Source organism: Merdimmobilis hominis (assembly GCF_900104615.1).
Taxonomy (GTDB): Bacteria; Bacillota; Clostridia; order Oscillospirales; family Ruminococcaceae; genus Merdimmobilis; species Merdimmobilis hominis.
Genome location: NZ_LT629939.1, coordinates 43,806 through 100,280, shown reverse-complemented (window position 1 = coordinate 100,280; position 56,475 = coordinate 43,806). Strand labels below are relative to the sequence as shown.

General features: G+C 55.5%; 54 protein-coding genes, 7 tRNA genes and 1 other annotated feature (1 of these 62 cut by a window edge). Of the genes, 21 read left to right on the top strand and 40 right to left on the bottom strand.

What is annotated here, in order from left to right; genetic code table 11:
* From BQ5353_RS00515 to tyrS, 7 genes are all read left to right on the top strand, one after another.
* Positions 1-282: the 3' portion of a divergent PAP2 family protein gene (locus BQ5353_RS00515; protein WP_071427084.1), read on the top strand. It extends 225 nt beyond the left edge of the window; only the last 282 of its 507 coding nucleotides appear in the window; its start codon lies beyond the left edge, outside the window; its stop codon occupies positions 280-282.
* A 26-nt stretch (positions 283-308) separates the two neighbouring features.
* Positions 309-2,174, top strand: a complete 1,866-nt coding sequence (gene dxs, locus BQ5353_RS00510) for a 1-deoxy-D-xylulose-5-phosphate synthase (RefSeq protein ID WP_407657149.1) — start codon at positions 309-311, stop codon at positions 2,172-2,174.
* Positions 2,171-2,983 (top strand): TlyA family RNA methyltransferase, encoded by an 813-nt coding sequence (locus BQ5353_RS00505; RefSeq protein ID WP_082398533.1) that lies wholly within the window; start codon positions 2,171-2,173, stop codon positions 2,981-2,983. Before dxs ends, BQ5353_RS00505 begins: the two co-directional genes overlap by 4 nt.
* 2 nt (positions 2,984-2,985) lie before the next feature.
* Positions 2,986-3,843: an NAD(+)/NADH kinase gene (locus BQ5353_RS00500; RefSeq protein ID WP_054331205.1), complete on the top strand. Its 858-nt coding sequence runs from the start codon at positions 2,986-2,988 to the stop codon at positions 3,841-3,843.
* Positions 3,844-3,847: 4 nt separating this feature from the next.
* Complete coding sequence (locus BQ5353_RS00495; RefSeq protein WP_054331206.1) at positions 3,848-4,303, top strand: arginine repressor; 456 nt, start codon at positions 3,848-3,850, stop codon at positions 4,301-4,303.
* A gap of 10 nt (positions 4,304-4,313) precedes the next feature.
* Entirely contained in the window at positions 4,314-5,999 is a 1,686-nt protein-coding gene (recN, locus tag BQ5353_RS00490) for a DNA repair protein RecN (RefSeq protein ID WP_071427083.1), read from the top strand.
* A 23-nt stretch (positions 6,000-6,022) separates the two neighbouring features.
* Positions 6,023-6,277 (top strand) — a binding site (T-box leader).
* Between the two features lie 83 nt (positions 6,278-6,360).
* Positions 6,361-7,587 (top strand): tyrosine--tRNA ligase, encoded by a 1,227-nt coding sequence (gene tyrS, locus BQ5353_RS00485; protein ID WP_054331207.1) that lies wholly within the window; start codon positions 6,361-6,363, stop codon positions 7,585-7,587.
* Between the two features lie 231 nt (positions 7,588-7,818).
* Here the strand turns inward: tyrS and BQ5353_RS00480 are convergent, their stop codons facing one another.
* The 6 genes from BQ5353_RS00480 to asd form a co-directional block, all read right to left on the bottom strand.
* Positions 7,819-9,009, bottom strand: a complete 1,191-nt coding sequence (locus tag BQ5353_RS00480; protein WP_071427082.1) for a winged helix DNA-binding domain-containing protein — start codon at positions 9,007-9,009, stop codon at positions 7,819-7,821.
* A 199-nt stretch (positions 9,010-9,208) separates the two neighbouring features.
* Positions 9,209-9,370, bottom strand: a complete 162-nt coding sequence (locus BQ5353_RS13140) for a hypothetical protein (RefSeq protein ID WP_162838187.1) — start codon at positions 9,368-9,370, stop codon at positions 9,209-9,211.
* A 14-nt stretch (positions 9,371-9,384) separates the two neighbouring features.
* Positions 9,385-9,519: a hypothetical protein gene (locus tag BQ5353_RS13355; protein ID WP_267888270.1), complete on the bottom strand. Its 135-nt coding sequence runs from the start codon at positions 9,517-9,519 to the stop codon at positions 9,385-9,387.
* 118 nt (positions 9,520-9,637) lie between these two features.
* Positions 9,638-10,390: a 4-hydroxy-tetrahydrodipicolinate reductase gene (gene dapB / locus BQ5353_RS00475; protein ID WP_054331208.1), complete on the bottom strand. Its 753-nt coding sequence runs from the start codon at positions 10,388-10,390 to the stop codon at positions 9,638-9,640.
* A 16-nt stretch (positions 10,391-10,406) separates the two neighbouring features.
* Positions 10,407-11,294: a 4-hydroxy-tetrahydrodipicolinate synthase gene (gene dapA, locus BQ5353_RS00470; protein ID WP_054331209.1), complete on the bottom strand. Its 888-nt coding sequence runs from the start codon at positions 11,292-11,294 to the stop codon at positions 10,407-10,409.
* 22 nt (positions 11,295-11,316) lie between these two features.
* On the bottom strand, positions 11,317-12,396 hold the full coding sequence (asd, locus tag BQ5353_RS00465; protein ID WP_071427081.1) for an aspartate-semialdehyde dehydrogenase: 1,080 nt from the start codon (positions 12,394-12,396) through the stop codon (positions 11,317-11,319).
* A 200-nt stretch (positions 12,397-12,596) separates the two neighbouring features.
* On the opposite strand from asd, the gene queA reads away from it, so the two are divergent.
* From queA to BQ5353_RS00435, 6 genes are all read left to right on the top strand, one after another.
* Positions 12,597-13,634, top strand: a complete 1,038-nt coding sequence (queA, locus tag BQ5353_RS00460) for a tRNA preQ1(34) S-adenosylmethionine ribosyltransferase-isomerase QueA (RefSeq protein WP_054331210.1) — start codon at positions 12,597-12,599, stop codon at positions 13,632-13,634.
* A 49-nt stretch (positions 13,635-13,683) separates the two neighbouring features.
* Entirely contained in the window at positions 13,684-14,814 is a 1,131-nt protein-coding gene (gene tgt / locus BQ5353_RS00455) for a tRNA guanosine(34) transglycosylase Tgt (protein WP_054331211.1), read from the top strand.
* Between the two features lie 104 nt (positions 14,815-14,918).
* Positions 14,919-15,224, top strand: a complete 306-nt coding sequence (gene yajC / locus BQ5353_RS00450; RefSeq protein ID WP_082398536.1) for a preprotein translocase subunit YajC — start codon at positions 14,919-14,921, stop codon at positions 15,222-15,224.
* A gap of 66 nt (positions 15,225-15,290) precedes the next feature.
* A complete protein-coding gene (locus BQ5353_RS00445) occupies positions 15,291-15,701 on the top strand; it encodes a TIGR04086 family membrane protein (protein ID WP_054331212.1) in 411 nt (136 codons plus the stop codon).
* Between the two features lie 130 nt (positions 15,702-15,831).
* Entirely contained in the window at positions 15,832-16,488 is a 657-nt protein-coding gene (locus BQ5353_RS00440; protein WP_071427080.1) for a hypothetical protein, read from the top strand.
* Positions 16,489-16,527: 39 nt separating this feature from the next.
* Complete coding sequence (locus BQ5353_RS00435; protein WP_054331214.1) at positions 16,528-17,235, top strand: DUF624 domain-containing protein; 708 nt, start codon at positions 16,528-16,530, stop codon at positions 17,233-17,235.
* Here BQ5353_RS00435 and BQ5353_RS00430 read toward each other — a convergent pair.
* The 3 genes from BQ5353_RS00430 to BQ5353_RS00420 form a co-directional block, all read right to left on the bottom strand.
* Positions 17,232-18,233, bottom strand: coding sequence for a tyrosine recombinase XerC (locus BQ5353_RS00430; protein WP_071427079.1), 1,002 nt, complete (start codon positions 18,231-18,233; stop codon positions 17,232-17,234). The genes BQ5353_RS00435 and BQ5353_RS00430 overlap by 4 nt on opposite strands.
* A gap of 410 nt (positions 18,234-18,643) precedes the next feature.
* A complete protein-coding gene (locus BQ5353_RS00425) occupies positions 18,644-19,846 on the bottom strand; it encodes an ABC transporter permease (protein WP_054331215.1) in 1,203 nt (400 codons plus the stop codon).
* Positions 19,830-20,897 (bottom strand): efflux RND transporter periplasmic adaptor subunit, encoded by a 1,068-nt coding sequence (locus BQ5353_RS00420; RefSeq protein WP_071427078.1) that lies wholly within the window; start codon positions 20,895-20,897, stop codon positions 19,830-19,832. The genes BQ5353_RS00425 and BQ5353_RS00420 overlap by 17 nt, the downstream gene beginning before the upstream one ends.
* A 142-nt stretch (positions 20,898-21,039) precedes the next feature.
* Here BQ5353_RS00420 and BQ5353_RS12575 point away from each other — a divergent pair, with 142 nt between their 5' ends.
* Positions 21,040-21,222, top strand: a complete 183-nt coding sequence (locus BQ5353_RS12575; RefSeq protein WP_143117109.1) for a hypothetical protein — start codon at positions 21,040-21,042, stop codon at positions 21,220-21,222.
* Here BQ5353_RS12575 and radA read toward each other — a convergent pair.
* The 15 genes from radA to BQ5353_RS00345 form a co-directional block, all read right to left on the bottom strand.
* Entirely contained in the window at positions 21,172-22,548 is a 1,377-nt protein-coding gene (radA, locus tag BQ5353_RS00415) for a DNA repair protein RadA (protein WP_054331218.1), read from the bottom strand. The genes BQ5353_RS12575 and radA overlap by 51 nt on opposite strands.
* A 19-nt stretch (positions 22,549-22,567) precedes the next feature.
* Complete coding sequence (locus BQ5353_RS00410; protein ID WP_233424483.1) at positions 22,568-23,209, bottom strand: N-acetylmuramoyl-L-alanine amidase; 642 nt, start codon at positions 23,207-23,209, stop codon at positions 22,568-22,570.
* A 114-nt stretch (positions 23,210-23,323) separates the two neighbouring features.
* Positions 23,324-23,875: a hypothetical protein gene (locus BQ5353_RS00405; protein ID WP_071427076.1), complete on the bottom strand. Its 552-nt coding sequence runs from the start codon at positions 23,873-23,875 to the stop codon at positions 23,324-23,326.
* A gap of 74 nt (positions 23,876-23,949) precedes the next feature.
* A complete protein-coding gene (locus BQ5353_RS00400; RefSeq protein ID WP_071427075.1) occupies positions 23,950-25,065 on the bottom strand; it encodes a M20/M25/M40 family metallo-hydrolase in 1,116 nt (371 codons plus the stop codon).
* A 202-nt stretch (positions 25,066-25,267) separates the two neighbouring features.
* Complete coding sequence (locus BQ5353_RS00395) at positions 25,268-26,446, bottom strand: M20 metallopeptidase family protein (protein ID WP_071427074.1); 1,179 nt, start codon at positions 26,444-26,446, stop codon at positions 25,268-25,270.
* A 143-nt stretch (positions 26,447-26,589) separates the two neighbouring features.
* Complete coding sequence (locus BQ5353_RS00390; protein WP_143117108.1) at positions 26,590-27,711, bottom strand: DEAD/DEAH box helicase; 1,122 nt, start codon at positions 27,709-27,711, stop codon at positions 26,590-26,592.
* Between the two features lie 72 nt (positions 27,712-27,783).
* A tRNA-Cys gene (locus BQ5353_RS00385) sits at positions 27,784-27,858 on the bottom strand.
* A gap of 205 nt (positions 27,859-28,063) precedes the next feature.
* Positions 28,064-28,139, bottom strand: a tRNA-Gly gene (locus BQ5353_RS00380).
* A gap of 211 nt (positions 28,140-28,350) precedes the next feature.
* The gene (locus tag BQ5353_RS00375; RefSeq protein ID WP_071427074.1) at positions 28,351-29,529 is read right to left on the bottom strand and encodes a M20 metallopeptidase family protein; all 1,179 of its coding nucleotides are present in this window, start codon (positions 29,527-29,529) and stop codon (positions 28,351-28,353) included.
* Positions 29,530-29,672: 143 nt separating this feature from the next.
* Entirely contained in the window at positions 29,673-30,794 is a 1,122-nt protein-coding gene (locus tag BQ5353_RS00370; protein ID WP_143117108.1) for a DEAD/DEAH box helicase, read from the bottom strand.
* 72 nt (positions 30,795-30,866) lie between these two features.
* Positions 30,867-30,941, bottom strand: a tRNA-Cys gene (locus BQ5353_RS00365).
* A 205-nt stretch (positions 30,942-31,146) separates the two neighbouring features.
* Positions 31,147-31,222: transfer RNA gene (locus BQ5353_RS00360), tRNA-Gly, on the bottom strand.
* Positions 31,223-31,225: 3 nt separating this feature from the next.
* A tRNA-Phe gene (locus BQ5353_RS00355) sits at positions 31,226-31,301 on the bottom strand.
* Between the two features lie 4 nt (positions 31,302-31,305).
* Positions 31,306-31,382, bottom strand: a tRNA-Asp gene (locus BQ5353_RS00350).
* A 5-nt stretch (positions 31,383-31,387) separates the two neighbouring features.
* A tRNA-Val gene (locus BQ5353_RS00345) sits at positions 31,388-31,463 on the bottom strand.
* Positions 31,464-31,734: 271 nt separating this feature from the next.
* Between BQ5353_RS00345 and BQ5353_RS00340 the strand changes: the two genes are divergently transcribed.
* Complete coding sequence (locus BQ5353_RS00340) at positions 31,735-32,169, top strand: hypothetical protein (RefSeq protein WP_071427072.1); 435 nt, start codon at positions 31,735-31,737, stop codon at positions 32,167-32,169.
* Between the two features lie 104 nt (positions 32,170-32,273).
* On the opposite strand, the gene BQ5353_RS00335 is transcribed toward BQ5353_RS00340, so the two are convergent.
* From BQ5353_RS00335 to miaB (BQ5353_RS00265), 15 genes are all read right to left on the bottom strand, one after another.
* Entirely contained in the window at positions 32,274-32,645 is a 372-nt protein-coding gene (locus BQ5353_RS00335) for a ComEA family DNA-binding protein (protein WP_082398726.1), read from the bottom strand.
* A 24-nt stretch (positions 32,646-32,669) separates the two neighbouring features.
* Positions 32,670-33,485 (bottom strand): Cof-type HAD-IIB family hydrolase, encoded by an 816-nt coding sequence (locus BQ5353_RS00330; protein WP_054332500.1) that lies wholly within the window; start codon positions 33,483-33,485, stop codon positions 32,670-32,672.
* Positions 33,486-33,494: 9 nt separating this feature from the next.
* A complete protein-coding gene (locus BQ5353_RS00325) occupies positions 33,495-34,412 on the bottom strand; it encodes an RluA family pseudouridine synthase (protein ID WP_071427071.1) in 918 nt (305 codons plus the stop codon).
* On the bottom strand, positions 34,413-34,883 hold the full coding sequence (gene lspA, locus BQ5353_RS00320) for a signal peptidase II (RefSeq protein WP_054332501.1): 471 nt from the start codon (positions 34,881-34,883) through the stop codon (positions 34,413-34,415).
* Positions 34,884-34,992: 109 nt separating this feature from the next.
* On the bottom strand, positions 34,993-37,779 hold the full coding sequence (gene ileS / locus BQ5353_RS00315) for an isoleucine--tRNA ligase (RefSeq protein WP_054332502.1): 2,787 nt from the start codon (positions 37,777-37,779) through the stop codon (positions 34,993-34,995).
* A gap of 21 nt (positions 37,780-37,800) precedes the next feature.
* Positions 37,801-38,553, bottom strand: a complete 753-nt coding sequence (locus tag BQ5353_RS00310) for a DivIVA domain-containing protein (RefSeq protein ID WP_071427070.1) — start codon at positions 38,551-38,553, stop codon at positions 37,801-37,803.
* A 12-nt stretch (positions 38,554-38,565) separates the two neighbouring features.
* The gene (locus BQ5353_RS00305; protein ID WP_071427069.1) at positions 38,566-39,324 is read right to left on the bottom strand and encodes a YlmH family RNA-binding protein; all 759 of its coding nucleotides are present in this window, start codon (positions 39,322-39,324) and stop codon (positions 38,566-38,568) included.
* Positions 39,325-39,327: 3 nt separating this feature from the next.
* Positions 39,328-39,765, bottom strand: a complete 438-nt coding sequence (locus tag BQ5353_RS00300; protein WP_054332506.1) for a cell division protein SepF — start codon at positions 39,763-39,765, stop codon at positions 39,328-39,330.
* Between the two features lie 387 nt (positions 39,766-40,152).
* Positions 40,153-41,370 carry a biotin/lipoyl attachment domain-containing protein gene (locus tag BQ5353_RS00295; RefSeq protein ID WP_071427068.1) on the bottom strand — a complete coding sequence of 406 codons (1,218 nt, stop codon included), beginning with the start codon at positions 41,368-41,370 and terminating at the stop codon, positions 40,153-40,155.
* Between the two features lie 27 nt (positions 41,371-41,397).
* Positions 41,398-41,640 carry an RNA chaperone Hfq gene (hfq, locus tag BQ5353_RS00290; RefSeq protein WP_054332509.1) on the bottom strand — a complete coding sequence of 81 codons (243 nt, stop codon included), beginning with the start codon at positions 41,638-41,640 and terminating at the stop codon, positions 41,398-41,400.
* A 106-nt stretch (positions 41,641-41,746) separates the two neighbouring features.
* Positions 41,747-42,709, bottom strand: coding sequence for a tRNA (adenosine(37)-N6)-dimethylallyltransferase MiaA (gene miaA, locus BQ5353_RS00285; protein ID WP_054332510.1), 963 nt, complete (start codon positions 42,707-42,709; stop codon positions 41,747-41,749).
* 1 nt (position 42,710) lies between these two features.
* Positions 42,711-44,714: a DNA mismatch repair endonuclease MutL gene (gene mutL / locus BQ5353_RS00280; RefSeq protein ID WP_071427067.1), complete on the bottom strand. Its 2,004-nt coding sequence runs from the start codon at positions 44,712-44,714 to the stop codon at positions 42,711-42,713.
* An 18-nt stretch (positions 44,715-44,732) separates the two neighbouring features.
* Positions 44,733-47,348, bottom strand: a complete 2,616-nt coding sequence (gene mutS / locus BQ5353_RS00275) for a DNA mismatch repair protein MutS (protein WP_071427066.1) — start codon at positions 47,346-47,348, stop codon at positions 44,733-44,735.
* Positions 47,349-47,446: 98 nt separating this feature from the next.
* The gene (locus BQ5353_RS00270) at positions 47,447-47,854 is read right to left on the bottom strand and encodes a YlbF/YmcA family competence regulator (RefSeq protein ID WP_054332512.1); all 408 of its coding nucleotides are present in this window, start codon (positions 47,852-47,854) and stop codon (positions 47,447-47,449) included.
* A gap of 29 nt (positions 47,855-47,883) precedes the next feature.
* On the bottom strand, positions 47,884-49,308 hold the full coding sequence (miaB, locus tag BQ5353_RS00265) for a tRNA (N6-isopentenyl adenosine(37)-C2)-methylthiotransferase MiaB (RefSeq protein ID WP_083386289.1): 1,425 nt from the start codon (positions 49,306-49,308) through the stop codon (positions 47,884-47,886).
* A 403-nt stretch (positions 49,309-49,711) separates the two neighbouring features.
* Here miaB (BQ5353_RS00265) and BQ5353_RS00260 point away from each other — a divergent pair, with 403 nt between their 5' ends.
* Together BQ5353_RS00260 and BQ5353_RS00255 are read left to right on the top strand one after the other, a co-directional pair.
* Positions 49,712-50,164 (top strand): Lrp/AsnC family transcriptional regulator, encoded by a 453-nt coding sequence (locus BQ5353_RS00260; protein WP_054332407.1) that lies wholly within the window; start codon positions 49,712-49,714, stop codon positions 50,162-50,164.
* Positions 50,165-50,251: 87 nt separating this feature from the next.
* Positions 50,252-51,154, top strand: a complete 903-nt coding sequence (locus BQ5353_RS00255; protein WP_083386291.1) for an NAD(P) transhydrogenase subunit alpha — start codon at positions 50,252-50,254, stop codon at positions 51,152-51,154.
* Positions 51,155-51,290: 136 nt separating this feature from the next.
* Here BQ5353_RS00255 and miaB (BQ5353_RS00250) read toward each other — a convergent pair whose 3' ends face one another.
* Entirely contained in the window at positions 51,291-52,715 is a 1,425-nt protein-coding gene (gene miaB, locus BQ5353_RS00250; protein ID WP_083386289.1) for a tRNA (N6-isopentenyl adenosine(37)-C2)-methylthiotransferase MiaB, read from the bottom strand.
* Positions 52,716-53,118: 403 nt separating this feature from the next.
* Here miaB (BQ5353_RS00250) and BQ5353_RS00245 point away from each other — a divergent pair, with 403 nt between their 5' ends.
* The 4 genes from BQ5353_RS00245 to BQ5353_RS00230 form a co-directional block, all read left to right on the top strand.
* Entirely contained in the window at positions 53,119-53,571 is a 453-nt protein-coding gene (locus BQ5353_RS00245; protein WP_054332407.1) for an Lrp/AsnC family transcriptional regulator, read from the top strand.
* A gap of 87 nt (positions 53,572-53,658) precedes the next feature.
* Positions 53,659-54,816, top strand: coding sequence for an NAD(P) transhydrogenase subunit alpha (locus BQ5353_RS00240; protein WP_054332408.1), 1,158 nt, complete (start codon positions 53,659-53,661; stop codon positions 54,814-54,816).
* A gap of 104 nt (positions 54,817-54,920) precedes the next feature.
* Positions 54,921-55,208, top strand: a complete 288-nt coding sequence (locus BQ5353_RS00235) for an NAD(P) transhydrogenase subunit alpha part 2 (protein ID WP_054332409.1) — start codon at positions 54,921-54,923, stop codon at positions 55,206-55,208.
* A partial coding sequence (locus BQ5353_RS00230; protein WP_143117246.1) for an NAD(P)(+) transhydrogenase (Re/Si-specific) subunit beta occupies positions 55,205-56,475 on the top strand: 1,271 nt, incomplete at its 3' end. The genes BQ5353_RS00235 and BQ5353_RS00230, both read left to right, overlap by 4 nt.

Genomic DNA, 56,475 nt, shown 5'->3' with positions numbered 1-56,475 from the left:
GCCTTAGCCCTCACCTTGGCCGGCATCGTGATGTACGATGCCATGGGGGTGCGCCGGGCGGCAGGGGAGCAGGCCAAAGTCCTCAACAAAATGATCTTCAGCTTCAAACTATTTGGGGAAGATTTTTGGAAGGATTTCAACCTGGATCAGGAGTTAACCGATTCGGATCTGGAGGAACCCGAACCCAAAGAACTCAAGGAATTCCTGGGGCACACCCCGCTGGAAGTGCTGGGCGGAGCACTGTTGGGCATTTTGGTGGCAGTGCTGATCCCTGTATTTTAATTTTGCAAGCAAGGAGGATGGGGTTTGTGAAGCCAACTTCAGTGCTGGATACCATCCATCAGCCAAGTGACATCAAAAAGTTAACGCCTCAGGAGCTTCCGGCCCTTTGCCGGGAGATCCGGCGGGAACTGGTTTCCACTTTGTCACGGACCGGAGGGCATCTGGCATCCAACCTGGGCACCGTGGAATTGACTGTGGCCCTCCACCGGGTGTTTGAGAGTCCCCATGACCAGATCGTTTGGGATGTGGGGCATCAAAGCTATACCCACAAATTGCTCACCGGCCGGCGGGACCGGTTCTCCACCCTGCGGCAGGAAGGGGGCCTCTCCGGGTTCCCCAAACACCAGGAAAGCGAACACGACGCCTTTTTGGCCGGCCATTCCAGCACCTCCATCTCCGCAGCTTATGGACTGGTGACCGCCAAGCGGCTCCAAGGGGACGATGGCCATGTGGTGGCGGTGATCGGCGACGGCGCCTTTACCAGCGGATTGGCCTATGAGGGGATGAACAACGCCGGCCGGAGCCGGGACAACCTGATCATCGTCCTCAACGACAACGAGATGTCCATCTCCAAAAATGTGGGGGCCCTGGCCAAATACCTGGCGGTGATTCGATCCAAGCCGGAGTATTTTAAGGTGAAGGACTTCACCGAATCCACCCTGAAAAAAATCCCAGTGGTGGGGGAGAAGCTGCGGGATTCCATCTCCGCCTCCAAATCCGCATTCAAACAGCTCTTATACCACAGCAACTTTTTTGAGGATTTCGGCTACGTATACCTGGGACCGGTCAACGGCCATGACGTGGATAGCCTTTGTGAGGTGCTAGAGCGGGCAAAATCCCTTCATATGCCGGTGCTGGTACATATTGAGACCACCAAGGGCAAGGGATATTCCCCGGCAGAGCGCAATCCCGGCGCTTTCCACGGGGTTTCTAAATTCGAGATCAAAACCGGGGAACCTCTCAAAAAGGGAGGGGAGAACTTCTCCTCGGTGTTTGGCAGGGAGCTCACCTGCCTGGCCCGGGAAGACAAACGCATCTGCGCCATCACCGCCGCTATGCAGGATGGCACTGGCCTGGACGGCTTTGCCCAGGAGTTCCGCCCCCAAGGACGGTTCTTTGACGTGGGCATTGCCGAATCCCATGCGGTCACCTTCTCCTGCGGCCTTGCAGCCAACGGCATGCTTCCGGTGTTTGCGGTGTACTCCACCTTTCTACAGAGGAGTTATGACCAGGTTCTCCACGACGCTTCCATCGAACAAAAACACATTGTTTTGGCGGTGGACCGGGCTGGCATCGTCGGGGACGACGGGGAGACACACCAAGGGGTGTTTGACGTCGCCATGCTGTCATCCATCCCCGGGATCATTATTTACTCCCCGGCTAGCTTTCGGCAGCTGACCCGCTGCCTGAGATCTGCCCTCTATGAGGATGCCGGAGTGGTGGCTGTCCGGTATCCCCGCGGCGGAGAACCCGCTTTCCCGCCGGGATACCCAGATCAGGGTGGGGATTACAGCTATTACGGTGGCGGGGAGACCCTCATTGTCACCTATGGACGTTTGTCAGCTGAGGCCGCCCAGGCGGTGGAGCTGTTAAAAGGGCAGGGGAAGAAGGTTTCCCTGCTGGCGCTGACTAAGATTTTCCCCCTCTCGGAGGAGGTACTCGCCCTTGTCAGCAGCCATCAAGAGGTGTTATTTGTAGAAGAAGGCATCCGCTCCGGCTCCATTGGGGAGCACCTTGCTTCCCGCCTTGTGGAGCGGGGCTACCGCGGCAAATTTACGCTGCGGGCCATTGAAAATCAATTTGTACCCCAAGCGTCTATCCCCAGCGCACTGCACAGCCTGGGACTGGATGCCCAGGGGATCGCCAATACCATCATAGGAGAATCGCTGTGAAAAAGAGGTTGGACATCGCGCTGGTGGAACAGGGATTGGTCCCCAGCCGGGAACGGGCCAAAAGCATCATCATGGCCGGGCAGGTTTATGTCAACGGCCAGAAATCCGACAAAGCCGGAACCGATGTTTCGGCGGAGGACACCATTGAAATCCGCGGGGAAACCCTCAAATACGTTAGCCGGGGCGGTTTAAAGCTGGAAAAGGCTATGGCCCAGTTCCATTTGGATCTGACCGGCAAAATCTGCTGCGATATTGGGGCCTCCACTGGGGGCTTTTCCGACTGCATGCTGCAAAATGGCGCAGTAAAGGTCTATGCCATCGACGTGGGTTACGGCCAGCTGGCCTGGACGCTGCGCAACGATCCCCGGGTGGTCAACCTGGAACGGACCAACATCCGCTATGTCACCGAAGAACAGGTGCCCGACCCCATCGATTTCATCTCCATCGATGTCTCATTTATCTCCCTGACCCTGGTCCTGCCGGTGGCCTGCCGCCTCCTCAAAGACGGTGCATGCTTGGTCTGCCTGGTCAAGCCCCAGTTTGAAGCGGGCAAAGGGAAAGTGGGCAAAAAAGGGGTGGTCAAGGAGCCGGAAATCCACCTGGAGGTCATCCAAAAGGTGGTGGGATTTGCAGAGGAAAATGGCTTCTGCACAGTGGCGCTGGACTTTTCCCCCATCAAAGGGCCGGAAGGCAACATCGAATACCTCCTCTGCCTGCAAAAAGGGGAGGGGGAAAACCGGGTGACCCAAGAGGTGATGGAGGTGGTGGTAGCCGCATCCCACCGGGAGCTGGAAAGCGGGAGGAAGTAGTGATGACCATTTTCATCGTCCCCAATCTGCTGAAAGAGCATGCGGCGGACTGCACCTGCCAGGTGGCCAATATCCTTCGGGACTGCGGCTGCACCGCCCTTCTCCCCCAGGAGCTGGAACCGGAGTTCCCGGGGGTTTCTGCCATTTTTGGCCCCTCGGCGGAGCTGATGCACCAATGTGACATGGTCCTTGCCATCGGCGGGGATGGCAGCATCATCCATGCGGCGATGCTGACCCTTCCTGCATCCAAGCCCGTTTTGGGGATCAATGTAGGCCGGTTTGGGTTTTTAGCACAGCTGGAGTCCAGTGAGCTCCACCGCCTTCCGGAAATTCTTTCCGGCAGCTACCAAGTGGAACAGCGGATGCTCCTCAAAGCGGAGGTGACAGGGCCCAACCGACCGGCGGAACAGTACTACGCCCTGAACGATGTGGTGATCTCCCGCCCTACCTTGGCCAAAATTGTAGACATTGACATCTCCTGCAACGGCAAAACAGTGATCAGCTACCGGGCGGATGGGGTGATCTTTTCCACTCCCACCGGCTCTACAGCCTATGCCCTTTCCGCGGGCGGGGCGATCATTGACCCGGTGCTGGACAGCATCTCCATGACCCCCATCTGCCCCCACTCCCTGTTTGACCGGTCCATCTTGTTTGCGCCGGACAAACGGATTACCGCCCAGTCCCGCCAGGTGAACAATGAGGCGGAGATCCATGTGGCAGTGGATGGGGAGAATGTGGCTGTCCTCAAAACCGAGGACCGGTTGGTCATCACCGGAGGGGATGTGTATGTTCCCTTTGTCTCCCTTCCCGACAAGGATTTTTATGAGATATTAAACCAAAAGCTGATGTTTAGGGGGTAACAGGATGAAAGCCAAGCGACATGCCAAGATATTGGAGCTGATTGAAAGCTACGCCATCGACACCCAGGAGGAACTGCAAAACCGCTTGCAGGAATGTGGATTCAAGGTGACCCAGGCCACCGTTTCCCGGGACATCAAGGAACTGCGGCTGATCAAGACCCAATCCCCTGACGGGCGGTACCATTATGCCGTCAACGCCAAAGAGGGCACAGTGGACATGTCCCTCAAATTTCACACCATCTTCACCGAATCGGTGATCAAGGTGGACTGCGCCGGCCATATGGTGGTGGTCAAATGTTACACCGGCTTGGCAAATGCCGCTTGTGCCGCCCTGGATTCCATCCACTGGAACGGAGTGGTGGGAACCTTGGCAGGGGACGACACTATTTTTATCCTGATGCGCAACAGCGAAAACGCCGAAGAGTTTGTCGCCCAGCTCTCCCAGCTTTTGGAAAAGTAGGTGATTCTGTATGCTTGCACAGCTGTACATTCGCAACGTTGCGGTGATCCAAGAGGCTTCCATTGACCTAGCCAAAGGGCTCAATGTGTTCACCGGCGAAACCGGTGCGGGCAAAAGCGTCCTGATCCATTCCATCAACGCGGTGCTGGGGGAGCGTACCTCCAAGGATATCATCCGGACCGGGGAGAAAAAGGCCCTGGTTTCCGCTCTGTTCACCGGCCTCCCACCCCGGGTTTTAGCTCTGGCGGAGGAGTTGGGATTTCCGCTGGAGGACGGGGAATTGCTCCTCTCCCGGGAGATCGGGCTGGACGGCAAAAGCAGCTGTAAAATCGGAGGACGCCCTGCTACAGCGGCCTTGCTGCGGGAGTTGGGGGGAAGCCTCATCAACATCCATGGCCAGCAGGATACCCACCAGCTGATGGCAGCGGACAAACACATCGGCTTTGTGGATGGGTTCGGCCTCTTGAATGGCCAGTTGCGGGAATACCAGGGCGTTTACCGGGAACTCTGTCAAGTGCGGGAAGAACTCTCCTCCAGCAACCTGGACGAGGCGGAAAAGGCCCGGCGGATCGATCTGCTCCAATACCAGATTGGGGAGATTGAAGAGGCTGGCCTCCGCTTGGGGGAGGAAGAGGAGCTGGACAGCCGGAAACGGATCATTAAAAACGCCCAGAAGATCTCCGATTCCCTGGCGCGGGTGTACAGCATCCTCACCGGGGAGGATGGGGAAGGGCTTCTTGAACTCCTAGACCAGGTAATCGGCGGCCTTGGGGAAGCGGGTGCCTACCTGGACGGCTTTGGGGAATTTTCGGGCCGCGCTCAGGAAATGCGCTACGAACTGGAAGAGTACGCTGCCTCTGCACGGGATGCCCTGGAGGAGATGGAGTACAATCCCCAGGAACTGGACGCCATCGAGCAGCGGCTGGACACCCTATACCGGCTGAAGAAAAAGTACGGCTCTACAGTGGAAGAAATTTTGGCCTTTCAGCAGAAGGCCAGCGGGGAACTGGAGGGAATCACCCTTTCCGAGGAGCGCACCGCCCAGCTGGAGGCCCAAAAACAGGCGTTGGAGGCCAAGGCCAAATCCCTGGCGGACGAGTTGACCAAAGCCCGCCTTAAAGCCGCTGGACGCCTCTGCCAGGAAGTCCGGGGGGAGTTGATCCAACTGGATATGCCCAGTGTCACCCTGACTTTTTCGCATCGGGAAAAGGCACTTGGACCCATGGGGCAGGACGATCTGGAGCTGCTGATTTCCACCAACCCCGGGGAGCCGCCTAAGCCGTTGGCGAAAATCGCCTCTGGCGGCGAGATTTCCCGGGTAATGCTGGCCATCAAAAATGTCATGGCCAGCGAAGATGAGGTTGGCACCCTGATCTTCGATGAGGTGGACACCGGCGTCTCTGGCCGGGCAGCTCAAAAAATTGGGCGCAAGCTCAAGCAGGTGGCAGAACACCGCCAGGTGATCTGTGTGACCCATTTGGCCCAGGTGGCCGCCTATGGAGATCATCACCTTCTCATTCAAAAAGAGGTGAGAGGCGACCGCACCTACACCAACGTTTTGCCCCTCACCCAGCGGCAGCGGGTGGAGGAACTGGCCCGGATCATCGGCGGGGAGAACATCACCGAAATCTCCCTGCAAAACGCCCGGGAGATGCTGACCCTCGCCAGCGGGGAGAAACGCCCCCTTGACAAATAAAAAAACCTGCATTATACTATCTTTCAACGGCAATGAAAAGAACAAGTAGCCTGTATCCCGCCTCTTCAGAGAGCTTTTGGCCGGTGGAAAAAAGCGTGGCGCAGCAGTGTGAATACCTCTTTGAGCCGCCGTCTGAACCCTTTTTGTAGGCAGTAGGATCTGGCCGGGTACGCCCGTTATCGCGAACCGGTATCCCAAGGTTTGGGGCACTGGGTGAGGCTCCGCACAGCGATGGCGGGGTGAATTAGAGGTGGTACCGCGTTTTACACGCCCTCTATTGGGTTCAGCCCAATGGAGGGCTTTTTTGTCGCCTTTTTGCGCTGAACTCCGGATGCAGAATTGGAAAAGGAGAAATGAAACTATGACAGTCTACGAAGAACTCCAGCGCCGCGGGCTCATCGCCCAGGTCACCGACGAAGAGGTCGTCAAGGAATTGATCGACAACGGAAAAGCCACCTTTTACATCGGTTTTGACCCCACCGCCGACAGCCTCCATGTGGGCCACTTTATGGCCCTGTGCCTGATGAAACGGCTCCAGATGGCGGGCAACCGGCCCATCGCCCTCATCGGCGGCGGAACCGGCATGGTAGGCGACCCCTCCGGCCGCACCGACATGCGCCAGATGATGACCCCTGAAACCATCCAGCACAACTGCGGCTGCTTTAAAAAGCAGATGAGCCGGTTCATTGATTTCTCGGAAGGCAAAGCCCTGATGGTCAACAACGCCGATTGGTTGATGGAATTGAACTATGTGGAGCTGCTGCGTGAAGTGGGCGCCTGCTTCTCGGTCAACAACATGCTGCGGGCTGAGTGCTACAAGCAGCGGATGGAGAAGGGCCTCTCCTTCCTGGAATTCAACTACATGATCATGCAGGCCTATGACTTCTATGCGCTGTTCCAGAAATATGGCTGCAACCTTCAGTTCGGCGGCAATGACCAGTGGTCCAACATGCTGGCGGGCACCGAGCTGATCCGCAAAAAGCTTGGCAAGGATGCCAGCGCCATGACCATCACCCTGCTGCTCAATTCCGAGGGCAAGAAGATGGGCAAAACCCAGTCCGGCGCTGTGTGGCTCGACCCCAACAAGACCTCCCCCTACGACTTCTTCCAGTACTGGCGCAATGTGGATGATGCCGACGTCATCAACTGCATGAAACTGCTGACCTTCATCCCCATTGAGGAAATTGAGGCCATGGAAAATTGGGAGGGCAGCCAGCTCAATACCGCCAAGGAGATGCTGGCCTTTGAGCTGACCAAGATGGTCCACGGGGAAGAAGAGGCGAAAAAAGCCCTGGATGCGGCCAAAGCCCTGTTCGTCGGAGGCGGTAGCAGTGAAAACATGCCCTCCACTGCCATTGCCGAGGAGGACCTTACCGACGGCAAAATTGGTGTGCTGGATCTGCTGGTGAAAACCGGCCTCGCCCCCTCCAAAGGGGAGGCCCGCCGGCTGGTGCAGCAGGGCGGTATCTCGGTGGATGATGAGAAGGTGACTGACATCGCTGCGGCGGTGGAAAAGGGACAGTTTGAGAAGGGCCATGTCATCCTAAAAAAGGGTAAAAAGGTGTTCCATAAAGTCCTTTTGGGTTGATTTTTGACCCAGCAAAGGGAAAAGGAGCGGGAATTCCCGCTCCTTTTTTGTGTAAGGCAGAAGGGATGCCCCCTCATTTATGAGAAGAATCCATCTCGAAGGCAGGTATCTCCCCCTGTGAGAAATGCCCCCAAAGGGTGCTATTGGCGATGGATTGGATTAAACCAACCGAATCGCCGGGGAGCTTTGTCCAGCATGGCAGCGTCTGCTCAAGCCGGCAGCGCTTGGCCATCAGCCCTCGATGGTGCAGTTCCTCAGTTTGATCTGGCGGAAAGCTGCGTACTCTTGTGCAAGGGCATTCAATTTCTTCCGCTCTTGTGAAGACATCGGCTCAAAAAGCACCATTGAGACATCCAGTTTGTCTTTGAGCGTCTTAGTTCTCCAGATGCCGGCGACCCGCCCCCCTTTGAGGATGACGCCGGGGTTGGCAACGGTTTTCCAGACCTCTTTTTGCAGGGATTTACCCTCCAACAGGATGCCCCGGTCCCGAATATCCAGGTAGGGGTCGTGAGGCCCCAGAAGAAGGAGCTGGTCCTCATCCGGCTGGGAACAAGCCAATATTTTTTCCTCTGTTGCTAAAAGAAAGCAGGTCTTGCCCTCCGCCGAGACCGGGGCCAGTTCGTCTGCGATGGTATCCCACAGGCGGCGAGCCTGCTTCTGGGAACAACCTAGCCAGCTGGCAAAGGAGTTCAAGGTGGCTGGGCCGTAGGCGCGCAGGAATTTGCGAACCAACTCCTTTTCCCCATCCGGCAGGGGAAGAGGAGGGCGCCCAACCCAGTTTTGATAGGAGGTAAAGGTGGGGTGAATGCCTTCCCGCCGGCCGAACACCACAAGGGAGGAGAAAGAGCAGGGCCGCAGCAGGAAGGAGACAACGGCCCCTCCCACGGTCTGTTTTCCCGGGCTGCCGTACATGGAAGGCGCCCGCCAAAGGGCCTGTTTCTCCTGGGGGAGGCCCGGCTCTATAAGGCCAGCCAGGGTGCGGTCCAACTCCTCTTTGCTTTTGACGGTGTGGGTATCCAGGTACCCAATGACCTCTTTGAGCCGCCCCAACAGGTCGTCAAAGGGCATTTCCAGGTAGTCAAGGGCCCCTGAGATGCCCAGAGTGTACACCCAGGGATCTTCCCCATTCTGGGCGATGAGCGGGGTGAGGAACACCTCGCTTTGCCCAGTGGGGAACACCACAGGGGCGCCCCGGAAGCTCCAAGCTTGCAGCAGGCTTTTCTCCTGGTATAGGGCGTCCCATAAACGGGGCAGAGTACAGCCTTCCAGACGGTTCATCATGGCGGTTTCCCATGCGCCGGGGGGCGAGTTCTGCATGCCACAGGCACCTGCCGCCTCGACGACCGCCCCGGCCGGGAGCTTTTGATCCAGGTGATGGGCCCGCAGGCGGAAGCCTCGGATTTGTTTTGCTGTAACGTCCATATGGTCACCTATGTCTTTCCATGCTGTACTTGTTTCTTGTGCTGTAAAAAACGCCCACGCAGCGAGGCGGGAAAGGAAATCCAAGCGAGTATCCACCGCTATTATAGCTAATTTTACTGCAAAAAGCAAAGCTCCCTAGCCTGTGGTTTTCTCACAGACAGGGGAGCTTTAAAGGGCCGTGGGCTCCTGATACCGAGGGTTATTTCTCGGTAATGGGTTTGGCTTTTTCCTTTGTGGTTTTCGCCTTGCCCTGAATCTCCGGCACCGGAGGGACGTCATTTTTCGGGATGTGGGTCTTGTGGTTGCTTTCTGTCCCGTGGGGTTCCTTGGGATCTGGGCGGCGCATACCTGCCTTTGCCATGGGTATTCCCTCCTTTACACGTCACCGCGTTTGATCGACTGTTTTTTTGCGTTTTTATTCTGGTTTTGGTTCTCCCGGGTCAGCGGGGTCTGCCCATTGCATTTTTTCAGGCGGACCTCTTTTTTATCGGGTTGGCTGTCCTTCGGCATACAATCACCTCAGGATTAGAATTCCCGTCCGAGAACCGGAATTGCAGTGGTAATTTCTGCAAAAAAATATTCAATTAGAATCAAAAGGGGAGTCTCCCGCCTTTTATCCACGGGACTGCTAGAACTGTAGCAGGCTCTCCATTCCATAGAGGCCTGCTGGGCAGCCCTGCAGATACAACATGGCCCGGATGGCTCCACGGGCAAAAATTTCCCGGGAAAGGGCGGTGTGCTGAATGCTGAGTGCTTCCCCTTGCCCGCTGAAGAGAACAGTATGTTCCCCCGCAAAGCTGCCGCCCCGCAGGGAGTGGACGCCGATTTCCCCCGGCTGCCGCTGGGAGTCTCCCTCCCGGCCGTAGACCGGCGAAAGGGAGGCGCCAAGCCCGGCGTTGGCTGCATCCATCAGCACTTTTGCAGTGCCGCTGGGGGCGTCGGCCTTTCCCCGGTGGTGCAGTTCCAGCAATTCTATATCAAAGTCTGCCCCCAGTGCCCGGGAAGTCTCCTCCACCAGATGGGCCATCAGTGCCACGGGGAGGGAGAAGTTGGCCGCCCGGAAAATGGGGATGGTTTTCGATGCTAAGGCGACCTCCTCCACCTGAGAAGGGGAGAGGCCTGTGGTGCCTAACACCACAGGAATTCCATGGCCGGTGGCGAACTCCAGCATGGGAGAAAGGCCCGCCGGGCTGGAAAAATCCAAAATGCCGTCGGCGTTGGGCGGGCATCGTTCCCAGTTGGAATACACCGGGAACTCCTCCGAATGGTATGGGGCGGGGTCTACCCCTGCGGCGATGCGGCAGTCGTCCCGCTGTTCAATGAGGGATTCCAGCATCCGGCCCATCCGGCCTGCACAGCCGGAGAGAATCAGGTGTTTCATGCGGCCATCTCCTTTCCTACAACAGCCCCAGGTTGAGAAGTACCCGGGAAAGGCGCTCCCGGGTCTCAGGGGAGGCATCCACCAATGGAAGCCGGCAGGGTCCCGCCTCGTGGCCGGTGAGCTCCATAGCGGCCTTCACTGGGATGGGGTTCACCTCAGAGAACAGCGCTTGGATGAGGGGCAGGAAGTCCAGTTGGAGCTGGAGACTCCCCATCAAATCCCCATCGAAAAACCGTTGGCAGAGCTGGTGCACCTCCCCGGGGATCAGGTTGGAGAGAACCGAAATAACCCCTTTGCCCCCCAGGGACAGGATGGGCACCACCTGGTCGTCGTTGCCGGAGTAGAGGATGAGGTCATCCCCGCAGAGGTAGGCGGTCTCCGCGATCTGGGAGATGTCCCCGCTTGCCTCCTTTACCGCTACGATGTTGGGGTGTTTGCAAAGCTCTTGATAGGTTTTAGGCTGGATGTTAAGGCCGGTGCGGGAGGGGACATTATATAAAATCACCGGGAGTTTCGACCGGTCGGCCAAGGTGTTGAAATGGCGGATGAGCCCCAGCTGAGTGGTTTTATTGTAGTAGGGGGTCACCAGTAAGAGGGCGTCGGCCCCGATATCCTGGGCAATGTAGATCATCTCCAGGGAATGGGCGGTGTCGTTGCTTCCCGCCCCGGCGATGATGGGCACCCGGCCCTCGGCAGCGTCTACAGCTGTGGAGAGAAGGTCAGCGTATTCCCGAGGAGCGAGGGTAGCGGATTCCCCGGTGGTTCCCGCCACAACCAATGCGTCGATGCCGTGGGATACCTGTTCCTCCACCAAGAGGCGGAAAGCGGATAGATTCAAGCTTTTGTCTGGGTTCATGGGGGTGATGAGGGCGGTGGCCGCCCCGGAGAAGGGGATGGATTTCATAGGCGATTCCTCCTGTGCTGTGTTAAGAGAGATACCCCTGGCTGGCCAGCAGCTCCGCCAGGAGAATCCCGCCGCCTGCCGCGCCCCGCAGGGTATTGTGGGAGAGGCAGATAAATTTATAATCGTACTGGGAATCCTCCCGCAGCCGGCCCAGCGAAACTGCCATGCCGTTCTCCAAGTCCCGGTCCAGGCGGGTCTGGGGCCGGTCCAGCTCCGGAAAATACCGCAGGAATTGTTTGGGCGCGCTGGGCAGGCCCAGCTGCTGGGGCAGGCCCTGGAACCCCTCCCAACGGGCGAGGATTTCCTCCCGGTCCGGCTTGTGGTCAAAGGAGACAAACACCGCTGCCAGATGGCCGTCGCTCACCGGAACCCGCAGGCACTGGGTGGTGATGAACGGGGAAGGGAGGGGGAGGATTTCCCCGTGGAGCAGGTTCCCCCAGATTTTTAAGGGTTCCCGTTCGCTTTTTTCCTCCTCCCCGGGGATGAAAGGGATCACATTGTCCGCCATCTGGGGCCAACCCTCCAACGTCTTACCCGCACCGGAGACCGCCTGGCAGGTACAGGCCAGCGCCCGGTTGATTCCAAATTCCCACAGAGGGTGCAGGGCGGGCACATAGCTTTGGATGGAACAGTTGGACTTGACTGCGATAAATCCCCGGCGGGTGCGCAGCCGCCGCCTTTGGCTGGGAATTACCGCCAGGTGGCCGGGGTTGACCTCTGGGATGACCATGGGGACGTCTGGCAGAGCCCGGCAGGCGGAGTTGTTGGAGATCACCGGGCACTCCAACCGGGCGTAGTCCTCTTCCAGTTCTCGGGTGGAGGCTTTGTCAAGATCCACTGCGCAGAAGATGAAGTCCACCAGGCCGGCCATCTTCCGGCGGTCTGCGACGGCATCCAGCACCGTCATCCCCGCAGCTTTCTGGGGGATCGGCCTGGCCATAGCCCACCGCCCTTTCACTGCCTCCCCATAAAGTTTCCCTGCGCTTTTTGGGGAAGCTGCCACTGCGGCAAGGCGAAACCAAGGATGGCCGTCCAGCAGGGAGACAAACCGCTGTCCCACCATGCCGGTGGCGCCAACCACCCCGACGCGAAAGCATTTCATAAGCGCCCTCCTTCCTGAAAACAGGCATCGGCTACAAATTATTGGTTGAAACGCTGGGCATCTTGCAATATAATAGAGGTTAGCTGCAAAGCAGCTGCTCACCTTGAAGGATATGAGCGCCAATTTGCGGGTATTCCTTAGAAATGAGGGAATTCCTGTCCAAATTGGCGGGACAACAACCATAGAATGAAGGAATTGTCATGAAAAAATCGGATTTTAATTTCGACCTGCCTGAAGAGCTCATCGCCCAGACCCCCATTGAGCCTCGGGACCATTCCCGAATGCTGGTTCTGGATAAAAACACCGGCTCCTTGGAGCATAAGCACTTTTACGACATTGTGGACTACCTCCGCCAAGGGGACATGCTGGTGCTCAACAACAGCCGGGTTCTGCCTGCCCGCCTGTATGGCTATCGGGAAGGCACCGGCGGAAAGATGGAATTCCTCCTCCTTAACCAGCGAGGTAACGATGTCTGGGAAGTGATGGTCAAGCCCGGCAAAAAAGCGAAAAACGGGGTGCGGTTTGTCTTTGGAGACGGCCTGCTGACAGCGGAGATCGTCGGGGAGGCCGAAGAGGGCAACCGCCTGGCCAAGTTTTATTACCAGGGGAATATTTATAACGTCCTGGACCAGATTGGCCAGATGCCCCTGCCTCACTACATCACCCACGAGCTGGAGGACAAGGAGCGGTACCAGACGGTCTACTCCAAGGATGTAGGCTCCGCTGCCGCCCCCACTGCCGGGCTCCACTTTACCCCGGAACTGCTGGACAAGCTTCGGGAAAAAGGGGTGAAGATCGGGTTCGTCACCCTCCATGTGGGCCTTGGCACCTTTCGGCCGGTAAAAACCGAGGAAATCACCGACCACAAGATGCACTCGGAACACTACTGGATGCCGGCGGACACCGCTGCTATGATCAATGAAACCAAGGCAGCTGGCGGACGGGTCATCTGTGTGGGGACCACCAGCTGCCGCACGGTGGAGTCGGTGGCCACCAAACTGGGCCGCATCGAGGAGTGTGAGGACGACACCAGCATCTTCATCTACCCCGGATACCAGTTTAAGGTGCTGGATGGGCTGATCACCAACTTCCACCTGCCGGAAAGCACCCTGATCATGTTGGTCTCCGCTTTGGCCGGCCGGGAAAGCATCCTCCATGCCTATGAGGTCGCGGTCCGGGAAAAATACCGGTTCTACAGCTTTGGCGACGCTATGTTCATCGCCGACACCGCCAAATAAACACCCATCAACCGCCTTTAGGGGCGTGCTGAAAGGACGAATTTCCATTATGTATCAACTTCTGAAACAAGAGGGCGCCGCCCGCCGCGGGGAGTTTACCACCGTCCACGGAACGGTACAAACCCCAGCGTTTATGAATGTGGGCACCGCTGCTGCCATCAAGGGAGGTATCTCCTCCTACGACCTAGTTGACCTGAAATGCCAAGTGGAGCTGTGCAATACCTATCACCTCCACATCCGGCCGGGGGATGACAAAATCCGGCAGTTGGGCGGCCTGCACAAATTCATGGGCTGGCAGCGCCCCATCCTCACCGACAGCGGTGGGTTCCAGGTTTTTTCCCTGGCAAAACTGCGCACGATTAAGGAAGAAGGGGTGTATTTCCAATCCCACGTGGACGGAAAAAAGATCTTCATGGGACCGGAGGAGAGCATGCGCATCCAGTCCAACCTGGGCTCCACCATCGCCATGGCCTTTGACGAGTGCATCGAAAATCCCTCCACCCGGGAGTACACCAAGCGCTCCATTGAGCGCACCGTCCGCTGGCTAGTCCGCTGCAAAGCGGAAATGGAGCGGCTTAACAGTTTGCCGGATACCATCAACCGCAATCAGATGCTCTTTGGCATCAACCAGGGTTCCACCTTTGATGACCTGCGGATCTGGCACATGCAGGAGATCGCCAAGTTGGACCTGGATGGCTACGCCATTGGAGGGCTGGCAGTTGGCGAGACAGCGGAAGAGATGTACCACATCATCGAGGTGATAGAACCTTACATGCCCAAAGACAAGCCCCGGTATTTGATGGGGGTTGGCACACCGGCCAACATCATTGAGGGGGTGTGGCGAGGAGTGGATCTGTTCGACTGTGTTATGCCCAGCCGCAATGCCCGCCACGGCCACCTCTTTACCTGGGATGGAATCATCAACATCCACAACGCCAAATATGAACTGGATGACCGGCCTCTGGATCTCCAGTGTGACTGCCCGGTCTGCCGGAACCACAGCCGGGCTTATATCCGCCATCTAATCAAAGCAAACGAGATGCTGGGGATGCGCTTGGCGGTGATGCATAACCTGTATTTCTACAACACCTTGATGGAGAAGATCCGCGCCGCCTTGGACGAGGGCTGTTATGGGGATTTCCGTGCCCATTGGCTTCCTATTTTGAGTAAGCGCATCTAGCAGGGGAGTTGTGAGCAATTCCTTAATTTTGTAAACAGCGTTGCAATCTTCCGCCCCGCATTGTATAATATTATTTGTATATTTTTTGGAGGTGCAAAACAACCATGACACAAATTATGCTGCAAACCCCGACCAATGCTTCCATGGCGATGTTCACCCAGTTCGCGATGATTGCCGCCATGTTCGCCATCCTGTACTTCTTCATGATCCGTCCCCAGAAAAAGAAGGAGAAAGAGATTCAGCTGATGCGTTCCAAACTGGAGGTCGGGGATGAGATTGTCACCATCGGCGGCATCATCGGCCGGGTGGTCAATATCAAAGATGAGACCATCGTCATCGAGACCGGCAGCGACCGCAGCAAGATCCGCATCACCCGTTGGGCTGTCCAACAGAACAACAGCGCAAAATAGGCTGTGCCGCAGAATAAAGCGTGACCCCTTTGAATATCCTGTAACTGGAATAAAGGAGGGGTTGGGTTGAAACGAGCGAAAAACAAACCGAAAAATGAGCCGGTCGGCTATTTGAAATTTGTGCGGCCTTTATTGGTCGGCTGCGGCGTTGGTGCCGCCGTCTGTGCGGTGATTTTGATGGCCCTGGCCCTGGCCATGTCCATCAAAGACCTGCCCCAATCGCTGGTGGAACCGCTGGCGGTCTTTGCCGTAGCTCTGGGCGCATTTTGCGGCGGTTTTTGCTCCGCCAAGATCGTCCGGGAGAAGGGACTCCTCTTGGGCATCTGCTGTGGAGCGGTCCTCTTCTGTGTCCTCGCCTTCTTTGGCGTGGGTGGGGAAGGCTTTGGTACCGCCGGCCTGATCCGCCTGGCAGTCATTCCGCTGTGCGGTGGGGTGGGTGGAATTTTGGGCGTCAATACCCGCAGTCGGCGCAAATAAAACCTACAAGGCTTTCAAGGGATAATTGGAAAAGCGGACGCCTTTTGGGGCGTCCGCTTTTTGCAAAGGCTAGTCTATTTTTCATCTCACCCGCATAGGATTGGATAAAAACAGTGAGGTGGGATGCGAAATGAATCGGACACGCAGTTTTGGCCTGGATGGGAAACGGCGCAAGGCTGGCTATTACAAGCGGTATTTCCTATTTTTTATCCGGGAGAATTGGTTGATTTTATTGTTTGGATTTTTATTCATTTTTGGTGTCTGGATTGGGACATCCTTTATTGGCAGTTTCCAGGGGGAAACCTTGGATCAACTGCTGATCCTCCTCAACGGGTTTGTCTCCCGACGGGAAGGGCAGGAGATGCGCCAAACATTTTTGAGCACATTTTTTTCTTCTTTTTGGCCGGCGGCACTCTTGTTTTTCTGCGGGTTTTGTGCCATCTCTCAGCCGCTGATTGCTCTGGTACCCTTCTTTAAAGGGTTGGGATTTGGGCTGTCCGCCTCCACGATGCTAAGCATTTACGGCAGTTCTGCCATGGGGTATCTGATTGTTCTGCTGCTGCCGGGGACTATTCTTTCAACCTTGGTTCTCCTGTTCTGTTGTAAGGAGTCTTTGGGGCTCAGCTGCATGTTTTTTCAGGTGATCAATCCCCTACAAATGCCTAGCGAAGGTACTTCTGTGGGAGATTACTGTGTAAAGTATATTATCTTTACAGCTTGTTTAGCTGGTACTTCCGCCTTAGAAAGCCTGCTATTTCAAATGTTTTCTAGTTATTTTGCACTATAATGTCAGGGGATGTTTTAAAATCAGGAAGGAGATGGTCTCTTGGGGAATTCTTTGTCCTCCCCTAGGGAACCTCTGGAAAAAAGGCGTTTTTTTGTCTTTATCGAGGTTTTCTTTCACAAATTTTGGAAGTTGATTGGTTTGAATCTTCTCTTTTTACTCAGCTGTATTCCAGTGGTGACCATTGGGCCGGCCCTTTGTGCTATGGCCTATGTCACCCGCAATTTTGCCATCGGCAAGCCACTATTTTTGGTCTCGGATTATTGGGGAACGTTTCGCAAAAACTGGAAACAGGGGTTTATCTATGGGCTCTTTTTCTGCGGCTCGCTTGGCATAGTCGGGGTGGTGATTACCCTATGCCTTCCGTACACAGCACATAACCCGCTATTTCAAATCCCGTTATACCTTTGTTGGGCAGTGATCGGGGTCCTCATTATTGTGAATTTTTATGCACCTTTGATGATTGTGACCCTCGATTTGCCCCTCTGGGATATCTTGAAAAACGCCTTTATTTTGTCGTTAGTGGCACTGCGAACCAACCTGATTACTCTGTTCCTTGTGGGGAATCTGCTGTTGGCCTGCCTGTACTTTTACCCTTACTCGGCATTTTTTGTGGTGACCATCTTGCCGGCATTTCTCTCCCTAGTGGCGTCCTTCAACAGCTATCCCATTGTGGAAAAATTCCTGATCCTGCCCTATGCTTCCCAACAAAAAAGGGAAGATTCCATCTTCCGGGATTCTTCCCACTAAGCGCCTTGTGGCGCTTTTTTTGTGTCTTTTTTCACCTGGGAAAGGGGAGAGCTCTTGATGGCATTTTCCACCTGTGCGCTGGATACATGGGTGTAGATCTCAGTAGTGGCGATGTTTTCATGCCCCAAGACCTCTTTCAGTGCCCGGATATCGACTCCACCGTGCTGATACATCAGCGTCGCCGCTGTGTGCCGCAGCTTATGAGGGGAATACCCTTTGGCGGAGAGCCCGGCCGACTGTAAGGCTTTCTCCACAATCTGCTCCACCCGCCGGCCAGAGATCCGGCTTTTCCGGCTGGAGAGGAACAGTGCGTCCTTGTCTTTCACCCCATCCACTGGCCGAACAGCCAGGTAGGTTTTAATCGCGGCCCGGCAGGCGTCGTTGAGATAAACCACCCGTTCTTTGTTGCCTTTGCCGGTGATGGTTAGTGTTTCTTCTTTCATGTCGGAGAGGTTGATGCCCACCAGTTCAGAAAGACGCATCCCACAGTTTAGAAACAGGGTGATCATACAGTAATCCCGAGCGGATTCAAAATCTTTCACCTCCACACTGCTGAGGAGCTCCAGGCTTTCCTCTAAGGTTAGATACCGGGGAAGGGATTTCTTTACAGAAGGAACTTCCAGCTCCTGCACAGGATTTTTTTCCAACAGGTGGGATTTGGCGGTCATATACCGGAAAAAAGAGCGCAGGCTGGAAACTTTGCGCGCCCTTGTTTTGGCGTTGTTATCGGCCTCGGTCAGGGTGTAATTTAAAAAGGCATAAGCATCTGATAATGTTATATTTTTAACAAAATCTAATGAAATGGAATCAATTGAAATTTCATGGATCGGTTGATCGGCCGGGGCCATATGCTTGTATTGCAGCAAAAACCGGAAGAACATCCGCAGGTCTATGTAATAAGCTTCTACGGTTTTGGGCGACCGCCCTTTGATGGTTAATAGATAAAATAAAAAATCCCGCAGAAAATCCGGTGCATCTTGATATTCTTGAATGGACATGTGAAACCCTCCATGATTCCTAAAAGTCAGCTGACGATGATGTTTGCATCCGATGCGATCAGATTGGCGACGATACAGCGTACATGGAACTTACCTGAAAAGATGATTGGGTATCATCCAATTTCTATGATAAGGAGTGAAATGATTGATAATTCCAACACCGCCTAAAGCCTTATGGTAATCCCAGACCGCTAAGTTTAAGTTTTAGAATCACATCGAAAATTGCGCTCCCCTTAATTTCGTTAAATCTTTATTTTGCGAAGTTGTCCGCCCCTTTATTTTACCACAGGCAGCCTCTTTCCGCAAGTCCATTCTCTCCAATAAAACGGGCAGATATTTCTGGTGGGTCGTCGTTGGAGTTCGCTCTGGATATACACAAAAGGATGGGATACATCCCATCCTTTCATTCTCTATTCAAACCGCAGGGCATCCACCGGCCGAAGCTTTGCGGCAATTGCCGCTGGGTATACGCCGAATAGAACCCCAAGCAGCACTGTAAAACCAATGACCGCCCAGGTTAGGGTCCAATTGATTGCCATAGGAATCCCCCCAATGGCACAGCAGATGAGCACAATGCCAAGGCCTACACCGGCCCCGATTATGCTTCCCACCAGAGACAAGGTAAACGCCTCGATGAGGAATTCCAGCAGGATGATCCCTTCGCTGGCGCCGATGGATTTTTTGATCCCGATTTCTTTGGTGCGCTCATTGACTGAGGTCAGCATCATCGTCATGATGCCAAGGCCCGCTACCACCAGGGAAATCGCCGCAATTGCGGAGAGAACTAAGGTGACCAAATCCATAATCCGGTTGAGCCCTTCCTTCTGTTTTGCCATGTTCTCCACAGTGCACATGCTTTCGGATCGGCCGGATGTCTGGCAGAGCTGGGTGATAATCTCCTCCCCCACCCGATCCGGGTCTTCCCCTTCCGCCGCCCGGACAGCGATTCGGTCAAAGTGGTCCTGGCCAGACGCGCTTTGCATAGTGGTATATGGAAGGTATAGGAAGGATGGCACATACTCCCCCAACATGTTTTGCATCAGGTTCCCTCCGGACTCCACGACCCCTACAATCTCATAGGATTCGGTTTTGTTGTCGTATTGTACCTCGATGGTTTTCCCCACAATATTGGAACGGTGGTAAAAGGCTTCAGCTAAGTTTTGGTCTACAATACAGACTTTGTTCTGCTTGTCCATATCCGCTTGATCAAACAGCCGGCCGTAGATGGGCACCATGGAGACGGTTTCCTCTGCTCCATCCCCTACGCCCCAGGCCACACATTTGGAGACCAGGCCCCGCATGTAGACATCGGTGTATTTCATCAGCACTGGGAGGGTGCTCTCCACCGAGGGGAGCTCTTGCAATCTGGGAAGATCCTCTTCCCGCAGGGCGGCGGAGGGATGGCGCATCCCGTCCACACTGATTAAGATAGAGCCGACCCCCATCTTTTCAATCTCCATGTTGATCTGGGAGCGGCCAATTTCCCCAATGGATGCAGTTAAAACCACCGACGCCACTCCGATGGAGATCCCCAGGATGGTCAGTACGCTGCGGAAGCGCTTCCTCCCCAGGTTGCGCAGGCCGCAGCGCACGCTATCAATCAGCATCAGCATTTGCTTCCCCCCTTAAATAGACAAAGTTGTGGGAGACCGCCGGCTCATCCGGGTCAAAGAGGACAATTTCCCCGGGAGCTAGCCCCGCAAGGACTTCTACACCCTCCGCTGTCTCCACCCCGGTTTCAATATCCCGCCGGATGGCTTTCCCCCCTTCAAACACATAAACATACTCAATATTTTCCCGGTCTTGGCGCACCGATTCAAAGGGGACCATCACCACCTGGCGCTCCTCCTCCAAAAGAAGGTCCACTTTGGCGGCGTACCCATCCCGCAGGGAGGAGTCCCCATCTTCAATGAGGACTTCTGCTGTGACGGTCGCCTCCCCTGCCCCGCTGTTCTCCGCCGTGGGATAGAGTTTGGTTAAGGTCCCGTTGTATTCTTTGGTCTGTCCATTGCAGCGGATGACTGCCTGGCAGCCCTCGTAGACATCATCCGCCTGGGACTGGGGGATGGAGATTACCACCTGGTATCCGCTGGGGTCCACAACGGAAAATGCCATCTGCCCTTTCCCGGAAAGGATATTCTCTTGAAGGTTGACCTTGGCCACAATCCCTTGGATAGGGGACGCAATGGCGCTGGGGATATAGCCTACCTCAACCGAGGGGGACTGCTGGTAGCCAGAGGTGTAGCCCTGGGCGAGGGCATCCACCTGATCCCGGCCGATCTGATAACTTTCCGCCAAGGCATATAAATCTTCCAACTGCTGGGAAAGGCCGCTTTTTGCTTCTTTCTCCACCGCCACAGCACCGCTGTGGGCAAGCACAGTCTGGGTGAGGGAGACATCGATCACCGCCAGAGAATCCCCCTCCCCAACCCAATCCCCCACTGAGACAGGGACTTCCATGGGGATCACCGGGGTGTCCAGGTAAACTTCCGCTGACTTTTGAGCCCGCACCACCCCTTCACAGCTCAAGCGCCTGCTGTAAGGCTGTTCCACTGGGCGAATGTACTGCACTGAGCAGAGGGAGGACAAAAAAAGCTGGGGCAAACACCCCGCCAACAGGATCACCCCCACGGTAAACAGGGTGAGAAACAACTTCATCCGCATCAAAAAAACCCCCATACCAAAGTAAATAACCAAAGCTTGTCACTTTTGTTATTCTCTCTCGCATGGGGGGGAATATACTGTAGGATTTCCTTGGAATAATTGCGGAATCCAGCCGCACACTAACCACTATGAGGTGAGTAGAATGAGTTGGATTCCGTGCGCAAAACACTGCCGCCACCAACGGGACGGCTATTGCAGTTTGGATCAAATCACCCCGCTGGGTACCAGTGCGGATGAGGAATGCGCTTATTTTTCCCGGGTGGAGGACGACCGGTCATCCTTTGAGGGCCGCACAGGCTTGGGCGAGGCTGCTGACCCCGATTAGCTCTAAATCCGTCGGCAGGTCGTCGGTTTTCAGCTGCTTCATCGACGCACGGGGCAGAATGATCTTGTGGAACCCCAGCCGGTAAGCCTCGTTGACCCGGGATTGCACCCGGCTGACGGCCCGAATCTCCCCAGCCAAGCCCACTTCGCCAAAGGCGACTACATCTTCCGCAATGACCCGGTCGGTCAGGTTGGAGACAAGGGCCAAGGCCACCGGCAGATCTGCCGCGGGCTCGTCCAGCCGCAGACCACCCACCACGTTGATGTAAGCGTCCAGGTTGCCAAAGAAGTAGCCGCCCCGCTTTTCCAATACCGCCAAAATCAACGCTGTGCGGTTGAAATCAAACCCGGTGGAAGTCCGGCGGGGATTGCCGAATGCGGTTTTGGTCACCAGGGCCTGAACCTCTGCCATAATAGGACGGCTCCCCTCGATGACACAGGCGACGCAGGTACCGGAGACGTTGGTCGGCCGGCCGGAGAGCAACATCATAGAGGGGTTCTGTACCTCTTCCAGGCCGCTTTCAGTCATTTCAAAGACACCGATCTCGTTGGTGGAGCCGTAGCGGTTCTTCACCGCCCGCAAAATCCGGTAGGAAAGGTTGCGCTCCCCTTCGAAATAGAGGACAGAGTCCACCATGTGCTCCAACACTTTGGGACCGGCGATAGCGCCGTCCTTATTGACGTGGCCGACTACAAATATGGGGATGTCATTGGCCTTGGCCACATAAATCAACTGCTGGGTGCATTCCCGCACCTGGGTCACACTGCCCGAAGAGGACTGGATAGTGGAGAGGTTCATGGTTTGGATGGAATCCACCATCACCAGGTCGGGGGAAAGCTGCTCAATGGTCTGCACCACCTGGGCGATGTCGGTGATGGAGGAGATGTACAGGTTGTCGCTGTCCACCCCCAGCCGCACAGCCCGCAGCTTGACCTGGCGGGCGCTCTCCTCGCCGGATACATATAGGATTTTTAGGTTTTGACATAGAAACTGGCAAATCTGCAGCAGGATGGTGGATTTGCCGATGCCAGGGTCGCCGCTGAGCAGGATCACCGACCCGGGGAAAACGCCACCGCCCAGCACCCGGTCCAACTCCTTTAAGCCGGTTTTGTACCGCTGCCGCTCATCGGATGAAATCTCGTGGAGCTGGGAAACCACCGCAGACTTCACATGTTCCTTCGGGGGCATTTTGCTGCTGAGGGGAACCGATTTCACCTGTTCCTCAAAAGTATTCCAAGCGCCGCACTCCGGGCATTTGCCGTACCATTTGGGGGCTTCGTACCCACAAGCAGAGCACACATAGTTTGTTTTGATTTTGGCTGCCAAATTTTCCACATCCTTTGTCTTATACCGAGTACAGGAATTCCATCACCGAAGAATAGATGACAAAGGCCACCTTTTCCTGGTATTCCGGATCAATCAAATTGGTGGCCTCCTGGGGATTGGAGAGGAAGCCGCACTCCACCAATACCGCCGGGGTTTGGGCCTTGTAGAGGAGGAACAGTTCCCGGCCGGACCGTTTGCGCTCCCGGGTGTTCTCCGGTTGGAGCATCTCCCGGAAATGGCGCTGCATGATAGCGGCCAGTTCCTCACTTTCCGGGAGATTAGGGCTGTAAAACATCTGGGCGCCGCTATACTTGGGGTCGGTGAATTTGTTTTGGTGAATGCTCAAAAAGATGGCATCCCTATTTTGCTCCATAATTTTTAGGCGGTTGCGCATATCCGAGGTCTTTTGGTTCTTCACCCCGGTGATCCCGTCGTCGTGGATAGAACAGTCGCTGTCCCGGGTCATCACCACGTCAAACCCGCTGATCACAAACAAGTCCCGCAGATCTTCAGCAATGGCCAAGTTGATGTCTTTCTCCACAATGTTGTTGTACCCAACCGCGCCGCCGTCCATCCCGCCGTGCCCGGCGTCGATAATGATCCGGGGCCGGTTCCCCGCAGTGAGCATCACCGGGCAGGTTCTGTGAATCCGAAAGACCATACCCCCTGCTGCGGCAAATGTGACCACACACAGCACAAGGACAGCCAACCAATATTTTTTCTTCAATGCCATCACTCCCACCACGAAGGTATGCGCCGCCGGGCGGGGATTATGCTACCTTTTTGGACTGCGGAACACCAGCCGGTAAAGGAGGAGGATTTCTTTGGTGCCCAGCAGATACCCCAGCCAGGCAGTGACAGGCAGGCATAGGTGAAACCCAATCACCAGGGCGACAGCACCCCAAGAGGCGTTGGCAGCGTAGCCGGAGGGCATCACCCAGTTGATAAAAAAGACGTGCTGGGGGGTAAAGAGTTTATAGAGGAAGGCCACATCGGGGATGGCTCCCGCCTTAGAGAGGATCAGGATCAGCCCAGAGGCAAAATACGGGACAGCGGCAACAAGGCCCACCGGCACCCCGCGATGGCTCCGGACCGGCCGTTTTTCCAGCCGGGAAAGGCGGCCCTCCTCCTCCCCCATAGCCCATGCGCTGTGATATACCACCATGCAGAAGGAGAGGAGCGCCGCTGTCTGGACAACCATCTGGCTGGTTCTTCCCTGCCAGAGGAGGCCCAGTGAAAAGACGATAATGGCGGCGAAAAACACCCCGAACAAGCTCACTCCAAACAGCCCTAACCCTTGAGAGAACAGTGATTTTTTCCGGTTCAAAAGCATACCTCCATATCCGCTTTGGAAAACAGCCGAGCCCGAAGGCCCGGCTGCTCCAATAGGGATGGATACTGTTAGAATTTTTCAGTCATCATGGTGTAGACCACCCGGGTGGTGGTATAGAACTCCTCCAAGTTCAGACGCTCATTGGAGGAATGGACGTCGTACATACCGCTGGCGATGCAGGCGCAGGTGATACCGGAACCGGCGAAGATGTTGCAGTCGCCGCCGCCCCCGCCGATAAGGGTGGAGGTGGGGATGCCCTCTTTTTCATAGGCGGCCATACAAGCCTTAAAAGCAAAGGATTCCTGGCTCAGCACAAAGCAGGGGTAATCGTGGCTGACGGCAAAATCTACCTGGCCGCCCATCTCGGCGGCAGCCTCTTCACAGGCTTTTTTCATCGACTCCACCTGGTTTTTCAGCTTCTCCATGCTGTGGGAGCGCACTTCCGCAGTGAAGAACACCTCATCGGTGACCACATTGGTCTGCCCGCCGCCCTCGATGCGGCCGATGTTGGCAGTGGTCTCCGCATCGATGCGGCCCAAAGTCATCTTAGCGATGGCCTTGGAAGCCATGGTGATGGCGTTGATGCCTTTTTCCGGCTCGATGCCAGCGTGGGCTTTTTTGCCCTTAAAGGTGGCGACAATGCCGTCTTTGGCAGGGGCCGCAGTGACGATAACGCCAGGCTTGCCCGCTCCGTCGATGGAAACCATGTTCTTGCAGGGCAGCTTGGAGACGTCGAAGTTCTTGGAACCCATCATATTCTGCTCTTCGCAGATGGTGAAGAGGAAGTACATCTCCCGGTGGGGGATGTTGTTCTCCCGGATATACTCATAAGCCTCCAGAATAGCGGCGATGCCGGACTTGTCATCAGCGGCCAGGATGGTGTCCCCTTTGCTGACCAGGAATTCCCCGTCTACAACCGGCTCAATGCCGTTGCCGGGGGATACGGTGTCGATGTGAGCGTTGAAGCACAGGGCTTCGCCCTCCATGGTGCCGGGCACATGGATCAAAAGGTTGCCGCCGTTGCTTCCAAAGTTTTTGCCGGCTTCATCCCGGTAAACGTCAAAGCCACGGTTTTTAAAATATGTTTCGATCCAGTCGGCCATCTCCTTTTCGTGCAGGGAGACGCTGTCAATGCGGATCATTTCGCACAGGGTATCAAGCAGTCTTTTTTTATTTAATTCCATGGTGTTGCTCCTCCAGTAATGGATTTTCACGGTTCAGCCATCCATTGGGTTTCCCTCAGCTGACACGTTAGTATTATACCAGTTTCCTCCGCTTTTTTCAATGGAAGATTTGCCAGAGGGTATGCTGCTATTCTTCGGTGATAGAATTCCTGTACTCGGTATAAGACAAAGGATGTGGAAAATTTGGCAGCCAATGGAAAGCCTAGCAGTTTTCTTCCAGATACCGGACAGCGCACTGGGCATAGGTGGCGCTTCCCACATAAAGGGCCTCCTCATTGACTTTCATCTTGGGATCGTGGCAGGGATGGCAATAGCCCTCTTCCGTGCTGCCGACACCCAGGTAAATCATGGCCCCGGGAACCCTCTCGGCCACCACAGCGAAGTCCTCCCCGCCGCCGCTGGGCCCGATCTCCTCCACGTCGCCTTGGGGGAGCATCTCTGCTGCGTAACGGCCCATCTCCCGGGCAAAATCCGAGTTGTTCACCAGGGGCGGCATACCGTACATATGCTCTACAGTGGCGGTTCCGCGGTAGGTGGCAGCCACCGATTCGGCGATCTCTTTGATTCGTTTCTTCAGGAAATTGCGGGTCTCCACCGAATTGGTACGGACCGAGATCTCCAGGGAAGCGGTATCTGCCACACTGTTGCAGCTGGAACCGCCCTCCATTTTGCCCACCAGCACCACAGCCGGCTGGGTGCTGGGAATTTCCAGCGCCAGGATCTCCTGGAGGGCGATGATGGTGTGGGCGGCGATGTTGATGGCATCCACGCCCAAATAGGCCTTAGAGCCATGAACCCCATGACCCTGAATGGAGATGCGGATGGCATCGCCGGAGTTGTTGGCCACCCCGGAGATGTAGCGGATGATGCCGCTGCGGGTGTCATCCATTCCAACCGAAATGTGCAGTCCCAAGGCCACATCCACCTTGGGGTTCTCCATGATACCGTCTTCCACCATGGCAGCAGCCCCAGCCAGCAGCTCCTCCGCCGGCTGGAACATAAATTTCACCGTACCTTTTAGTTCCTCTTCCTTCTCTTTAAGCATTTTGGCGGCGATCAAAAGCATAGCGGTATGGCAGTCGTGGCCGCAGGAGTGACAGTGGCCGTTCTGGGCGGCATAAGGCATCCCAGATTCCTCGGGCATGGGCAGGGCGTCCATATCTGCCCGCAGCAGGAGAACTTTCCCCCCCTTGCCCACAGTGCAGGTGACACCGGCTTTGCCCACAGTTTTGGGCTCGTAGCCGTAGGAGCGCAGTTTTTCCGTGACGAAGGCATTTGTTTTAGGCAGGTCAAAACCCAATTCCGCATAGCTGTGGATCTCACGGCGCATGGCAATCAATTCCTGTTCCAGTTCCTTAGCCCGATTGAGAAAATAGTTCATTGCAGTTCCTCCTCATGTATCGTTGTATGGCGATTCCCAGATGGATACGGTCGTTTTCTGTTCCCTATCATACCTCTTGCAGGCACTTTTGTCAAGTAAAGTGTGAAATTAAAAACCGGCCTTACACGAAAGGCCGGTTGCCATTACCACTCCCGGGTCATGGGCTGAATGTCCGACCGGGTAAAGTGGATGATATTATCCAGCCGCTTTTTTTCATCCTCCATATAGAAGATGTAGGCGGTGCCGGATTTTTTTGCACGGCCAGTGCGGCCGATGCGGTGCAGGTAGTATTCGTTGCTCTGGGGAACGTCATAGTTGACCACAGCGTCCACATCTTCTACGTCGATGCCGCGGGCAGCCACATCGGTTGCGATGAGAACACAGTCCTTTTGTTCCCGGAATTGAGCCATGATCTTATTGCGGGCGCTCTGCTGGAGTTCTCCGCTCAAGCAGATGGCCGGCACCCTGCGGATGTTCAGCTGGTCACAGAGGCTGGAAGTAGCGTATTTGGTGTTGCAGAACACCAACACCTTGTGGTAACCATTGCGGGCGATGATCTGGCACAAATCTTCAATCTTTTGGCGGCCGGTGTTGGTCTGCAGGCTGTATTGGGTGATCTGAGGGCGGCTGTCCTCCACAGGCTGGACAGTGATCTCCACTGGATCCCGCTGGTACAGCCAGCCGATGTCCATCACCTCCCGGGAGATGGTGGCAGAAAACATGGAAAGTCGCTTCCCCTTGGGGAGGGCATCTAAAATACGCCGGACTTCCTTGAAGAAGCCCATGTCCAGCATTTCATCCGCCTCATCCAGGATGGCAGTAGTGACCCCGGTAAGCTGGATGGTTTTCCGCTTCAGATGATCCAGCAGGCGGCCGGGGGTTGCAACCACAATCTGAGGCGATTTTTTCAGCGCCTCAATCTGGCCGGCGATAGGCTGTCCTCCATAGACCGCCACAGTGCGAATATGGGGAAGAAAGGCGGTGAGATCCCGCATCACATCCCGGATCTGGAGGCAGAGCTCCCGGGTGGGGCAAAGGATCAACGCCTGGGGTTCCTGTTTGGATTCCGGGTTCAGCATTTCGATAATGGGGATGCCAAAGGCACAAGTTTTGCCGGTGCCGGTGGGGGCTTTGGCAATGACTTCTTTGCCCTCTAACAGAACGGGGATCGCCTTTTCCTGCACTTCGGTCAGTTGGGTGAAACCCATTTTTTCCACAGCCTGCTGTATTTCCGCCGACAAGGCGAGTTCACTGTATTTTGTCATACGATACTCCTTGTTTTTAACATACAAAAAGGCCAGTGACCCGCTGGCAAGCGGATCACTGGCCTTACATGGTGGAGGCGCCAACCAGAATCGAACTGGTGAATAAAGGTTTTGCAGACCTCTGCCTTACCGCTTGGCTATGGCGCCGTACTGTGGCGGATCACATCAACACTATATGAAAGAAGGGAATTTTATATTCCTATAAACCGCTACTTTTCTCTTTGGAGTGGGTTACAAGGCTCAAACTCGCTCCGCTGCCCCAAAGAGCTTTTTGCTTTCCAACCGTTTTAAAACAACGGAGGAAACAACCAAAAGATAAGAAAAAAAGGCTGGTTTTTTTCCAGCCTTTTGTTGGAGCGGGTTACGAGGCTCGAACTCGCTACCTCCACCTTGGCAAGGTGGCGCTCTACCAGATGAGCTAAACCCGCGNATTCCATGGTGTTGCTCCTCCAGTAATGGATTTTCACGGTTCAGCCATCCATTGGGTTTCCCTCAGCTGACACGTTAGTATTATACCAGTTTCCTCCGCTTTTTTCAATGGAAGATTTGCCAGAGGGTATGCTGCTATTCTTCGGTGATAGAATTCCTGTACTCGGTATAAGACAAAGGATGTGGAAAATTTGGCAGCCAATGGAAAGCCTAGCAGTTTTCTTCCAGATACCGGACAGCGCACTGGGCATAGGTGGCGCTTCCCACATAAAGGGCCTCCTCATTGACTTTCATCTTGGGATCGTGGCAGGGATGGCAATAGCCCTCTTCCGTGCTGCCGACACCCAGGTAAATCATGGCCCCGGGAACCCTCTCGGCCACCACAGCGAAGTCCTCCCCGCCGCCGCTGGGCCCGATCTCCTCCACGTCGCCTTGGGGGAGCATCTCTGCTGCGTAACGGCCCATCTCCCGGGCAAAATCCGAGTTGTTCACCAGGGGCGGCATACCGTACATATGCTCTACAGTGGCGGTTCCGCGGTAGGTGGCAGCCACCGATTCGGCGATCTCTTTGATTCGTTTCTTCAGGAAATTGCGGGTCTCCACCGAATTGGTACGGACCGAGATCTCCAGGGAAGCGGTATCTGCCACACTGTTGCAGCTGGAACCGCCCTCCATTTTGCCCACCAGCACCACAGCCGGCTGGGTGCTGGGAATTTCCAGCGCCAGGATCTCCTGGAGGGCGATGATGGTGTGGGCGGCGATGTTGATGGCATCCACGCCCAAATAGGCCTTAGAGCCATGAACCCCATGACCCTGAATGGAGATGCGGATGGCATCGCCGGAGTTGTTGGCCACCCCGGAGATGTAGCGGATGATGCCGCTGCGGGTGTCATCCATTCCAACCGAAATGTGCAGTCCCAAGGCCACATCCACCTTGGGGTTCTCCATGATACCGTCTTCCACCATGGCAGCAGCCCCAGCCAGCAGCTCCTCCGCCGGCTGGAACATAAATTTCACCGTACCTTTTAGTTCCTCTTCCTTCTCTTTAAGCATTTTGGCGGCGATCAAAAGCATAGCGGTATGGCAGTCGTGGCCGCAGGAGTGACAGTGGCCGTTCTGGGCGGCATAAGGCATCCCAGATTCCTCGGGCATGGGCAGGGCGTCCATATCTGCCCGCAGCAGGAGAACTTTCCCCCCCTTGCCCACAGTGCAGGTGACACCGGCTTTGCCCACAGTTTTGGGCTCGTAGCCGTAGGAGCGCAGTTTTTCCGTGACGAAGGCATTTGTTTTAGGCAGGTCAAAACCCAATTCCGCATAGCTGTGGATCTCACGGCGCATGGCAATCAATTCCTGTTCCAGTTCCTTAGCCCGATTGAGAAAATAGTTCATTGCAGTTCCTCCTCATGTATCGTTGTATGGCGATTCCCAGATGGATACGGTCGTTTTCTGTTCCCTATCATACCTCTTGCAGGCACTTTTGTCAAGTAAAGTGTGAAATTAAAAACCGGCCTTACACGAAAGGCCGGTTGCCATTACCACTCCCGGGTCATGGGCTGAATGTCCGACCGGGTAAAGTGGATGATATTATCCAGCCGCTTTTTTTCATCCTCCATATAGAAGATGTAGGCGGTGCCGGATTTTTTTGCACGGCCAGTGCGGCCGATGCGGTGCAGGTAGTATTCGTTGCTCTGGGGAACGTCATAGTTGACCACAGCGTCCACATCTTCTACGTCGATGCCGCGGGCAGCCACATCGGTTGCGATGAGAACACAGTCCTTTTGTTCCCGGAATTGAGCCATGATCTTATTGCGGGCGCTCTGCTGGAGTTCTCCGCTCAAGCAGATGGCCGGCACCCTGCGGATGTTCAGCTGGTCACAGAGGCTGGAAGTAGCGTATTTGGTGTTGCAGAACACCAACACCTTGTGGTAACCATTGCGGGCGATGATCTGGCACAAATCTTCAATCTTTTGGCGGCCGGTGTTGGTCTGCAGGCTGTATTGGGTGATCTGAGGGCGGCTGTCCTCCACAGGCTGGACAGTGATCTCCACTGGATCCCGCTGGTACAGCCAGCCGATGTCCATCACCTCCCGGGAGATGGTGGCAGAAAACATGGAAAGTCGCTTCCCCTTGGGGAGGGCATCTAAAATACGCCGGACTTCCTTGAAGAAGCCCATGTCCAGCATTTCATCCGCCTCATCCAGGATGGCAGTAGTGACCCCGGTAAGCTGGATGGTTTTCCGCTTCAGATGATCCAGCAGGCGGCCGGGGGTTGCAACCACAATCTGAGGCGATTTTTTCAGCGCCTCAATCTGGCCGGCGATAGGCTGTCCTCCATAGACCGCCACAGTGCGAATATGGGGAAGAAAGGCGGTGAGATCCCGCATCACATCCCGGATCTGGAGGCAGAGCTCCCGGGTGGGGCAAAGGATCAACGCCTGGGGTTCCTGTTTGGATTCCGGGTTCAGCATTTCGATAATGGGGATGCCAAAGGCACAAGTTTTGCCGGTGCCGGTGGGGGCTTTGGCAATGACTTCTTTGCCCTCTAACAGAACGGGGATCGCCTTTTCCTGCACTTCGGTCAGTTGGGTGAAACCCATTTTTTCCACAGCCTGCTGTATTTCCGCCGACAAGGCGAGTTCACTGTATTTTGTCATACGATACTCCTTGTTTTTAACATACAAAAAGGCCAGTGACCCGCTGGCAAGCGGATCACTGGCCTTACATGGTGGAGGCGCCAACCAGAATCGAACTGGTGAATAAAGGTTTTGCAGACCTCTGCCTTACCGCTTGGCTATGGCGCCGTACTGTGGCGGATCACATCAACACTATATGAAAGAAGGGAATTTTATATTCCTATAAACCGCTACTTTTCTCTTTGGAGTGGGTTACAAGGCTCAAACTCGCTCCGCTGCCCCAAAGAGCTTTTTGCTTTCCAACCGTTTTAAAACAACGGAGGAAACAACCAAAAGATAAGAAAAAAAGGCTGGTTTTTTTCCAGCCTTTTGTTGGAGCGGGTTACGAGGCTCGAACTCGCTACCTCCACCTTGGCAAGGTGGCGCTCTACCAGATGAGCTAAACCCGCGCTTGGTGCCTTCGGTCGGAATCGAACCAACGACACGAGGATTTTCAGTCCTCTGCTCTACCGACTGAGCTACAAAGGCATTTTGGCGACCCGGATGGGGTTCGAACCCACGACCTCTAGCGTGACAGGCTAGCGTTCTAACCAACTGAACTACCGGGCCATTTTTGGTGGGAACAACAGGGCTCGAACCTGTGACCCTCTGCTTGTAAGGCAGATGCTCTCCCAGCTGAGCTATGCTCCCCAACACCTTGCCGCCGGAGCTTCGATTCCCTCTCCTGACGACATGGTTTATTATACTATAAGCACAGGCCGAAGTCAACCGTATTTCTACAAAAAAATCCTTTTTTATCATTCTATCGGTTTTCTTCCAGATGTGAAAAAATTTTTGGATAGAATTGGTAAACTATATCCCCTTTTGGTGCAAATTGCCTCCCGAACCAGACCTTTTCTCGGATATTCTGCCCCAATTCCCGGTATGCTAACCATAAAAACAAATGGAAATGAGGGGATAAATGATGAATAAAGACGCTGAATTACTAAGTGCAATTTACAAAAATGCCAAAACGGGATACCACTCTACCGATGCCCTGCTCCCCAAGGCGAGCCAGGGGAAATTTGGAGGCGAGCTGCGCTCCTGCCGCGATCAGTACCAAAACTTTGCCAAAGACGCCTCCCAGCGCCTTCAGGAAATGGAACTATCCCCCAAGGAGCCAAACCCATTGTCTAGGCTGTCCATGCAGGTGGGGATCGCCGCCAACACCATGCTGGATTCCTCCCCTTCCCACCTGGCCGAAATGATGATCAACGGCAGCACCATGGGCATCATCGACCTGGAAAAACGGCTGAAACAATGTGGGGAATCCGACCCAGAGGTGCAGCGGCTGGGCAAAGACCTATTGGAATTTGAACAACAGAGCATCGACCGATTGAAAGGCTACCTGCGATAACAAACAAAAAGGGAGCGGAAGACACCCCTGTCCTCCGCTCCCTTTGATGCCATAAGGAGTCCATGCGTACCAAATCTATAGGGGATGTCTCCCCTTGCGTCAAACTACGCCCCTTCCCCCTCGGAAAAAACCAGATAGGGCAGGATTTTTTCCAAGGTCTTTTCCCCGATCCCTTCCACCTGGAGCAGATCCTCCGGGGCGGTAAAGGGAATGGATTGCCGGGCATCTACAATCCGCCGGGCCAGAACAGGGCCAATTCCCGGCAAAGTTTCCAGCTCCTCCGGAGACGCAGTATTGGGGTTGACCGGCCCGATGGGTTTACCCGGCTGGGTCACCGGCTCCCCATCCACTGCAACTGGCACCTGGAAGGAGGGCAGAGGAAAATCCGGCTGTGCCCATAGGGACAACAGAAGGTAGAACCCGGCCAGCGTCATGGCCAGAAAAGCGAACAGCCGCGTCAGCTTGTCCCGGTTCATCCAGTTCCCCTCACTTCTTTTGGTCTAGCGGTCGTACCGTTCCTCCAGATATTCGATCAAATCGGCGACAGCTCCGTCCATGCAGGGGCCCACCACCAGGTCGCACAGGGCTTTGATCTCCTGGGGAGCTTCCGCCACCGTGACGGCAAATCCCGCCGCTTTCAGCAGTTCTGCATCGTTGTAGTAGTCGCCAATGGCGATGGTATGGTCGATTGGGATGTTTTTCAGCTTGCACAGCTTTCGGATGGCATCTCCCTTGGAGGCGCCTACCGGCAGCATCTCGATGTAAAAGGTGTCGGAGCTGACAAAATACACCCCTTCATACCCTCGGCCGGAAAGCTCCTGGAGAATGGTTTGACACTCCTCATCGGGCACAGCGAACAGAACCTTGAAATAATCGGAGGTGAAATCCTCCGGCTGAATCAGCTTAAAGTCGGTGTGGCTGCGTTTGAAAACCTCTTTGACCTGGGATCGCTCCCCAATGTAGCAGTAATCGGTGGCGTTGACCGCGGCGGCCCCGATGTGGGGGTAATCCCGCAGAATCTCCGCCAAATACCGGGGCGCCCCCTCCGGCAGATGACTGGTGAAGTAGTACTCCTCCAGCCCGTAATCGTACACAGCACAGCCGTTGCTGAGGATACAGGGGGAGTTGATGCCGATCTCCCCGGTGAAGCGGCGGGCATTGTCCACTGTACGGCCGGTGGCGATGGCAAAATGTCCGCCCTTTTCCACGAAGCGGGCTACTGCCTCCCGGTTGCGCTCCGGGATGCCCTTGCCGCTGACCCCCAATGTGCCGTCGATGTCGCTGAACAGATAGATGTCGGATAGTTTCTCGATCATGGTGCACTCCTAACGTCGTTTTAAGGTGGATAAAAACCGGGTGAAATACCCCGGCAGCGGGCTGTCAAAGGACAAAAGCTCCCCTGTTTTGGGGTGGAGAAAGGAGATGGTCTTGGCGTGGAGACACTGGCCTTCCAAAGAAGAGATCACCTTCCGGGGGCCGTAGACCGGGTCCCCTGCCACCGGATGGCCGATGTAGGCCATGTGGACACGAATTTGGTGAGTACGGCCGGTCTCAAGCTTGAGGCGGACGTGGGTAAACCCCTGGTACCGCTCCACCACCTCAAAATGGGTGACGGCATCCCGGCTGTTTTTGTCGGTGACTGCCATCTTTTTCCGGTCGGTGGGATGGCGGCCAATGGGCTGGTGGACAGTGCCGGAGTCCTCTTTCAAATTGCCGTATACCACGGCATGATAGAACCGGTCAAAGCTGTGTTCCTTGATCTGGGCAGCCAGGGAACTGTGGGCCTGGTCATCCTTGGCCACTACCAATAGTCCGCTGGTGTCCTTGTCGATGCGGTGGACAATCCCTGGACGGATCACTCCATTGATTCCAGAGAGCTGCCCCTTGCAATGGTATAGGAGGGCGTTGACCAAGGTGTGGTTCAGGTTGCCATAGGCCGGGTGGACCACCATCCCCTTGGGTTTGTTGACCACCAGGAGGCTTGGATCCTCATAGACGATGTCGAGGGGGATGTCCTCGGGGGTGACATCCAGTTCCACCGGGTCGGGAATGGTCAGGCAGAGCGCCTCCCCGCCCCTGAGTTTATAGTTCTTGGAGAGGGCCTTCCCGGCGGCTTCCACCAGCCCTTCCTCGCAGAACTTCTGGGCGGCAGAACGGCTCACCCCCTCCACCTGGGTGGAGATCCATTTATCCAGGCGCTCCCCCGCCCCTTCGGGAGGGACGGTCAGTTCCAGGACTTCCATCTATTTCCCCTCCCGCTGTTTGGGTTCCAACACCAGGATATAAAAAATCATCAAGGCAGTGCCGATGACCACGCAGCAGTCGGCAAAGTTAAACACCGGGAAGCTGAACAGCGGGCTCACGTCTAGGTAGTCCACGACAAAGCCCCGCTGCATCCGGTCGATGAGGTTCCCCGCCCCTCCGGCGATAATGAGGGCAAAGCTCCACACCATGGGCTTTTCGGTGACCTTTTTTGCCAAAAGCGTCCAGACTAGGAAGGCAAGTACCGCTACCGTGATGCCGATAAGCAGCCAGCGCCTTTGCTGGAGGATGCCGAAAGCCGCACCAAAGTTTTCCACATAGGTCAGGCGCAGGAGATGGGGGATCACCAAAACCGACCCGATCTGGGAGAGGCTTTGATAGGCCCAAATTTTAATCACCTGATCCACAACAATCAGGATTAAGGAGACAAAAAGTGCGATGTATGCCGTCATGGGTTCACTCCAATCCCGCCCTGGGGCGGTTTGTACTTTTGTGGGGGTGGCCATAAGCCAAAATTGCGGCACACCACTGCTGATGCGCCGCAACTGGAACGGATTTGTATTACTTGCCCAGGACCTTTGCGCAGCGGGCGCAGAGGGTGGGATGCTCGGCGCACTGGCCGACGGTGTCGCTGTAAATCCAGCAGCGCTCGCACTTCTGGCCATCTGCTTTTGCGACTGTGACCTTTAGGCCAGCCACGTCGCCGGCGAAATCGCCTTCGGCGCCCTCTTTGATCTCCACCTGGGAGACGATAAACACCATGGGCAGGGTCTCCTTGACACTACCAACAAAATCCAAGAGCTCCCCTTCGCAGGAGAGGATGACCTTGGCCTCCAGGCTCTTGCCGATGACCTTGGCGGTACGGGCCAGCTCCAAAGCTTTGTTGACGTCATCCCGCAGGGCATGGATGCGATTCCATTTGGCCATGAACGCTTCACTCTCACCGGCGTGGGCGGTGGGCATCTCATTGAAGACCGGCGCGGTTTTGTCCATGCCCTTCTCCAAGGGAAGATAAGACCAGATCTCCTCCGAAGTGAAGGGGATCACCGGCGCGAACAGCAAGGTCAAATCCCGCAGGATGCGGTAGATGGCGGTCTGTGCAGCCCGACGCTCCACCGAATCGGCGGCCTCGGAATAAAGGCGGTCTTTGAGCACATCCAGATAGAAGTTGGACATATCCACCGTGCAGAAGTTGTGTACCGCATGATAAACAATGTGGAACTCAAACCGATCATAAGCCGCCCGCACCTTCTCAGTCAGGGAGTTTAGACGGTCCAATGCCCAGCGGTCCAGCTCGGTGAGCTGATCGTCAGAAACCGAGTCGGTGTCCGGATTGAAGTCGTACAGGTTGCCCAGGATGTACCGGGCGGTGTTGCGGATCTTGCGGTAAACCTCCGCCAGCTGTTTGATGATGTCGGTGGAGACCCGCACGTCCGAATGGTAATCGGAAGAGGCGACCCACAGCCGCAGGATGTCCGCGCCGTACTCGTCGATAACCTCCGAAGGGGCGTTGACGTTGCCCAGGGATTTGGACTGCTTCCGGCCCTCGCCGTCCACCACCCAGCCGTGGGTGCAGACCGCTTTGTAGGGGGCGATACCCCTCCAGGCCACCGAGGTCAAAAGGGAGGATTGGAACCAACCGCGGTACTGATCCGCGCCCTCCAGGTAGAGGTCGGCAGGCCATTTTAGATCGGGGCGCTGATCCAGCACCGCCGCGTGGGTGACGCCGGAATCAAACCAGACATCCATGATGTCGGTCTCTTTGGTAAATTCGGTGCAACCGCACTTGGGGCACTTGGTGCCGGCAGGCAGGATCTCCGAAGCCTCGTGGAGATACCAGCCATCCGAACCCTCCTTGCGGAACAGGTCGGCCACTGCTTTGATGGTGGAGTCGTCGATGTGGTAAGCGCCGCATTGTTTGCAGTAAAAGATAGGAATGGGTACGCCCCAGTTCCGCTGGCGGGAGATGCACCAGTCGTTGCGGTCCTGGATCATTGAGATCATCCGGTCCTCGCCCCAGCCGGGAATCCACTCCACCTGCTTCACCGCGTCGATGGCCTCTTTCTTGAAGCCGTCGATGGAGCAGAACCACTGCTCGGTGGCGCGGAACAGGATGGGCTGTTTGCAGCGCCAGCAGTGGGGGTATTGGTGGGTGAATTTCATGGTGGCGAACAGGTGGCCGCTCTCCTCCAAGTGTTTGGCGATGACCTTATTGGCCTCGTCGGTGGTCAGACCAGCGGAGAATCCCGCCTCTTCGGTCATACGGCCATGGTCGTCCACCGGGACGATGACAGGGATCTCCGGATAGTGGTTGACGCAGACGTCAAAGTCCTCGGCGCCGTGGCCGGGGGCAGTGTGGACAAAGCCGGTGCCGGTCTCCAGGGTGACATGGTCGCCCACGATCAGCATGGATTCCCGGTCCAGGAAGGGATGATAGCAAGTGCCGTATTCCAAATCCTTGCCTTTGCAGCTGCCAAGGATCTCATAGGACTCAATATGGCCGGCCTTCATGGTGCTTTCCACCAGCTCAGTGGCCACCACATAGTACTCTTCCCCTGCTTTGACCAGGCTGTAGTCAAAGTCCGGGCCAGCGCAGATGGCCACGTTGGCGGGCAGAGTCCAGGTGGTGGTGGTCCAGATGATCACATAGGTTTTGGAGAGGTCGGCGCCCAAGCCCGTAAGCACACCTTTGTCGTCCTTGACGAGGAATTTCACATAGATGGAGTAGCAGGGGTCGTCGGCGTACTCAATCTCTGCCTCCGCCAGGGCGGTGACATCGTGGGGGCACCAGTACACCGGTTTGAGCCCCTTGTAGATGTAGCCCTTTTTGGCCATTTCCCCGAAAATCTCAATCTGGCGAGCCTCAAACTCCGGTTTTAAGGTCAGGTAGGGGTCGCTGAAGTCGCCCAGGCTTCCCAGGCGTTTAAACTGTTCCCGCTGGCTGTCCACATAACTCAGAGCAAATTCTTTGCAGTGGCGGCGCAGTTCCACCGGGCTGATGTCGGCGCCCAGGCCCACTTTTTTCAGGGCTTTCAGCTCGATGGGGAGGCCGTGGGTATCCCAGCCTGGGACATAGGGGGACCGGAAACCGGTCATATTTTTGGAGCGGACGATGATATCCTTTAGCACCTTGTTGAGAGCAGTGCCCATGTGGATGTCGCCGTTGGCGTATGGAGGGCCGTCGTGGAGCACATACAGGGGCTTGCCCGCATTCTTCTCCATCAATTTATGGTACTGATCGCTGGTCTGCCACTCCTCTACCATTTTAGGCTCTTTTTTGGGAAGAGCCGCACGCATAGAAAATTCCGTCTGCGGCAGATTCATCGTCTTGTTGTAATCCTGAGACATTTTGCTTTCCTCTCCCTTATTTTATCTCTTTTTTTTGGAAAAACCGGTGTCGCTGTCCCGCTGCAGGTCATAGCCTGCGCCGAATTTCAGCGGCCCGAATTTGGATTCTGTCTTCACCGTTGTCTGCGGCTTCATCACCGGGATCTCTTCCTTTTTCTCTTCGGCGGACTCCTTCTGGAAGGTCAGCACAGGGGCCTCTTCCTTGGAGGGCTGGAACAGCTCATCCAACGCCACAGCATTCTCATCGCTGGGCACGGTGACCGGGGCCTTCTCCGCCACAGCAGGAGCAGGCTCTGGAGCCGCCTCTTTCATCGAAAGTTCAGCATCCACATTGCCGGGCAGGGAACCGATCAATTCAATGTGTTTTTTGTAAGTGGCCAACAGCCGGGCTTTAAAGTTGCTGACCTCCGACTGCATCCGCACCAGGGTCATCTTCTCCCGCTCGATTTGGAGCTGGGCGTTGTCCACCATCCGCTCCGCTTTGGCGCTGGCATCCCGCAGGATGACCTCCGCTTTGGCTTTGGATTCCCGGATGACGCTGTCCCCCAACTTCTGAGCACCTAGAAGGGCGTTGCGCAGACTGTCTTCATCCGCCCGGTACTCCTCCAGCTTCTCAGCGAGAATTTCAATCTTCTCTTCCAAGTTCTTTTTATCTTCATACAGTGCGATCACCGTATCGGAGACTTGGGACAGAAACGCTTCCACATCGTCGATCCGGTAACCGCCCATCGCTTTGTCAAATTTTTTGTTTGCGATATCGTTGGGAGTGAGCATTTTCTAACCTCCTCAAATATACTTTTTGCATTCCAGGTGGATTCTTCCTTTTTTGGTGACCGTCCCAGCGGAACCAACCAAAAATTTGCCGTATCCCCGGATGGAGAGCTTATCCCCCTCCGCCACCTCCTTGGAGATGGAGTCCATGGGCTGGGCATTCTTGGAAACCAGGCCGGAACGGATCAACTGGCTGGCTTTTTCCCGGCTCAGATTGGTGAGCAGGGCCACCACACAGTCGAGGCGCAGGGAACTGACTGTGCCCCCGATGGACCGGTATTGATGAGCGCTGGGCAACTCGTCTGGCAGTCCCTGTTCACAGCTGACGCCGCAGGACCCCACCTTGAGGAGTTCGCCCAGCACAACGCCGGCGACGGGTTCGGTGACAAACAACACACTGAGCCCTTCGCCGACCAAAATATCCCCAATGGCTTCCCGTTTGATCATCAGCCCCATCAGCGCACCCAGAAAATCCCGGTGGGAGAGGGCATCCTGCCTGCGGTAGCGGACAGTGATGGGCACGATGGGAAACAAGCCGCCATCTGGTTCGCAATAATCAGGGAAAACCCCCAGCATCAACCGGTCCCCTTCCCCCGGATGCCCGGCGTACAGGAGATAGTTCCCCCGGGGCGCCACCTGTTTGGCGATGGCTTGCTGCCGCTCATCCAAAAAGGAGGAAAACTTGGGGATGCTGCGGGATTCTACAATGGAAAACAGGTCTTCCACCCGGTCGGCAAACAGCCGTTCTTCCGGGGTTAGGTAGTCTTTCGGCATGGCTTAGAAAAACACGCCGCTGCTCTCCAGCTCATCCAACAAATCGCCCACAAAATCCACATTGTAAGGGGTGATGATGTAGGTGCTGTTAGCGACCCGTTTGATCTGGCCTTCGTTGGCGTAGGCGACGCCGCTTAAAAAGTCGATGAGCCGCCGGGAGACCTCTTTGTTGGTGGACTCCAGGTTGAGCACGACGGTGCGCTTGGCGTTCAGATGGTCGGCGATGCCGCTGGCGTCTTCAAAACGCTCCGGCTTGACCAGCACCACCGAAAGCTGGGTTGTAGCCGCAATATTGACAACCTTGTTGCGCTTGGTGGTCTCTGCAGGGGCGGTGTACTCGGGGGCTTTGTTCGGAGTCACAAAATCCATCTCTTCATCATCCTCATAGTAGTCATCCTCAGGGATTCCCACAAAGTTTTTGAATTTATCCACAATACTCATTTTACTTTCTTCCCCTTACATCAATCTTTGTCCAACGTCCGCAGAATGCCGGCCAGGATTCCAGGCCGACAGCAGCGGCCCCATCTTTATACCCACACTCCCTTGGACAAAAAATCCATACAGATATTATCTAATTTTTTTGTCTTTATGTCAATAAACAGTTGTGCCATCTTGCAAAAATAACTGCGAATTTCCGTATTTTTATCGGATTTGGGTAGAATTTCCATCCTTCTATCCGCCCATCTACCGTTATCCCTGGCCAATTGCGGAGGGATATAGGCGGTATCCAGCACCGCGGCGCCGGGGATCTTTTTGTCCCTTTGCGGGAGGGGCGCCCCCAGAGGAATGGCCTCTCCCCGCGGCGCTGTTCTGACGCGGGGAGCGCCCTTATTTGATTCCTTTTCCGTCGTATAGTTCGGTCCCCTCCACGATGACTTCATCGAAAAGCTTCAGGCCGTTTTCGCTGTCGACGGACACCCCGCACAGGATGAATCCCTCTTCTTCATAGATGGGGGTGATGGTTTTAAACCGAATCTCGTGGCCCTGCTTCACATAGACGCCCTCTTTCCCGTCGAGGAAACGGCGGGCATCGCTGCTGATCCGAAGGCCGGTGTAGGATTGGAAGTGGATCTCCACTTCCACGGTACGAAGGCTGGTCAGCTCGGGGAGGACATAACTGCATTGGATTAGCAGGACGGCATCCTGTCCATCTTCCCCGCCTAGAATGGCCTTGACTACCCCAGGGATGCCGCTTAATTGGGTCAGGTGGAAATCCATATCCACCTTGGCCCCAATCCGGCACCTGCCCAAATCCTTCGCCTCAATGGGAACGGCCAGATACCAATTGTGGCTGCGGATCACCTTGCCGATCTTGCTGTCATCGGGGGTAAATTCCCGCTCCACCAGTTTCTGGTATTCCTCTACTGGGATGCTCTCCATATTTTCGGAGCTGAGCAGGCCCTCCGCCCCATCCAACGTGTGGACAAAGTAACCGGTCTGAGGGCTGTTGAACTGGGTGAACCCGGAGGAGATGGTGCTCTTTTGATAATCCCGCTCTTTCTCCAGGTAGGCGATCCGCTCGGAGAAGTTGTCCACCTTGCCGGTGACCACCTGCTTCTTGTTGAGAAGGACGGTCAATTCGTTGACGCTGCCATCCAAATCGGTCACCACCCCGGAATCGGAGGCGGTGAGCAGGTTTGTGACGCTGTTGTGGATGCTGCGGTTGATGGCCTCCGCCCCGGAGATGCTGCTCTCACTTAGGGTGCCGGCCTCTTGTAGGAGGGCGATCTCCTCCTCCAGCTCTCGGATTTTTTTCTGTTTTTTTACGTCGGCGCTGTTGGTGTAAATCTCCGCAATAGGCATCCCGGCCGAAACCTTGGTGCCGTCCTCATAGATATAGCTGACAATGCCGGCCGGTTTTTCGTCGATGACCTCTTCATCCCGGATCATGATGCCCCGCGCCGTCAGGGTATCGGCCACTGTGTAGCTGTAGGCGGTCTCTGTCTCGTACTGGGTAGAAAAGTAACGGTACCCTTGGTATCCCACATAGGTGAGGAGCAGCACCGCCAGGAAAAAGGCGGCCAAACGTTGTGCGAAACTGTTCATTGGTCTCCCCTTGTCATCGGCGGGCGGTTATTCCCCGTCCTGCCCATCGTAGGCATCCAAAATGCTGATGGCCTTGGCGGGCACAATGGTGGAAATCGCGTGTTTGTACACAAGGTTTTGTTTGCCGTCGGCATCCAATATCACGGTGAAGGAATCAAACCCGCGCACTGTCCCTTTAAACTGGAACCCGTTGGTCAAATAGATGGTAACTGGGGTTTTCTCCTTCCTGGCTTGGTTGAGGAATACATCCTGCAAATTCATGCTTTTCATCGCGCAACCTCCTTATGGAAAATCGGGCCCAGCCGCCGAAATTTGGGCAAAAAGGGCCTGTGCTTGTCAGAACTTTGGTGCGGCAACTGCCGGCAAACCGGCAATTTTATTTAGTATAGCATAATATTCCACTTTTTACCAGAGTGTTTTGCGCTTCTTCCAAAACTTCCCTCCAAGAGGGGAAGCGGTCGACGGCGATCCAGTGGATTCGTCCATCCCGCCGGAACCAGGTTAGCTGCCGCTTGGCATACCGTCGGGAACCCAGCTTGATCGCCTCCAGGCAATCCTCCAGAGGTGTTCCCCCAGAGAAGTAGCCCTCCAGCTCCTTGTAGCCGATGGCCTGGCGGGCAGTTCCGGCAAACCGGGAGCGGAACAAATCCTCCGCCTCCTGAAGAAGGCCAGCCTCCACCATCAAATCCACCCGCAGGTTGATTCGATCGTAGAGCTTCTGCCGGTTGTCATAGCAAAGGCCCAGGTAGCAAAGGGCGTAGTTGCCCGGCTTCTGCCGCGATTCCTCCTGGTGCAGGCTCATGGGCTTTCCGGTGAGGCGGTACACCTCGATGGCCCGCAGAATCCGCCCCAGGTTGTTGGGGTGGAGGGCCGCCGCCAGCTCCGGGTCAAAGGATGCCAGTTCCCGCAGCAGGGCTTCCCCACCCTCTTCCCGGGCTCGGGCTTCCAATTCCCGGCGCAGGTCCGGGTCGCTTTTGATCTCATGAAAGTCGATGTTGTCGACGACCGAGGAAAGGTACAGCCCCGTCCCCCCCGCCAGGATGGGCAGCTTGCCCCGGTTGTGCACCTCCCGGATTTTCGCCCGGGCCAGTTCCACATACTGGGCCACGCTGAACGCCTCATCTGGGTCCAAAAAGCCGATGAGGTGGTGGGGGATGCCCTCCATTTCTTCCAAGGTGGGCTGGGCAGTGCCGATGGCCATGCCCCGGTACACCTGCATGGAATCAGCGGAGATGACCTCGCCGTCAAAGGCTTTGGCCAACTCCACCGCCAGTTTGGTTTTGCCGGAAGCGGTGGGTCCGGCGATGGCCAACAGGGGAATTTTTTCTTGCATATCCATATCAAACAATCCTGCCAAACATTTTTTCCAATTCTTTTTGGGTGATCCGCACCGAGATGGGCCGCCCGTGGGGGCAGTACCGCAGGTCATCGTTCTCCCGGATCAGCCGCACCAACTGGGAGAGTTCCAGCGCTCCGTTTTTGTCGTGGGCCTTGATGGCCGATTTGCAGGAGACCGAGTGGTACAGATCCTCGATCAGATCGGGGGTGACCTCCCGGTTGTGGGCGGCGATTTTAGACGCGACCTCCGCCACCACTGCGGGGATGTCCAGCTGATTGAGGAGAAGGGGCGTCTCCCGGATGAGAAGGCAGCCGTCCCCGAAATCTTCGGCGGAGAAGCCCGCATCCTCAAAGAGGTCTAGCGATTCCACTGCAGCTGCGTATTCCTCCTTGGAGAGGTTGACCGGAATTGGGGAGAGCAACACCTGCCGCTCCATTTCCCGGCCTTGGGACTTGAGCTGGTTGAAGATGTACCGTTCATGAGCGGCGTGTTTGTCCACCAAAATAATGGCGTCAGGGGTCTGGAGCACCAGGTAGGTGCCGAAGACCTCCCCCACCAGCCGGATGTCCTCATAGGGGTCGGTATCCCCGGAATAGAGCAGCGGAGCCGGTTTATTTTCCCCAGCCGGGGGGATTCCTCCCCGACCTGAGAGCGGCGGCTTGTCCGCTTCTATTGATTTTTGTGGAGGAATCTCCATTTGTTTCTGGGCTGCCGCAGTCCCTTTTATCCGATAGGGAACGAGGACATCATCTGCCACCAACAGGGTTTCTCTTGAGGGGGTGTCCGGTTTTGAGGGGATCACCTTGGACTGAGATCCCGTATTCCAATCCCGTTTTTGCTGAGGTTCTAATTTGGGAGGGGGTGCCCACCCCCTCTGGGGTGGTGGGGCGCTAGACGCAGAATGTTCCAGATGGGAAAACCGCTGCTGTTCCCCTGTATGATCAAAGGCCCGCAGGCCGAAGGGGGTGATGGACGGTTTTTTGGCTGGCTGGGGATCGCCCAAAAACCGATCCTTGCTGTACTGGCTCACCGCATCTTTGCAGGCGGCGTAAACCACGTTGTACACCGCCCTCTCGTCGGAGAAGCGAACCTCTGTCTTGGCAGGGTGGACATTGACATCCACTGTGTCCGGCGGGATGACCAGGTTGAGGACACATCCCGGGAACTTGCCCACCATCGTGGAGTTTTTATAGGCTTCCTCTAAGGCAGCGGCACAGGTTTTGGAATGGACGTACCGGCCGTTGACAAAGAAGTGCTGCATGGAGCGGGTGCCCCGGGCGCACTCCGGCTTGGAGATGTACCCTTCTGCCCGGACAAGGCCCCTCCCCTCCCCCAGCGGGATCAAGGAAGAGGAAAATTCCTTCCCATACACCGCGTGGATGGCAGAGAGAAGGTCCCCGTTGCCCGGGGTGGTCAATTTCAGCTCCCCTTCCCGCAGGTAGCGGAAAGAGACCCCGGGGTTGGAGAGGGCCATCCGGTCCACTACGTTGGAGACCCCCATCCCTTCCGTGCTGTCTTTTTTGAGGAATTTCATCCGGGCGGGGGTGTTGTAAAAGACGTCCCGGACCACCAGCGTGGTCCCCACCGGGCAGCCGGCGTCCAATAAATCCTTCTCCACCCCGCCCTCGATGACATAGCGGGTGCCGCAGGTCTCCTCTGCGGTGCGGGTCAAAATCTCCACCCGGCACATGGCGGCCACCGAAGCCAGGGCCTCTCCCCGGAACCCAAAGGTTAGGATGCCATTTAAATCCTCGGCGGTGAGTACCTTGCTGGTGGCGTGGCGGAGGAAGGCGTTTTTCACATCCTCCCGGGCGATGCCGCAGCCGTTGTCGGTGATGCGGATGTAGCGGACGCCGCCGCCTTTGATCTCAATGGTGATCTGGTCCGCGCCGGCGTCAATGGCGTTTTCCACCAATTCTTTGACGATGGATGCCGGCCGCTCCACCACTTCACCGGCGGCGATCAATTCCGCCACTTCTTGCTGTAAAAGATGAATTTTTGCCAAGGCGTCGGCCTCCTTTCCCTATTGCACCAGGGCTTTTAACTGGTACAGCTTGTTGAGCGCCTCAATGGGCGACATGGTGTTTAAATCGGTCTGTTTCAAAAGCTCTTCCACTGGTGAGATCTTCGCCCCGGGGAGCATCACCTGCTGGTCTTCCAGAGGGGCTTCCCGCCGCTTCTTTCCCCGGACTTTCGGCGCGGGAGCGGCCTTGCCGGCTTCCAGCTCCTCCAGGATCTCATGGGCCCGCTTGATGATCCACTCTGGGATACCCGCCAGCTTGGAGACTTCAATGCCGTAGCTGTCGTCCGCCCCGCCCCGGATGATCTTGCGCAGGAAGGTGATGTCGTCCCCCCGCTTTTTCACCGCGATGTTGTAGTTTTTTACGCAGGGGATGAGGGACTCCAGGTCGGTGAGCTCGTGGTAATGGGTGGCAAACAACGTTTTGGCTCCCAGCTTTTTGGGGTCAGCGATGTATTCGATCACCGCCCGGGCGATGCTCATCCCGTCAAAGGTAGAAGTGCCGCGGCCGATTTCGTCCAGGATGAGCAGGCTGCGGCTGGTGGCCCCTTTGAGGATCTGGGCGACCTCGTTCATCTCCACCATAAAGGTGGATTGGCCGGAAGCCAGGTCATCCGACGCCCCCACCCGGGTGTAGATGCCGTCCACTACCCCGATCTCCGCCTGGGCCGCCGGGACAAAGCTGCCGATCTGGGCCAAGAGGACAATGAGGGCGGTTTGGCGCATATAGGTGGACTTGCCCGCCATGTTTGGGCCGGTGATGATGGCGATGCGGTTCTCCGCCAAATCCAGCTGGGTGTCGTTGGAGACAAAGGGCTGGTCGGTGAGGATGGATTCCACCACCGGGTGCCGGCCGTCGGTGATGGCGATGCGGCCGGAGAGATTGACCCGCGGCCGGGTATAGCTGTTCTGCTGGGCCACAAAGGCCAAGGAGGCAAAGACATCCAGCCGGGCCACTGCGTTGGCAGTGGTTTGGATCCGGTGGAGCTGGGAGGCCACGGTGGAGCGGACGTCCTCAAAAATTTTGGCCTCCAGGGACAGCATGGATTCGTTGGCCGAGAGGATCTGGTCCTCCAGGTCTTTGAGCTCCTGGGTGATATAGCGCTCGCAGTTGGCCAGGGTCTGCTTGCGGATATAGGTTTCCGGTACCAGGGACAAATAGGATTTTGTCACCTCTATGTAGTAGCCAAACACCTTGTTGTAGCTGATTTTCAGGTTTTTGATGCCGGTTTTCTCCCGCTCCTGGGTCTCGATGGCGGCTAGGTACTCTTTGCTGTGGGTCACAAGGCCCCGCAGGTGGTCCAGGTCCTCCTGGTAGCCGTCTTTGATCACCCAGCCGTCTTTTAAGGTGATGGGCGGCTCGTCGAAGATGGCCCGGGAGATCAGGTCACAGATATCCTCTAAGGGGTCGATATCCCGGTATATCTCCTGAAGGTACCGGGAATTTACCCCGCAAAGACACTCTTTGAGGGCTGGAAGCCTGCGGGTCGTCATCTCCAGGGATTTCAGCTCCCGGGGCGTGGCGTTTCCAAAGACAATTTTGGTCATCAGCCGTTCCAGGTCGTAGATGCCGGAGAGCTGGTCGATGACATCGTCCCGCAGGATGGGGTTTTCAAACAGTTCCTCCACCGCGTTGAGCCGTTTGTCGATGTGGGCGGGGTTGACCAGCGGCTGTTCCAAGTACTGGCGCAGCAGACGCTTGCCCATGGCGGTTTTGGTTTTATCAATCACCCAAAGAAGAGAACCCCTCTTTTCTTTGGAGCGCATTGTCTCGGTTAATTCCAGGTTGCGGCGGGCGGTAATGTCCAGCCGCATATACTGGGTTTCGCTGTACAAATCGATAGTGGAAAGCCGTTCCACCCCGGTTTTTTGGGTGTCGTAGAGATAGGAGAGCAGCCCCCCGGCGGCGCAGACCGCGAGCGGTTTCTCTTCCAAGGAGAGGTTTTGCAGCGTCTCTTCCCCAAAGTGGGAGAGGACGCGGGCCTTGGCTTCCTCCACGGCATAGGCGCTGTCGTCCAGGCATTCGGCACAGCAGCTGAGCCGCTCTTTGATAAAGGAAGCAATGTGGTTTTTACTTAAAAAAGCGGTGTTGAAGACGATCTCGCTGGGGGCGAACCGGGAGATCTCGTTTTTAATGGTTTCATCCTGGGGATCTTCAAACTGGGTGAGGTGGATTTCCCCGGTGGAGATGTCCGCCACGGCCACGCCGTAGCACTCCCCTTCCAGGTAGATGGAGGCGATGAAGTTGTTGACCCCTTCCTCCAACATGTTGGTCTCAATGAGGGTGCCCGGGGTGATGACCCGGATGACATCCCGCTTGACCAGGCCCTTGGCCGATTTGGGGTCCTCCATCTGTTCACAGATGGCGACCTTGTACCCTTTTTTGATCAGCCGGGCGATGTAGGCGTCGCAGCTGTGGTAGGGCACCCCGCACATGGGGGCGCGCTCCGGGAGTCCGCAATCCCGTCCGGTCAGCGTCAGCTCCAATTCCTTGGAAACCAGCAGGGCATCGTCAAAGAACATCTCATAAAAATCCCCCAGGCGGAAGAAGAGGATGTGGTCTTTGTGCTGCTCTTTGACCTGCTTATACTGCTGCATCATGGGCGATAATTCTGTCACTTGCGTTTCCTCCCCAATTAGGGCCACAGTGCGCCCCCACCCCGTGAGGTGAAGGCACACTGTGACAAAAATTTTTGTTCGGATGTGTAGTCAAAAGATTAGTGGCAACCCTGGCAGGATGCGCAGTTGCCGCCGCAGCCCATCTCCATCGGCTCGATGGTGTCGGGATCTTCGCCGTTGACGCTGCCGATGATGATCTGGTTGACAAAAGTCAGGGCCTCATCCATCTCCTGTTTGGCGGCGTTGTACTCCACCATCAAAGGGGTGGACATGATATCCTGGTACAGCTGTTTGAACTCGGAATCCAGCTGCATCATCCGATCGCCGTTTTTCTCGGTCTTCTGCACTTCCTGGTTGATCTCAATCCGCTTCATGTTGAAGGCGTTGATCATCTCCTGAAGCTTTTCATCGGCGTCGTTGACCTCGGTGGCTTTTTTCAGCCGCAGATATCTCTCATCCTGCTGCAGGGTTTTGCCGAGGAGTCTTGCGCATTCGATAATGTCCATGTTTGTTTCCTCCATAAAGGTTCATTATTTTATATTAATTCCCCAAGGACCAGCCAGTTGCGCGCCTTGGTCACTCGGACCTGGACAAACTGGCCGATGATTTCCTTTGGGGCCTTAAAATCGACGATGACGTTGGATTCAGTCCGGCCGGTCAGATACCCTTCCCCGGTCTTGCCGACTCCATCCACCAGCACCCGGTAGACGCCTCCCACCATGGCCTCATGCTCCTCCAGCCCGATTTTTTCCTGGAGGTCAAGGAGCTCCTGGAACCAGCGCCCCTTCTCCTCCCCTGAAACGGGGTCTGGCATCTGGGCGGCGCGGGTTCCACTGCGGCGGCTGTATATAAAGGTATAGAGGGCGCTGAAGCGCATTTTGCGGACCAGTTCCAGGGTGTCCTGGAACTCTTCATAGCTTTCCCCAGGGAAGCCCACAATAATATCGCTGGTGAAGGTGACATCCGGCATTTTCTGATGGGCATAAGCGGCCAGCTCCAGATATTCCTCCACGGTGTAGTGGCGGTTCATCTCTCTCAGCACTCGGTTGTTGCCGCACTGCACCGGCAGGTGGATGTGGTTGCAGACCTTTTTACAGGCGGCGATTGCGTCGATCAGCTCGTGGGTGCAGTCCTTGGGATGGCTGGTCATAAACCGGATGCGGAAATCGCCGGGGATGGCGTTGACCTGATGCAAAAGCCCGGCGAAATTGATCTGCTCCTCCAGGCCCTTGCCGTAGGAATTGACATTCTGTCCCAAAAGGGTGATCTCCTTGTACCCAGCTGCCACCAGTTCAGTGGCTTCCCTGATAATCTCCTTGCTGGGGCGGCTTTTCTCCCGGCCCCGCACATAGGGGACGATGCAGTAGGAGCAAAAGTTATCGCACCCATTCATAATGGGAAGCCAGGCTTTCAGGTCATTGTCCCGCAGAACAGGCAGCCCCTCGGCCATAGGGGCGCTTTCCTCACTGAGGTTAAACACCCGCTTGCCCTCGCTAAGGCAGGTGTACAGCAGCTCGGGGAACATATGGGCTACATGGGTGCCAAAGACCAAATCCACATAGGGGTAACTTTTTTTCACCTTCTCCGCCATATGGGGCTGCTGCATCATGCACCCACACAGGGCGATGATCAGTTCCGGATTGGCGGCTTTGTAGGCTTTGAGGGCGCCCACGTTGCCCAGGACCCGGTCCTCAGCGTTTTCCCGCACCGCACAGGTGTTGAAAAGGACAAGGCGGGCCTCTTCTGGGCGGTCGGTGAAGCCATAGCCCATCCGGGCAAGCATCCCCTTTAGTTTTTCGGTGTCGCTGGAGTTCTGCTGGCAGCCAAAGGAGTGGACCAGGGCCAGCGGCGGGGTATCACAGCGCTGGGATAAAAAGGAACAAACCCGGTCCATATACCGCTCCTGCCGGGCGGGGTCCGCGTCAAAAAAGTCATATTGGGTCAATGTGTTTGCAGCCATGGGGAATCCTCTCAAATCTTGCAGTATTAACTCATATATTATACTATCCGCAAAGAGGATAGTCAAATAAAAACCCCATCGTCCAATCCCATTCCCCGCCCTAAAATCCGACTGTCTTTGTGGAAAAGAAAAAATATCTTTTTTTCGGCCTTCTATTTTAGATTTTTTGGAAAAGCCGGCTTTTTCTTTGAAAAATCCAGTTGGGATAGTAATAATGCCTAAAAATATTTGGAATTTCTTGATTCAGATTGTTAATCACCAAACAAGAGGGCTTGAAAAACAAAGATATTTCTGTTTTGACTAGTATTTTTCAAAAATGTTTTTGAATTCTGGTAATTATATTTACTTTTTTCCAGATTGGGGGTATGATGAAAGTAAATCAAGATGGAAGGCGGACAGATAGATGGACCGGATTGACATTCGCATCCTAAACTGCCTGAAGAAAAATTCCCGGGAAAACGCCTCGGTCATTGGCGAAAAGGTCAATATGTCAGTTTCGGCGGTGATTGAACGGATCCGGAAGCTGGAAAATGCCGGCATCATCCGGCAGTACACAGTGGTGCTGGACCCCAAGCAAATTGGGAAGGATCTTTCCGCCCTGATCTCGGTGGGGATCGAGCATCCCCAGTACAACGACGGGTTTACCGAGTTTGTCAAAAGCTATCCTGAAATTGTGGAGTGCCACTACGTCACCGGCGATTTTGACTTTATTGTAAAGGTCCTCACCGATTCCACAGGCTCCTTGGAGAGGATTTTGAATGAGATCAAAAGCGTGCCCGGCGTGTCAGTCACCAAAACGTTGGTGATCCTCTCCACTGTTAAAAATGACTTTTCCGCCGGTTTGGAAGAAAACTGAAGCTGCACCTATGAGGACGGTTGTATGGGGTGATCTTTTCTCCCAGCTGCCCCTCTCATAAATAAAGGTTTATAAGGAGGAACTGTTATGATCATCGGTATTCCAAAGGAAATTATGCATGGTGAAGGCCGCGTTTCCGCAACCCCTGAGACGGTGAAAAAACTGGTGGCCGACGGGGCGACCGTCCTGTTTGAAAAAGGCGCCGGCGTAGAATCCTACTTCCCCGATGCACTGTATGCAGAAGCGGGCGCCACCCTGGTGGATGACGTTGCGGAAGTCTTTGCGAAATCCGACGTCATTTTGAAGGTAAAAGAGCCTCTGTTTAACGAAGCAAAGGGCCTCCACGAAGTGGATATGATGCATGAAGGCCAGTACCTGATCACCTTCATCCACCCCGCTTCCCCCGTCAACCATGAAATGGTCAAGAAAATGGCCGCCAAAAAGGTCATCGCCCTGACTTTGGACGGTGTCCCCCGTATTTCCAGAGCACAGAGCATGGACGCGCTGACCTCCATGAGCACCTGCGCTGGATATAAAGGCATGATCATGGCCACCGATGCCCTGCCCAAATTCGTTCCCCAGATCTTCTGCGCTGTCGGCATGATTAAGCCCGCCAACGTGCTGGTCCTCGGCACCGGTGTCGCCGGCCTCCAGGCCGTGGCAACCGCCAAGCGTTTGGGCGCCGTCGTCCACGCCGCTGATATCCGCCCCGACGCCTGCGAGCAGGCCAAGAGCTTGGGAGCCAAAGTTATCGACCTGGGCGTTCCTCCAGAAATCGCCATCGGCCAAGGCGGTTACGCCAACAAGCTTCCCGATGAGTGGCTGGAAAAAGAGCGCGCCATCCTGGCCGAGGCCATTAAGGATATGGACATTGTCTTCCTTTCCGCTCTGATCCCCGGCAAAATCGCTCCCATCCTGATCACAGAGGAGATGGTCAAGACCATGAAGCCTGGCTCGGTCATCGTAGACATTGCCATCGACCAAGNCTGAAGCTTTTCATCGGCGTCGTTGACCTCGGTGGCTTTTTTCAGCCGCAGATATCTCTCATCCTGCTGCAGGGTTTTGCCGAGGAGTCTTGCGCATTCGATAATGTCCATGTTTGTTTCCTCCATAAAGGTTCATTATTTTATATTAATTCCCCAAGGACCAGCCAGTTGCGCGCCTTGGTCACTCGGACCTGGACAAACTGGCCGATGATTTCCTTTGGGGCCTTAAAATCGACGATGACGTTGGATTCAGTCCGGCCGGTCAGATACCCTTCCCCGGTCTTGCCGACTCCATCCACCAGCACCCGGTAGACGCCTCCCACCATGGCCTCATGCTCCTCCAGCCCGATTTTTTCCTGGAGGTCAAGGAGCTCCTGGAACCAGCGCCCCTTCTCCTCCCCTGAAACGGGGTCTGGCATCTGGGCGGCGCGGGTTCCACTGCGGCGGCTGTATATAAAGGTATAGAGGGCGCTGAAGCGCATTTTGCGGACCAGTTCCAGGGTGTCCTGGAACTCTTCATAGCTTTCCCCAGGGAAGCCCACAATAATATCGCTGGTGAAGGTGACATCCGGCATTTTCTGATGGGCATAAGCGGCCAGCTCCAGATATTCCTCCACGGTGTAGTGGCGGTTCATCTCTCTCAGCACTCGGTTGTTGCCGCACTGCACCGGCAGGTGGATGTGGTTGCAGACCTTTTTACAGGCGGCGATTGCGTCGATCAGCTCGTGGGTGCAGTCCTTGGGATGGCTGGTCATAAACCGGATGCGGAAATCGCCGGGGATGGCGTTGACCTGATGCAAAAGCCCGGCGAAATTGATCTGCTCCTCCAGGCCCTTGCCGTAGGAATTGACATTCTGTCCCAAAAGGGTGATCTCCTTGTACCCAGCTGCCACCAGTTCAGTGGCTTCCCTGATAATCTCCTTGCTGGGGCGGCTTTTCTCCCGGCCCCGCACATAGGGGACGATGCAGTAGGAGCAAAAGTTATCGCACCCATTCATAATGGGAAGCCAGGCTTTCAGGTCATTGTCCCGCAGAACAGGCAGCCCCTCGGCCATAGGGGCGCTTTCCTCACTGAGGTTAAACACCCGCTTGCCCTCGCTAAGGCAGGTGTACAGCAGCTCGGGGAACATATGGGCTACATGGGTGCCAAAGACCAAATCCACATAGGGGTAACTTTTTTTCACCTTCTCCGCCATATGGGGCTGCTGCATCATGCACCCACACAGGGCGATGATCAGTTCCGGATTGGCGGCTTTGTAGGCTTTGAGGGCGCCCACGTTGCCCAGGACCCGGTCCTCAGCGTTTTCCCGCACCGCACAGGTGTTGAAAAGGACAAGGCGGGCCTCTTCTGGGCGGTCGGTGAAGCCATAGCCCATCCGGGCAAGCATCCCCTTTAGTTTTTCGGTGTCGCTGGAGTTCTGCTGGCAGCCAAAGGAGTGGACCAGGGCCAGCGGCGGGGTATCACAGCGCTGGGATAAAAAGGAACAAACCCGGTCCATATACCGCTCCTGCCGGGCGGGGTCCGCGTCAAAAAAGTCATATTGGGTCAATGTGTTTGCAGCCATGGGGAATCCTCTCAAATCTTGCAGTATTAACTCATATATTATACTATCCGCAAAGAGGATAGTCAAATAAAAACCCCATCGTCCAATCCCATTCCCCGCCCTAAAATCCGACTGTCTTTGTGGAAAAGAAAAAATATCTTTTTTTCGGCCTTCTATTTTAGATTTTTTGGAAAAGCCGGCTTTTTCTTTGAAAAATCCAGTTGGGATAGTAATAATGCCTAAAAATATTTGGAATTTCTTGATTCAGATTGTTAATCACCAAACAAGAGGGCTTGAAAAACAAAGATATTTCTGTTTTGACTAGTATTTTTCAAAAATGTTTTTGAATTCTGGTAATTATATTTACTTTTTTCCAGATTGGGGGTATGATGAAAGTAAATCAAGATGGAAGGCGGACAGATAGATGGACCGGATTGACATTCGCATCCTAAACTGCCTGAAGAAAAATTCCCGGGAAAACGCCTCGGTCATTGGCGAAAAGGTCAATATGTCAGTTTCGGCGGTGATTGAACGGATCCGGAAGCTGGAAAATGCCGGCATCATCCGGCAGTACACAGTGGTGCTGGACCCCAAGCAAATTGGGAAGGATCTTTCCGCCCTGATCTCGGTGGGGATCGAGCATCCCCAGTACAACGACGGGTTTACCGAGTTTGTCAAAAGCTATCCTGAAATTGTGGAGTGCCACTACGTCACCGGCGATTTTGACTTTATTGTAAAGGTCCTCACCGATTCCACAGGCTCCTTGGAGAGGATTTTGAATGAGATCAAAAGCGTGCCCGGCGTGTCAGTCACCAAAACGTTGGTGATCCTCTCCACTGTTAAAAATGACTTTTCCGCCGGTTTGGAAGAAAACTGAAGCTGCACCTATGAGGACGGTTGTATGGGGTGATCTTTTCTCCCAGCTGCCCCTCTCATAAATAAAGGTTTATAAGGAGGAACTGTTATGATCATCGGTATTCCAAAGGAAATTATGCATGGTGAAGGCCGCGTTTCCGCAACCCCTGAGACGGTGAAAAAACTGGTGGCCGACGGGGCGACCGTCCTGTTTGAAAAAGGCGCCGGCGTAGAATCCTACTTCCCCGATGCACTGTATGCAGAAGCGGGCGCCACCCTGGTGGATGACGTTGCGGAAGTCTTTGCGAAATCCGACGTCATTTTGAAGGTAAAAGAGCCTCTGTTTAACGAAGCAAAGGGCCTCCACGAAGTGGATATGATGCATGAAGGCCAGTACCTGATCACCTTCATCCACCCCGCTTCCCCCGTCAACCATGAAATGGTCAAGAAAATGGCCGCCAAAAAGGTCATCGCCCTGACTTTGGACGGTGTCCCCCGTATTTCCAGAGCACAGAGCATGGACGCGCTGACCTCCATGAGCACCTGCGCTGGATATAAAGGCATGATCATGGCCACCGATGCCCTGCCCAAATTCGTTCCCCAGATCTTCTGCGCTGTCGGCATGATTAAGCCCGCCAACGTGCTGGTCCTCGGCACCGGTGTCGCCGGCCTCCAGGCCGTGGCAACCGCCAAGCGTTTGGGCGCCGTCGTCCACGCCGCTGATATCCGCCCCGACGCCTGCGAGCAGGCCAAGAGCTTGGGAGCCAAAGTTATCGACCTGGGCGTTCCTCCAGAAATCGCCATCGGCCAAGGCGGTTACGCCAACAAGCTTCCCGATGAGTGGCTGGAAAAAGAGCGCGCCATCCTGGCCGAGGCCATTAAGGATATGGACATTGTCTTCCTTTCCGCTCTGATCCCCGGCAAAATCGCTCCCATCCTGATCACAGAGGAGATGGTCAAGACCATGAAGCCTGGCTCGGTCATCGTAGACATTGCCATCGACCAAGGCGGCGACTGCGAGATCACCCCTCCCGGCTCCATCGAAGTGAAACACGGCGTCACCCTCCAGGGCATTAAGAATATCCCCGGTATGCTGCCCACCAGCTCCACCTGGATGTTCGCCAACAATATCTATAACCTGGTGAAATACCTGACCAAAGACGGCAAAATCGTGCTGGATACCAGCGATGAAATCGTCTCCTCCATCCTGGTTTGCCGGGATGGCGAGATCGTTCACGCCGGCGCCAAAGAGGCCATGGGCCTGTAAATCTACATACCATTCAATCGTCTTTGATAGGAGGGGCGGTAATCCGCGGGAAGCAGATTACCGCCCTTTTTCCTAGAAGCTCGATAGAATTAGGAGGTACTTTCATGAATCCCATTTTACTCGTTGTGATTTTTATCGTCGCCACTTTGGTAGGCTATAAAATCATCAGCAATGTGCCCAGCCTGCTCCACACCCCGTTGATGAGCGGCATGAATGCCCTCTCCGGAATCACCGTCCTGGGGGCGCTGACCGCTGCGGCCGCAGCGGCCTCCACCGGGAGCCGCATTTTGGGCGCTTTGGCAATCATCCTCGCTATGGTAAACGTGGCCGGCGGCTTCGGAGTCACCCACCGGATGCTGAAAATGTTCCGCACAAAGGAGGAGACGAGATGACATCCACCGTATACTACATGATCTGCGCGGTGCTGACCCTAGGCGTCCTTGTAGGAATTGCCATGATGAGCAAAGTCCCCACTGCGGTCAAGGGCAACCTGCTCAGCGCAGGCTGTACCCTGGCAGCCGTCCTGGTCACTTTGTATCGGTATGATATCCTATCCGATTGGCTTCTTTGGGGCAGTATGGCGGTCGGCCTGGTCATCGGCCTTGTTTGGACCGTCAAAATTAAGATGATCGAAATGCCCCAGTTGGTCGCCTTCTTCAACGGTCTAGGCGGTGCAGCTTCTATGCTGGTGGCCCTGCTTTCTCTTCTAGAGGCTCCCCAGCTGGATCTATTCTCCCGAGTCACTGCGTCTTTGGCTATGGTGATCGGCTCCATTACCTTCACCGGGAGCATGATCGCCGCGGGCAAGCTTCACAAGATCCTCTCTCAGAAATCCATTGTATGGCCCGCCCACCAGGCGATCACGACCATCTCTTTGGTTGCTTCCGCTGTCTGTGTCGGAGCTGCGGCAGTAGAGGGCCTCTCCCCTCTCCTGTTGATTGTGGTGCCCCTCGCCATCAGCGGCTTCTTTGGCATCGCATTTGCCATCCGCATCGGCGGTGCTGACATGCCCATCACCATCTCCCTGCTCAACTCCTTGAGCGGCGTAGCTGGTTCCATCGCCGGTATGGCCATCGGCGACCCGCTCCTGGTCGCTATCGGCGGCGTGGTGGGAGCATCCGGCCTGCTGCTGACCCAGATTATGTGCCGGGCGATGAACCGCTCGCTGGGGGACATCCTCTTGGGCAAGACTTCTGCCCCCGCCAAACCCAAGGCCGCTGTTCCCGCTCCACAAGAGAAGGAGCCGGAACCAGTTGTTGCGGAAGAACTCTCCCCCGCCGAGATCCTGCGGGAGGCCAAGAAGGTCATCATCGTCCCCGGATACGGCATGGCCCTGGCCCAGGCACAGCACCTGGTCAAACAGCTCTCCGATAAGCTGGAAGCCAACGGGACCCAAGTCCTCTACGCCATCCACCCCGTCGCTGGACGGATGCCCGGCCATATGAATGTCCTCCTCTGCGAGGCGGACGTCCCTTATGAGAAGCTCCACGAGATGGAGGAGGTCAACCCCGAGTTTGACTCCTGTGACGCCGCCATCATCATCGGGGCCAACGACGTGGTCAACCCCGCCGCCCGGGACGCAGAGGGTACCCCCATCTACGGCATGCCGGTGCTCAATGTAGACCACGCCAAGCACATCATCATCTGCAACTACGATCT

What these genes read in the sequence shown, in the direction of transcription:
- BQ5353_RS00500 (WP_054331205.1), top strand. Translation starts at nt 2,986, where the DNA reads ATGACCATTTTCATCGTCCCCAATCTGCTGAAAGAGCATGCGGCGGAC.
- BQ5353_RS00495 (WP_054331206.1), top strand. Translation starts at nt 3,848, where the DNA reads ATGAAAGCCAAGCGACATGCCAAGATATTGGAGCTGATTGAAAGCTAC.
- recN (WP_071427083.1), top strand. Translation starts at nt 4,314, where the DNA reads ATGCTTGCACAGCTGTACATTCGCAACGTTGCGGTGATCCAAGAGGCT.
- tyrS (WP_054331207.1), top strand. Translation starts at nt 6,361, where the DNA reads ATGACAGTCTACGAAGAACTCCAGCGCCGCGGGCTCATCGCCCAGGTC.
- BQ5353_RS00480 (WP_071427082.1), bottom strand. Translation starts at nt 9,009, where the DNA reads ATGGACGTTACAGCAAAACAAATCCGAGGCTTCCGCCTGCGGGCCCAT.
- BQ5353_RS13140 (WP_162838187.1), bottom strand. Translation starts at nt 9,370, where the DNA reads ATGGCAAAGGCAGGTATGCGCCGCCCAGATCCCAAGGAACCCCACGGG.
- BQ5353_RS13355 (WP_267888270.1), bottom strand. Translation starts at nt 9,519, where the DNA reads ATGCCGAAGGACAGCCAACCCGATAAAAAAGAGGTCCGCCTGAAAAAA.
- dapB (WP_054331208.1), bottom strand. Translation starts at nt 10,390, where the DNA reads ATGAAACACCTGATTCTCTCCGGCTGTGCAGGCCGGATGGGCCGGATG.
- dapA (WP_054331209.1), bottom strand. Translation starts at nt 11,294, where the DNA reads ATGAAATCCATCCCCTTCTCCGGGGCGGCCACCGCCCTCATCACCCCC.
- asd (WP_071427081.1), bottom strand. Translation starts at nt 12,396, where the DNA reads ATGAAATGCTTTCGCGTCGGGGTGGTTGGCGCCACCGGCATGGTGGGA.
- queA (WP_054331210.1), top strand. Translation starts at nt 12,597, where the DNA reads ATGAAAAAATCGGATTTTAATTTCGACCTGCCTGAAGAGCTCATCGCC.
- tgt (WP_054331211.1), top strand. Translation starts at nt 13,684, where the DNA reads ATGTATCAACTTCTGAAACAAGAGGGCGCCGCCCGCCGCGGGGAGTTT.
- yajC (WP_082398536.1), top strand. Translation starts at nt 14,919, where the DNA reads ATGACACAAATTATGCTGCAAACCCCGACCAATGCTTCCATGGCGATG.
- BQ5353_RS00440 (WP_071427080.1), top strand. Translation starts at nt 15,832, where the DNA reads ATGAATCGGACACGCAGTTTTGGCCTGGATGGGAAACGGCGCAAGGCT.
- BQ5353_RS00430 (WP_071427079.1), bottom strand. Translation starts at nt 18,233, where the DNA reads ATGTCCATTCAAGAATATCAAGATGCACCGGATTTTCTGCGGGATTTT.
- BQ5353_RS00425 (WP_054331215.1), bottom strand. Translation starts at nt 19,846, where the DNA reads ATGCTGATGCTGATTGATAGCGTGCGCTGCGGCCTGCGCAACCTGGGG.
- BQ5353_RS00420 (WP_071427078.1), bottom strand. Translation starts at nt 20,897, where the DNA reads ATGCGGATGAAGTTGTTTCTCACCCTGTTTACCGTGGGGGTGATCCTG.
- BQ5353_RS12575 (WP_143117109.1), top strand. Translation starts at nt 21,040, where the DNA reads ATGAGTTGGATTCCGTGCGCAAAACACTGCCGCCACCAACGGGACGGC.
- BQ5353_RS00410 (WP_233424483.1), bottom strand. Translation starts at nt 23,209, where the DNA reads ATGGTCTTTCGGATTCACAGAACCTGCCCGGTGATGCTCACTGCGGGG.
- BQ5353_RS00400 (WP_071427075.1), bottom strand. Translation starts at nt 25,065, where the DNA reads ATGGAATTAAATAAAAAAAGACTGCTTGATACCCTGTGCGAAATGATC.
- BQ5353_RS00395 (WP_071427074.1), bottom strand. Translation starts at nt 26,446, where the DNA reads ATGAACTATTTTCTCAATCGGGCTAAGGAACTGGAACAGGAATTGATT.
- BQ5353_RS00390 (WP_143117108.1), bottom strand. Translation starts at nt 27,711, where the DNA reads ATGACAAAATACAGTGAACTCGCCTTGTCGGCGGAAATACAGCAGGCT.
- BQ5353_RS00375 (WP_071427074.1), bottom strand. Translation starts at nt 29,529, where the DNA reads ATGAACTATTTTCTCAATCGGGCTAAGGAACTGGAACAGGAATTGATT.
- BQ5353_RS00370 (WP_143117108.1), bottom strand. Translation starts at nt 30,794, where the DNA reads ATGACAAAATACAGTGAACTCGCCTTGTCGGCGGAAATACAGCAGGCT.
- BQ5353_RS00340 (WP_071427072.1), top strand. Translation starts at nt 31,735, where the DNA reads ATGATGAATAAAGACGCTGAATTACTAAGTGCAATTTACAAAAATGCC.
- BQ5353_RS00335 (WP_082398726.1), bottom strand. Translation starts at nt 32,645, where the DNA reads ATGAACCGGGACAAGCTGACGCGGCTGTTCGCTTTTCTGGCCATGACG.
- BQ5353_RS00330 (WP_054332500.1), bottom strand. Translation starts at nt 33,485, where the DNA reads ATGATCGAGAAACTATCCGACATCTATCTGTTCAGCGACATCGACGGC.
- BQ5353_RS00325 (WP_071427071.1), bottom strand. Translation starts at nt 34,412, where the DNA reads ATGGAAGTCCTGGAACTGACCGTCCCTCCCGAAGGGGCGGGGGAGCGC.
- lspA (WP_054332501.1), bottom strand. Translation starts at nt 34,883, where the DNA reads ATGACGGCATACATCGCACTTTTTGTCTCCTTAATCCTGATTGTTGTG.
- ileS (WP_054332502.1), bottom strand. Translation starts at nt 37,779, where the DNA reads ATGTCTCAGGATTACAACAAGACGATGAATCTGCCGCAGACGGAATTT.
- BQ5353_RS00310 (WP_071427070.1), bottom strand. Translation starts at nt 38,553, where the DNA reads ATGCTCACTCCCAACGATATCGCAAACAAAAAATTTGACAAAGCGATG.
- BQ5353_RS00305 (WP_071427069.1), bottom strand. Translation starts at nt 39,324, where the DNA reads ATGCCGAAAGACTACCTAACCCCGGAAGAACGGCTGTTTGCCGACCGG.
- BQ5353_RS00300 (WP_054332506.1), bottom strand. Translation starts at nt 39,765, where the DNA reads ATGAGTATTGTGGATAAATTCAAAAACTTTGTGGGAATCCCTGAGGAT.
- BQ5353_RS00295 (WP_071427068.1), bottom strand. Translation starts at nt 41,370, where the DNA reads ATGAACAGTTTCGCACAACGTTTGGCCGCCTTTTTCCTGGCGGTGCTG.
- hfq (WP_054332509.1), bottom strand. Translation starts at nt 41,640, where the DNA reads ATGAAAAGCATGAATTTGCAGGATGTATTCCTCAACCAAGCCAGGAAG.
- miaA (WP_054332510.1), bottom strand. Translation starts at nt 42,709, where the DNA reads ATGGATATGCAAGAAAAAATTCCCCTGTTGGCCATCGCCGGACCCACC.
- BQ5353_RS00270 (WP_054332512.1), bottom strand. Translation starts at nt 47,854, where the DNA reads ATGGACATTATCGAATGCGCAAGACTCCTCGGCAAAACCCTGCAGCAG.
- miaB (WP_083386289.1), bottom strand. Translation starts at nt 49,308, where the DNA reads ATGGCTGCAAACACATTGACCCAATATGACTTTTTTGACGCGGACCCC.
- BQ5353_RS00260 (WP_054332407.1), top strand. Translation starts at nt 49,712, where the DNA reads ATGGACCGGATTGACATTCGCATCCTAAACTGCCTGAAGAAAAATTCC.
- miaB (WP_083386289.1), bottom strand. Translation starts at nt 52,715, where the DNA reads ATGGCTGCAAACACATTGACCCAATATGACTTTTTTGACGCGGACCCC.
- BQ5353_RS00245 (WP_054332407.1), top strand. Translation starts at nt 53,119, where the DNA reads ATGGACCGGATTGACATTCGCATCCTAAACTGCCTGAAGAAAAATTCC.
- BQ5353_RS00240 (WP_054332408.1), top strand. Translation starts at nt 53,659, where the DNA reads ATGATCATCGGTATTCCAAAGGAAATTATGCATGGTGAAGGCCGCGTT.
- BQ5353_RS00235 (WP_054332409.1), top strand. Translation starts at nt 54,921, where the DNA reads ATGAATCCCATTTTACTCGTTGTGATTTTTATCGTCGCCACTTTGGTA.